The following is a 41,592-nucleotide window of genomic DNA, read 5'->3' on the forward strand; positions in this document are numbered from 1 at the left end:
GCGATGCGACCAATTGACAAAACAATACCTTTTTTTGTATATTAAAAACATGACAGTATTTTCAAAGAGAAAAACCGTTACAGAAATTATACGGGATGCCAAACTGCTTCCTGAAGATAAACTGAACAAAGCAGAAGAGGAATCCAAAAAAAGCGGAGTACCCGTACAGCAAATCCTTGTAAACCAGAAATTACTTGATAAAACTACTCTCCTGCGCACGCTCTCGCAGGAATGGGAAATAAAAGCTGTAGACCTTTCTGAAGTTGAACTGGATTCAGATGTTATAAAACTCATCCCGAAAACCGTCACAAAAAGGCACCACATAGTACCATTCGCAAAAGAAGAAAATATCCTTTTTATAGCCATGAGCGACCCCAGGAATATTTTTGCCATTGAAGATATCCAGCTGCTCACCGGCTACCAGATCGAACCCTACTTTGCAATGCCGGAAGATATAAACAAAGCCTTCGCTCAAATGTACGCGGACCAGGAAGCCGCTGCCGCGAACATTGAAGAATCCCCGGATGAAGTAGAAGCTGCCCCGTCGCCGGATACAGGCGACATGGTCACCGAATCCAAAGAAGTAATGGATGACCTGCTTTCCAGCCTGAGCGATGTTCCCGCGGAAGAGCTCAAACTTTCCAAAGGCGACGAAAAAGTCGATATTATGGAAGTTGACGCATCCGCGCCTGAAACAGAAAAACTTGTAAACGCAATCCTTCTGGAAGCACTAAGGCTGAAAGCTTCCGATATTCATATAGAACCGCTGGAAAAAAGGTTCAGCATCCGGTACAGGGTAGACGGGTTACTGCGAAAATCATCCTTCAAAGTTCCTTTAAGCTTCAAAAGTTCCGTAATAGCAAAACTAAAAATTCTTTCCGGATCCATGAACATCACCGAACGCCGCAGGCCCCAGGACGGACGTATAATGCTGATGGCCAGAGGTAAACCCATCGAGCTTCGTATAAATATTATCCCGACAGTTTTCGGAGAAAGCTCGGTTATGCGTATCCTTGACCGTTCCAGCGTCAAAGTAAGCCTGGAAAGACTGACATTTTTACCCGATACCCAGGAAAAAATCATAGAATGCCTGAATAAACCTTACGGGCTTTTGCTTGTATGCGGGCCTACCGGAAGCGGAAAATCGACAACACTTTATTCAATGCTTAATCATATAAATACCCCTGACACAAAAATCCTTACCGCTGAAAATCCGGTAGAATACAACCTTGACGGCATCATGCAGATGGGTATGAACCCCGAAATAGGCGTGACCTTTCCTGAAGCATTAAGAGCATTTTTGAGACAGGACCCGGACGTTATAATGGTCGGTGAAATTCGTGACCAGGAAACAGGCCAGATAGCCATGGAAGCCGCCATGACCGGGCATCTTGTGCTTTCAACAATACACACGAATGACGCGCCCACGGCCGTATCCCGTTTATCTGAAATGAAAATCCATTCTTATTTGATAGCCTCCACGCTTGAATGCGTGCTGGCGCAAAGGCTTGTCCGAAGAATCTGTGAAAAATGCAAAGTTCCTGATCCCAATCCTTCTGAAGATTTGCTGAAAGAATGCGAAAAATACAAAGTAGATATAAAGAAAGCAACCTTTATGAAAGGCGAAGGCTGCCAGTATTGCATGAAAACCGGTTACAAAGGCCGTGTTGGCGTTCATGAACTTCTGCTTTTGGATGACGAACTACGCGCTCTTATTTTGAAAGAAGTTGCAGCCGGCCCTATAAAAGAATTAGGAATAAAACACGGCATGAGAACGCTTATGGGCGACGGCGTTACAAAAGTTGCAATGGGTTTAACCACCTATTCAGAAGTGTTATCTGTATCAACCTAAAACTTTTCCTCGAATTATTTAATTGAAAAACATTCCGAAAGGCTTCTTATTTACCGGTATACGTTGCGGAATATCGGCCAGGAAAGACAAGAATGACCTGGCTTTATTTTATTCCGGCCAACCATGTATAACTGCCGCCGTATTTACTAAAAATTTGTTTAAAGCCGCGCCGATATTAGTCAGCCGGGAACACCTGAAATCCTCATCAAAAAATATTCACGCAATCATAGCAAATTCAGGGTGCGCAAATGCCTGCACGGGCAAGCAGGGCATGATTGACGCAAAAGAAATGTGCTCATTAACCGCACAAAACCTGAAAATAAAACCGCAGCAGGTTCTGGTTGCTTCAACTGGCGTAATTGGCAGGTTGCTTCCTATGAACACTATGAGAAACGGAATAAAAATAATTTCGAAAAAAATTTTACAGTCGTCATCCGATTCTTCCCTGGAAGCTGTCAAAGCTATAATGACAACAGACACTTTTCCGAAATTAGCATCAACAAATTTCAAATTTCAAATTTCCCAGCCCAAGGCTGGTCCGCTTCAGGCGGAAAATGCTTCTATCTGGGGCTGTGCAAAAGGCTCGGGCATGATTCACCCTGACATGGCAACCATGCTTGCTTTCATCTTCACTGATGTTAACATATCAAAAAACTTATTGGCTTTAGCGCTTAAAACAGCGGCGGATGAAACCTTCAACTGTATAAGCGTTGACGGCGATACATCGACAAATGACACTGTATTCCTGCTTTCAAACGCTCAGGCGCAAAATAAAATTATAAATTCAGAAAAAAGCCGTGAATTTGAAATATTCTCTACAGAACTTACAAAAGTTTGCAGGGAGCTGGCTAAAAAAATAGTTCGCGACGGCGAAGGCGCGACTAAATTCGTTATTATAAAAGTAAATTCAGCAAAAAACAAGAACGAAGCAAAACAAATAGCCAAAACAATTGCCACCTCGCCCCTGGTTAAAACCGCCATATTCGGCTGCGATCCAAACTGGGGCAGAATAATTGCCGCGGCAGGCAGAAGCGGTGTTGATTTTAACCCGGATAAGGTTCAAATTCATATTAACGGCCACTGCGTTACAAAAAATGGAACAATGACAGAAATATCCGAAAAAGACTTAAGCAAATCCTTTAAACAAAAAGAAGTCGAGATAAAAATAGATTTGAATTGCGGCAAGGAAAAATTTGAATACTATACCTGCGATTTAACCTATGATTACGTCAAGATAAACGCGAGTTACACCACGTAAATGAAAATACTGTTCGTCTGCGCAGGCAATACCTGCAGGAGCGTCCTTGCTGAAGGGTATCTGCGGAAATTCATTAAGAAAAATAAAATAACCTGGATGGATGTAAAGTCCTGCGGTACCGTGGCATCGCCTAACTTCAAAGTTCCAAAGATTGTTTTAAAGTTATTGTTGGATGAAGGAGTAGATTTATCAGGCCATATTTCTACATCGGTAAATAAACTGCTCGTTGACGTTTCGGAATATATTTTTGTGATGGAAACGCGCCATAAAGAAGAACTTTTAAGAAGATACCCGGAAAATAAGAAGAAAATTCACCTGCTTAAAGAATTCGCTGAAAACATGAAACTGGACGACCCGGAAGTACCCGACCCGATAGGGCAGCCGGATGAAGTTTATATAAAAGCTGCCGGAGTAATGGAAGAATTGGTAAAAAAATCTTTTGAAAGAATTATAGAAACTAAAAGAACAGGAGCGCCTCAATGAACTTTTTAAAAAAATCTGATCCGGAACTTTACAGCGCCATCGCCAATGAAATCCGCAGACAAAAAGACGGGCTCGAACTTATCGCCTCGGAAAACTATACTTCGGAAGCGGTTATGGAAGCGCAGGGCTCAGTGCTGACAAACAAATACGCGGAAGGGTATCCCCAGAAAAGATATTACGGCGGGTGCGTAAATGTTGACGTAGCAGAAAGCCTGGCCATTGAACGCGCAAAAAAGATTTTCAGCGCTGAACACGCCAATGTCCAGCCTCATTCCGGCACGCAGGCGAATATGGCGGTATATTTTTCAATATTAAACCCGGGCGATACTATTATGGGAATGCATTTATCGCACGGCGGGCATTTATCGCACGGGCATCCGACGAGTTTTTCAGGAAAATATTTTCATATTGTGCCTGTCGGAATCAGGAAAGATACCGAACAAATTGATTACAAGGAAATTTTATCCCTGGCAAGAAAACACAAACCGCATTTAATAGTTGCAGGAAGCTCGTCATATTCACGCATAATTGATTGGCAGAAATTCCGCGAGGTTGCCGATGAAGTAGGAGCGTATTTTATGGCAGATGTAGCCCATTATGCCGGTCTTATTGCGGCAGGGATTTATCCTTCGCCTGTCCCTTATGCAGACTTTGTGACCTTCACCACCCATAAAACTTTAAGAGGGCCCAGGGGCGGCATGATCCTTTGCAAACAAAAATATTCCACATTGCTTGATAAAATGATTTTCCCCGGCATCCAGGGAGGGCCGTTAATGCACGTAATAGCGGCCAAGGCAACAGTACTAAAAGAAGCAATGAGGCCGGAATTTAAACTTTATCAAATCCAAGTATTGAACAACGCGCGCAGGTTTGCGCAAAATCTTTCAAGCCGCGGATACAGAATAGTTTCCGGCGGGACTGACTGCCATATGTTCGTAGTGGATTTAAGGCCCCTACAGATTACAGGAAAGGAAGCAGAAAAAGCTTTAGACCTGATCCATATAACCGTGAATAAAAATTCCATACCGCATGACCCCCAGAAACCTTTCATTACTTCTGGTATAAGAATCGGGACGCCAGCAATAACCACGCGGGGAATGAAAGAAAAAGAGATTGACAAGATAGCCGAATTTATTGATACCGCTTTGAAAAATATGAAAAATAAGAAAAAACTTGAAAGGGTAAAACAAGGAGTTATTAACCTTACAAAACAATTCCCGCTTTATCCTCAACTTAAAATATGATTTTAGTATACATTTTTTGTTTCTTCGTCAGTATTTTTTTTGCGCTGCTTTTCACGCCGGTAGCTATTTTTTTAAGCCGTAAATTCAATGTATACGATATGCCCAACCGGCGCAAAGTTCATACCCGGCCTATTCCCCGTTGGGGGGGGCTGGGAATTTTTCTTTCCATATCTGGTTGCCTTTTACTTGTCTACTATTTGTTCCCTCAATTCAGCCAATTGCTTGCATCTGAACTTAAACAAAAAAGCAAACTAATAGGAACCCTCACACTGTTTGACCAGTTGATGGGTATTCTCACCGGAGGCGTGTTTGTTCTTATACTTGGAATGATAGACGACAAAAAAAATGTTCAGGCTCTTATAAAACTCCTTGTACAAATAATCGCGGCATTATGCGCCCTGGAATATGGAGTAAGAATTTTCGGGCTTACAATACCATTTTTCAATACATACATTGAGTTGCCTATAATACTTACTTTGTTTATAACAGTATTATGGCTTGTGAGTTTCATGAACACTATAAACCTTGCAGACGGGCTGGATGGCCTGGCAACCGGCCTGGTAACTATTGCCGCAGGAACATTTTTCATTGTGTCGATGCTTATGAAACCAACCCTTATGAACAGTCCGGACAAACTCTGGCTGGCAAACCAGCTTCAATTAAGCGCTATTCTATCAATAACACTTTGCGGGGCGGGCATAGGGTTTCTTTTTTTTAATTTTAATCCTGCAAGAATTTTTGTCGGAGACGGCGGAGCGTTGTTTATGGGGTTCATGCTGGCCAGTATCAGCATTATTGGAACACTTAAGATGCCGCTGGTTGTGGCGTTGTTCATACCTATTATTATCGTGGCGCTTCCTGTGCTGGATGTATTTTTGTCAATATTGAGGCGTTTCAGCCGCGGCGGCGATATTATGGCGCCTGATAAAGAACATATACACCATCGTCTTCTTAAATTAGGCTGGACCCATCGCGAAGTTGTTCTTATAATGTACGTTATAACTCTGATTCTCTCGATAGTCACTATTTCCCTTACCAGCTGGAAATTAACCCTGAGGTAATAAATGTCTCAACTGAAAAAAATATTTTTTGTTTTTGGGACGAGGCCGGAGGCCATTAAAATGGCGCCGGCGGTTAAAGAACTAAAAACTCATAAAAAAAATTTTATGGTAAAGGTATGCGTTTCTGCGCAGCATCGAGAAATGCTGGACCAGGTACTGGAAATATTTAATATAAAACCGGATTATGATTTGAACTTGATGAAAAAAGGCCAGTCTCTTGAGCATATCACTTCAAAATGCCTTTTGGGGTTTACGGAAATATTCAAAAAAGACAGGCCTGACCTGATATTAGTCCACGGCGACACCACAACATCCTTTGCGGCAGCGTTGTCTGCATTTTACCAAAGAATTCCCGTAGGCCACGTGGAAGCGGGCTTGCGTTCTTTCGACCTTAACAACCCATACCCGGAAGAAGCTAACAGATTACTTACTGACCGGCTTTGCGATTTGTTTTTTGCACCCACTTATCTTTCAAAACAAAACCTATTAACTGAAGGCATTCCAAAAGATAAAATTTATATTACCGGCAACACAGTAATAGACGCGCTTTTTATGGCAATAAAGAAAAAACGTTCCTTCGAAAACCCGGAATTAAAAAAGTTTTTCAATAATAAACAAAATACACACAACGCGCGACTTGTACTGGTTACTGCTCACCGCAGGGAGAACTTTGGCAAACCTCTTGAAGATATTTTTCTTGCATTAAAAGAAATCGCCGATAAATACGAAGACGTTAAAATAATTTATCCCGTACACATGAACCCAAACGTGCTGATAGCGGCAAATAGAATCCTCTCTAACCATAAAAAGATACACCTGATCCCTCCTGTAAACTACCTGGACCTCATCAACCTTATGAAAATGTCTTATTTGATTATTACGGACTCAGGCGGAATACAGGAAGAAGCTCCTGCATTAGGAAAACCAGTACTAGTTTTACGCAAAGTCACCGAGCGCCCGGAAGGCGTAAAAGCAGGAACAGTAAAAATTGTTGGAACTAACAGGCAGAAAATATTCAATTCAATCAAAGAATTACTTGAAAATAATAAAGCATACAATGCCATGGCAAAAGCCAGAAACCCTTATGGTGACGGCAAAGCAGGCGCCCGCATAGCCCAGGCAATAAAATACTATTTTTCCCTCTCCAATACCAAACCGATAGATTACCACTAAATTAACGCGGGCGACGCCAAAGTGGCGGAGTCCAATTATTTCGAAATAATTGGGAACTATTTTACCTTATCTGCGTCTATTTAGTTGCGTGTTTGATAAATATATAAGGATATGGTAAAATCATATGAAAGAGAAACCCAGAGAAAAATTGACAAGATTGGGCGCGCAAGGCCTGAAAGATAACGAACTCCTGGCTTTGCTTTTGCGCACAGGGTACAAAGGCAAAAATGTATCTGTTTTAGCCGATGAAATTCTTGCAAAATACCCGCTAACCGAGCTTTTGAAGCTTACTTATGGGGAATTGAGCGCCCTGAAAGGCGTAGGCAAATCAAAAGCAGCAGGAATAATTGCAGGGCACGAATTTTCAAAACGCACGATAAACAGGCCAGACAAGGTAATTATTTCCAAGCCGCAGGATGTTTTAGTACTGCTTCATGGCATAAGAGCAAAACAAAAAGAGCATTTCGTAGTTCTTTACCTTAACGCAAGAAATGAACTGATTCACAAGGAATATATTTCCATCGGAATTTTAAACGCAAGCATCGTGCACCCAAGGGAAGTATTCGCTCCGGCAATTGAACACCTTGCAAGCAGTATTATAGTTGCCCATAACCATCCTTCCGGGGATACTACTCCTTCGGAGGATGATAACAAACTGACAAAACGGCTTATAGAATCAGGAAAATTGCTCGGGATTGAAGTGCTTGACCATATAATAGTAAGCGAAAAGGAACATTTTAGTTTCACCTCAGGCGCTGACAATTTGTTTTGTGCATCGAATGAATAAGACGAATAAAATCCGTAAATTAATTTCACTCTGGCTCCCCGTACTTTTTTGGTGCTGGCTGATTTATTTCTTGTCCAGTATTCCAAATCTCAGGATAGAAGCTTTGGGTTTTTGGGATTTTATTTTTAGAAAATTTGCCCATATCGGCGAATATGCAATTTTAGTGCTCTTTTTATTCCGGGCTTTCAGAGGCAGGCTCTACTTTTGGCCAGGTTTTTTAAGCTTTGTTTATGCCTCAACAGACGAACTTCACCAACTATTTGTGCCCACCCGGGGGCCTAGTTTGGTTGATATGCTCATAGATACGAGCGGTGCGGCAATTATGCTTATTGTCATCAAAATTTCAGAAAAGAACTCAAAAAAGGTGGTAGAAAAAAATGAGCAGCTCAGAAAATCTTAAAATCGGCGTTTCCGGCTTAAGGGGAGTGGTAGGCGATACCCTCACTCCGGAGTTGATACTTAATTTCGCCCAGGCATTCGGAACTTATTTAAACGGCGGAACAGTTGTTGTCGGAAGAGATACCCGCCCTACCGGCATCATGATAAAGTATTCGATATTTTCCGGGTTGATTTCTTCGGGCTGTAAAATCGTTGACCTGGATATCTGCCCCACCCCGACAGTTCTTATGATGGTGAAAGAATTAAAAGCTGCCGGCGGGATTGTCATCACTGCAAGCCATAACCCCCTGCAATGGAACGGTTTAAAATTTGTAAAAAACACCGGCATGTTTTTAAACCCTGATGAAAATAATAAATTATTACAAATCTATAGCGACAAAAACAATTTTAAAAATAACGAATGGGCAAAACTCGGAAACTTAATAAAAAGCAGCAAAAACCCGGAAAAAACACATTTCGGCAAAATCTTTAAACATGTAGACAAAAAAGCAATAAGAAAAGCAAAACTAAAAGTTGCTTTTGATTGTGTTAACGGCGCAGGTTCGGTTTTTACTCCTTTGTTTTTAAAAGAACTCGGCTGCAGGCTCATTCCGATTAACACTAAGCCTGACGGAATTTTTCCACATACTCCTGAACCAGTGCCCGAAAACCTTAAAGACCTATGCAAATTGGTTAAATCGAAAAAAGCCGATATCGGCTTCGCGCAGGACCCTGACGCGGACCGGCTTGCTATAGTAGATGAAAATGGCAATCCTATTGGCGAGGAATACACCCTTGCTCTTGTTCTGGACTATATTTTGAGTAAAAAGCGGAGCAGCAAAGTAGTTTTAAATCTTTCCACAAGCAGGGCATCGGAAGATGTTGCAAAAAAACATGACTGCGAAGTAATCCGGACAAAAGTGGGCGAGGCAAATGTCGCGGAAGGAATGATTGAACACAATGCACTCATAGGTGGGGAAGGCAACGGCGGGGTAATTTACCCCGCAATAAATTTTTGCAGGGACAGTTTTGTAGGCATGGCTTTCGTGCTTTCATACTTGGCAGAAAGCAAAAAGAAGCTTTCAGAAATTATTAAAACCCTTCCGCAATATAAAATAGTCAAAGCAAAATTTGAACTCCCGAAAAGTAAAATCGAAATAGCGCTAAAAACAGTAAAAGAAAAATACAGAAATGAAAAAATAACTACAATTGACGGAATAAAAATCGACTGGAACGATTCCTGGGCGCATATCCGCGCATCCAATACCGAACCTGTTATAAGAATCGCGGCGGAAGCCAGGACGAATGAACAGGCAGAACAAATTGTAGAAAAAATCTGCAGAGAAATTATTTAACTTTAGGGCCAGTTTTTGATGCGGGTTTTTGGATCACACTTTCAAGTTTTATCAATGCTTCTTTTATTTTTTTGTTCTTTTCTCTTTTTTGCATGCTTTTAATAGCTGGGACTATTTTCTTGTTTCCTATTTTGGCTAAAGTTTCAATAGCAGAAAGTTTAACATCTATATCTTTATCATATAAATTAATCATGACTGCATTCATGGCAGTTTTTTCCTGAGCATCCGCAACAATTCTCATCAATTCTATTTTTACCGGTTTTTCACCCATTCTTATATCATAAAGAATCCTGTCCATGGTCAGTTCACACATAAGGCTATTCACCAGTTTCCTTGCTGTATCCTTTACCTCTGGCGCAGGATCTGCTAAAGCGCCTGTTACCAGGCCGATAAATTTTACTCCCCCGATTTTACATAATGAAGAGAGTGCGGCTACCCTTACTTTCGGGGATGGATCTTTCAAAGCTTCACGTAAGGGAGCAACCACGGTAGAATTATTAAATTTACGCAGAGCTTCGCATACGTTTACTCTTACGGATTCATCTTTGTCGTTAAGCATCTGGATAATATATTCCAAAGATGCCAGGTCGCTTTTCTCTCCCAATGCCAGCGCAGCACTAATTCTAATTACAGGGTCAGAATGTTTCAGCGCTTCCCTGATTTTGGGGACATTTGCGCTGTCACCCACCCGGCAGAGCGCGGTAACGATACTGGCTTTCATCTGGATATCGGTTTCTTCATCAAACATTTTTACGAAAAGCCGAGTAAGTTTTGAATCGCCTATTTCGCCTAATCTTTCAATTGCGGCTTTTTTTACAAAAATATTTTTGCTATTCAGCGCCCTTTTTAAAAGATTTATGTCATAAATTCGAAAAAATTGTTCTGTGGCGCTAGGCATGTCTTTTGATTGGGAGCTTATGCCGGAAAGTTTAAAATATGAAGAAAAATAGGTAAAACCAAAATAACCGCTGGTCGTTACAACCGCTGCAATTAACACAACAATTCCGCCTTTAAGCATGGTTTTCGTAAATACGCCAATTTCAATTTTGTTGGCGGTTTCGGCAGATTCTTCTTCTGCTGTCTTAGGAGGATTTATTTCGCATAAGTTCTGGTAAACAAGGTAATAGAATACCATTCCCAGCAACCCGACGAACATGTTTCCTGTTTGGGAAATAATAGGGCCTATAATAGGAATCAAACCTACCAGCCTTAAGACAATCATCCAAAGCCAGGCTACAAAAAAGAACCAGCAATAACGCGAATTTATCGACCAGAAAAAACCTGTCGTAAGCTTTTTAGAACGTTTAAACGCTTCAAGAAAACCGGTATCTTCTAAAACCATGCCGGAAAAGACAAACATAAACCAAACAGCAAAAATAAATGCCGGAATAATCAATAACACAAGCCCGGCAGCCACAATTAAAATGTACACAATACAGACAACGGACATCGGAAGGGTTTTTATGGCACCCTGCAGTAATATTTTTGTGAAAGGGACCTTTTTTTCTTTATCTACGCTGTCAAGTGCAAGCAAAGTGATTGCAAAGGTCCAGCAGAAACTTACAAGATATATAAAGCCGCCGGTTAAAAGGATCGAACTTGAATTTTTAAAAAATTGAATTATTTCATTGACCAACTGCTGCTGATTTGGATTATTCCCCTCTGTTATAATTTTCTGTAAAAGAGCTCCGCCCCCAGTAATAAAGAATACACCTAGGATAATTGCAACCTGCACTGCTGAACCTAGGGCGTATACCCCGAACAAAGTCCAGAAACCTTTTTCGAGCAATTTGAACATTGCGTTATAAAGGATTTTAAATTTCGGCAGGTTATTCCACTCTCTTGAATACTTTGTCCAGCCGGGATTTTTCTTATCCCTGCTGCAACCAATGCAAACCAGTTCATTTTCGAAATGAACTAGGCATTCTTTGCAGAAATCGGCCCCGCATATTGCGCAATATTTTTCTGCGGGCCTGTCAGGATGGTTTTTGCAGACTACCATCCTTGAAAACCCGGTTACAGGTAAATTTGGAGGTTGTACTGCTGGTTTTGTTTTTGGTGTTGGGGCTGGTTCTGCTGACGGCGCTATATCCGGCGGTACGACTGGGACCGGTTTTTCATTTTTAGGTTCAAATGTTTCGAAACAAATTTGGCAGAACGCCGACCCCTCAGAATTTTTAAAACCGCATTTTGGGCATTTCATATGGTTGGAATTAAATTAACTTGAGCCCGGCGCGGGTCGAACGCGCGACAACTTGATTAAAAGTCAAGTGCTCTACCAACTGAGCTACGGGCCCGTCATTTATTTTCGGCGCTCATTATTATACTATATTATTAATAAAAGTCAAACCGTTTGACTTTCCGGCCATTTTATTATATTTTACTCTATATTATGAAGATTTCGGGATTGACGACTGACGGCGCAAAAGCCTATTATTTAACAGAAAACTTCCACAGGACAGGCAAATCCTGCCTGTGCATTTTAAGCGATGACGAAGCGATAGATATTTACACTGACAACCTCTCTGCAATCGGGGCCTGGCTTGAAAAACCTCCTGGGGAAATTGCGGCCTTCCCCGAAGAAGACGCTAAAAGAATTGCCGCCATTTACTCGATACTCAATCGTCCTAAGGATAGCCCTATTTTTCTGCTCTCCAGCGCCTCATCAATTTCGAAAAACACCGCTTCAATAGAAAAATTCGAAGTGCTGCATTTAAAAACATCCACCGTTTATCCGCGCGAAAAAATAATACAGTTCTTAGGAGATACCGGCTACGCCAGGGAGGATTTTGTCAGCGACACCTGTCAATTCTCAGTGCGCGGCGAAATAATAGATGTCTGGCCTCCGCAGAGCGCAAATCCTTACCGGCTTATATTTTTAGATAATGAAATTGAGCAAATAAAGGAATTTGAAATTGAATCCCAGCGCTCAAAAAAGACGCTTATGGAATGCGCTGTTCTTCCCGCATCCGAAGGTAAAAACAATTCCGCCAGTTTGGAAGAATTCCTGCCGAAAGACATAACCATATTTATTGACGAAAATGTGGCCCAGGAAACCTTACCGGGTTGGATTGCCGGCTATAAAACAATCGAACTTCAGGCATTAACGGAAACCCCTCTCGATTTTTTTCCAAACTCAAATTATCGCGGGAATTTAAACTTATTTTTTAACCAACTGAAAACCCTGCGTGAAGAATGCTACAAAATAATAATATTCTGCGCCAATATGGGCGAACAGGAAAGGTTGCTTGAAATCTTTGACGATAAAAGCACCGCTCCTGTCCCTGTTTTCATAGCCCCGCTTACTCAGGGTTTCTATAACCCCGGGAAAAAAATTGCGCTAATTACCTACAATGAAATTTTCGGCAGATATGACCGGCCTATCCGGCTTCCAAAGTTCAAATCTGGCAAACCATTGGACGCACTTTGGGAAATTTCAGCCGGCGATTTCGTAGTCCACGAAAAACATGGGATAGGCAAATACCGCGGTTTAAAACAAATAAACACCGGAGAAAGCATTTCGGAATATCTTTTTCTTGAGTACCGCGGGGGCGACAAACTGTTTGTACCCGTAACGGATTTTCATAAAGTACAGAAATATATCGGAGTTGAAGGCAGGCGCCCAAGGCTTTATTCACTGGACAGCATCAGTTGGGAACATGCGAAAGAACGTGCAAAAAAAAGCGCAAGCGATATAGCCAAACACCTTTACGAACTTTATACGGCACGCAAAAGCTTGCCAGGTTATAAATTTCCGCAGGATAATGAATTTGAGAGAGTGCTGGCAGACTCATTTTTATATAACGAAACACCTGACCAGGTCCGCGCCATTGAGGAAGTTAAAAAGGATATGGAAAGTGCTCATCCCATGGACAGAGTTGTGCTGGGAGACGTAGGGTTCGGTAAAACCGAGGTCGCCTTGCGCGCGGCATTTAAAGCGGCGCTCGATTCCAAACAGGTTGGCTTGATTGCTCCTACAACAGTCCTCGCTGAACAACATTATAATGTATTTATTGAACGATTAAAATCTTTCCCGGTTACCCTAGGTTTGATGACCAGGTTTCAGACAAAGAAGGAACAGAGAGACACTCTTGAAGCTTTAAAAAAAGGATTGATTGATATCGTTATCGGCACACACAGGCTGATCCAAAAAGATGTTGAATTTAAAGAATTAGGCCTTTTAATAATTGACGAAGAACACCGGTTTGGGGTAAAACAGAAGGAACACATTAAAATGATGAAACAAAATGTCGATGTTCTATCCCTTACCGCCACACCCATCCCAAGAACATTATCAATGTCTCTATCAGGAATAAAAGATTTATCAGTAATTGAATCCCCTCCTGAAGGCAGGCTGCCGGTAGATACTTATATCGGCGGGTATGATGATAATTTGATCAAAAAATCAATTCTTGCCGAACTTAACCGTAGCGGCCAGGTTTTTTATGTGCATAATTACATCCATAGCATTTTCGCCAGAAAAAATTATCTTGAGAAATTATTGCCCGGCGTGCGTTTTTCTGTCCTGCACGGCAGGATGCATTCCGGTGAAATAGAAAAAACTATGTATGAATTTACGCATAAGAAAATTGACTGTCTGATTGCAACAACGATTATTGAAGCCGGAATAGATTTACCCAACGCAAATACGATGATAATTGAACAGGCAGAAGAATTCGGTTTGTCTCAGCTATATCAGCTGCGCGGAAGAATCGGCAGAAGCAGGACCAAAGCCTACTGTTACCTCTTTTTTTCACAAGGAGAGCTGACTGAAGACGCCAAAAAACGCCTTCAGGCGCTGTATGAATTCATGAATCTCGGTTCCGGATTTAAACTGGCTTTGCGTGATATGGAAATCCGCGGCGCAGGAGAAATTCTCGGTGACAAACAGCATGGTTTTGTGCAGGATGTGGGGCTGGATATGTACTGCAAATTTATTTCCGAAGAAATGCACCTCCTGAAAAACGGAGGGCTCAAGGGCAGCGCTTCTCCCAGGCAGAAAGAAGATAAAACCCCTTCAATTGACCTTAATATCGCCGCTTTTATCCCCGGCGACTATATCACGCAGGACGATATCAGAATAGCCTACTATAGAAGATTCATGGCAACGGAAAATGACGAAGAACTGCAGAAAATAATTATCGAACTTGAAGACCGGTTCGGTAAATTTCCGCACGAACTAAAACAGCTTATTCATGTTGTAGAATTGCGTACGATTTTAAGAAAACTTGAAGTCTCTCTGGTTAAAGAACAGTCAAAATTTGTCGATGTTCATTTTTTTAGTAACAATATAGCTCCAAAAATGGTAGAATACCTATACAAAAACATGGGGCAGGTCATTGAGTTCAGTTCCTTCGGCTTTAAAATCAAAAAGAAACTTATTCCGGATGAACAGCCGGTGTTGATATTCCTGAAACAATTTTTCAGAAGCCTTTTATGAAAAAAATATTTTTGTTTATAACCCTTTCAATTATATATCCAACGATCGCTTCCGGCACTGATTCTATTTTACCTTTTTTAAATCAGGCGATTTCAGCCAGAGCCCACTCCATGGGAACTATCGCCGGCGGTTTATATGACGGCGCGAATACTATCTACGCAAATCCAGCAGGTTTGTCAACCGTAACCGGCGCTGAATTTAATTACTCATTTTTTAAAACCTGTACTTCTTACACTTATGCAAAAAAGGGATTCGGTATTGGTTACTTAAAATATGACAGAAATGAAGAATCCACTGAATCAGCATCGTTAACAACAATTTCTATTTCTGCTGACGGGTATATTTCCGAACACTGGGGAATAAACTATAAATTTATTAATGACACTATTTCGAGCACGAACACAGTTGAAATGCAGGTTTATGATGTAGGAATAGCGTATAAATTTTTTGGGGATTATACGGTCGGGATATATTCTCAGAATATAGGTTCGCCGGTAAAACTAAGGAATGGGCAGGAGATTTTGCCCAAAGCTACTATTGCGGGCATCGGATACAAAACTCAAAAAATTTCTTTAGGAATTGACAATATTTTCGAACAAAGCGGCACAAACACGATTAACTACGGCATGGAATTGGCTCTTACTAATTCAATTTTGCTTAGGGTAGGGTATAAGGATGGAACTGATGCTAAAGAAAAGATCACACTTGGGGCTGGAATTATTATAAATAAGCTTCAATTTGATTACGGAATAAATATGTCTGATGATTCCAATAAATCGCAAAAAATATCGCTATCAATTAAGTTCGGATAATTTACCTACAAACTCCTGTATTTCCTGCTCGGAGAAAGGCTTGTCCACTCTTCATTTGCTTTTCTAAGAAATTCAATTCCGTACATTTTTGGCATGATTAAATCAATAATATTATTTGAAATTTGTTAAATCCGGAGAAAATGTATATAATACTTAGTCAAATAATATGATACATATAATTAATCTTACAAAATATTTTGGTAACCAGCTTCTCTACGACAATATCACCCTGGGTATCAACCCAAGGGAAAAAATAGGGCTTGTCGGTAGAAACGGCCACGGTAAAACCACCTTGTTTAACCTCATACTCGACAAAATACAACCTGATTCCGGCGAACTAGCTATTCCAAAAGGGTACAGACTAGGGCACCTGGAACAACATATGAACTTTACTCAGGATTCCGTACTAAAGGAAGCCTGCCTGGGTTTAAGAGAAGAGGACAAATATAGCACTTGGAAAGTTGAAAAAATTCTTTCCGGCCTGGGTTTTTCAAAAGAAGATATGCAAAAACCCTGTTCAGTATTTTCCGGCGGTTACCAGATAAGACTGAACCTGACAAAAGTTCTTGTTTCTGAACCCAATATGCTCCTGCTTGATGAACCAAATAATTATCTTGACATCGTGGCATCAAGATGGCTGATAAGTTTTCTGCAAGAATGGCAGGGCGAATTGATACTTATCACCCATGAGAGAGGTTTCATGGACAGCGTAACCACCCACACTGTAGCCATTCACCGCGCAAAAGTGAAAAAAGTAAAAGGCGGAACCCAAAAACTATACGACCAGATAGCCACGGAAGAAGAAGTTTATGAAAAAACTCTAGTAAACGAAGAAAATAAAAAACGCCAGCTGGAAGTTTTCATAGCCAGATTCAGGGCCAAAGCCAGTTTGGCCAGCCAAGTTCAGTCAAAAATGAAACTCCTTGAAAAAATGGGTGAAAAACAACATCTTGAAAGAATAGAATCTCTGAATTTCTCCTTTAACTCAATACCCTTCATATCAACTCATATGGTGAATGCAAACGAAATTATATTTTCCTATACAGGAAGCGAACCTTACCTGATAAAAGATTTTTCCTTAACTGTCGGAAAAAGAGAAAGAATCTGCGTTATAGGAAAAAACGGTAAAGGTAAATCCACGTTATTAAAAACATTCGCCGGCGAAATTCAGCCACTTTCAGGCACAGTTAAAATTAACCAAACCCTGCAAACCGGTTACTTCGGACAACCCAATATATTGAGATTAAACCCTAAAAATACTGTTTTAGATGAGATCATGTTATCCAACCCGGCCTGCAACCTACAGACAGCCAGAAATATAGCCGGAATGTTCATGTTTAAGAAAGATGACGCCTTTAAACCTGTTTCAGTGCTATCTGGCGGCGAAAAAAACAGGGTAATGATGGCAAAAATGGTGGTTACCCCGTGCCAACTGCTGCTTTTAGATGAACCTACAAACCATTTGGATATGGATTCCTGTGATGCACTCCTCAAAGCTATAGACGAATTTGACGGCTCAGTGGTTATGGTAACCCACGATGAAGCTTTTTTAAAGCGTATAGCTAAGCGCCTCATAATTTTTGATAAAGATAAAATAACCCTTTATGAAGGCGGTTACCAGGACTTCCTGGAAAATATAGGCTGGGATGATGAAAGAAACCTGGATCCGGAAGCCCAGCCTAAAAAAGTTTCTTTAAGCCTGAACAACACCTTCCACAACAAGAAGACTTACAGGAAACTGAGGGCCGAAATAATGAAAGAACGGGATAATATCCTGCGCCCGCTCAAAACAGAGATAAATAAACTGGAGAAGGGCATCTCTGAAATGGAACAGGAAATAAACGCTAATAATGAATTGCTTATCAAGGCTTCGTCAGAAGGTTATAGCCCCAAGATGACGGAAACATCAAAAAGAAACAGTTATCTTAATCAGGAAATAGAACAATTTTTTGAAAAGCTGTCAAAATACAGCACCGAATATGAAACCAGCCAGAAGGAATTCGAAGAAAAACTCAACAACTTCCAATCAGCATAGGGGGCGTTCGTCATTTTTTTTGCGCCTATTGACATTTAAAACATAACATGCTATATTATTAGTGCAGTGAAGTTTGAAATTACAAAATTCTTCAAGTTACAACCCCGATTGAGCTGTTTATCACATCAGAAAGCAGTATCACATCATGTTGGACCCACAGTTCTTGTACGTTTCAAAAATCATACCTTCACAAAAGTAGGTGAATTTTTTAAATGAAAGGTAAAGTTAAATGGTTCAATTCCGGCAAGGGATATGGATTCATCACACCAGAAGAAGGCGCAGACGTATTCGTACACTTTTCATCCATAAAGGGTGAAGGTTACAAAAGCCTGAATGAAGGTGACAATGTTGAATTCGAAGTTATCACCGATGAGAAGGGCGCCAAAGCCAAAGACGTTGTAAAGATATAATAATCTTTAAACTCTTAAAAAAAGATAAAAACCATCTTGGATTATATCCGGATGGTTTTTGTTTGCCCTGATGGTAGACTGCCCTGCAGTGAAACTGTCCACTTAAGGTAAAACTATACAAATAGTAAAAAAAGGATTGAAGAAGCCCTGGCTTTAAGGTATAAAAAAGTTCCTTAAAAAACAGTGAGTTCTTTTATTTCTTTATATCTTTTTTGGATATCTTTTTGGGAAATTTTGCAGAGTTTATCCAGGCTGAAACCCTGGCAGCAGAAAGAACCCATGACAGTTCCGTAAATCATTGCCTGCCTGACAGTTTTATCATCCAGCTTGCCTTTTTTTGCCAAATATCCAAAAAATCCGCCGGCAAAACTGTCTCCGGCTCCAGTAGGGTCGCAAACACTTTCCAGTAAATATGCAGGCGCGCTAAAAACCGTAGTTTTACTGAAGTAGAGAGCACCGTATTCACCTTGCTTAATAACCACTGCTTTGGGGCCGTGGGCTAAAATAATATTTGCCGCTTTAACCAGATTGTGTTCCTGGGCAAATTGCCTGGCTTCAGACTCGTTAATAAGGAGGATATCCGCTTTTTTAAGGACTTTTATAAGAGATTCCTTCTTTATATCTATCCACAAATTCATTGTATCCAAAGCTATAAGCTTTGGCCTTTTTCTGCGGCTTACTTTATCCAGCACGTCATACTGTAAGTCCGGGTCAATATTTGCTAAAAATAAATAAGGAATATCCTGGTAACTTTCAGGGATTTTCGGCGAAAATTTCTCAAACACATTCAGGCAGGTGCTTAGGGTGCGCCTGTTGTTCATATTCGTTTCGTAAACCCCAGCCCATCTGAAAGTTTTTCCTTCCATTTTTTCCAGGCCGGTGGTATCTATCTTGTGTTTTTTTAAAAGATCAACATGTTTTGCTGGGAAATCCGTTCCTACTGCAGCAACAAGTTTCACGGGCGTAAAGGAACTTGCCGAAACACCAAAATAGGTGGCTGACCCGCCTAAAGCATCTTCAACTTTACCAAAAGGTGTTTCAACACTATCAAGCGCAACAGAACCTACAACGAGAATGGCCACTTTTACCCCCCTTAATACCCCATTCTGCCTGCTAGGAAAGGCCTGGGGTATATTATCTCCAATATTTGCCAATAAGCAAATCCAATTTTTTTACTGTAGCCTTATTAGCTTTTTCTTTACTTGTGAAAATAGCATATTTCAAAGTTGAAGAGCATTTGCATATTCTTTCTTTTAAAGGAATCCTGGGAATAAGAATTTTGAGCATATTTTTTACATTATTCACATTCGCGTTCAAATTTCCAATAACCATATCACTGCTTACTTCCTCCCCTTCCTTCCAAACATCATAGTCCGTCACTGCCGCAACCGTTACGTAACACATTTCTGCTTCCCGGGCAAGTTTTGCTTCAGGCAGCGCAGTCATACCGACCACACTAAACTCAAGTTTGCGGTTTACTTCAGATTCAGCCTTTGTAGAAAATTGCGGCCCTTCAATACAAACATAAGTCCCGCCAAAGTGGACATTCGCGCCGGCTTCCTTCAAACAATCGTACGCCAATTTTCTTAAATTTTTGCAGTAGGGTTCGGCAAATTCTATATGGGCTACAAGACCGTTGCCAAAAAACGTAGGCCTTCTCAGGCGGGTCCTGTCAAATATCTGGTCCGGGATGACAAAGTCCCTGGGTTTTAGTTCTTCTTTAAGAGAACCGCAGGCAGAAATGCTTATAACATGCTCAACCCCTAAAGATTTCAGCGCATATATATTTGCCTGGGAATTAACTTCAGCGGGGAGAATTCTATGGCCTTTGCCGTGCCTGGGAAGAAATGCAACCCGGCGGCCCTGTAATGTGCCGAGAACTATTTTATCAGATGGGTTGCCGAACGGCGTCTTGATAGCTATTTCTTTAACACCTGTTAACCCATCTATGTGATAAACACCGCTCCCGCCAATAATACCAATTTTTACAATCTCTGTTTGTTTTACCACACTTCCCCCTTTTACAATACTGGTTTAATATCCAATAATTGCAACTGCACATTTTCCCTGTTTTGCCAGCGGTTTATTTCCAATTGCGCCACCGCATCAATATATTTTGAAACGCTGAATACTATCGAAGACAAATCCGCTAAATTCCATCCTATTGCATAAAGGTTGTGTCCATTTTCAGACATCTTTAATTTTAAATGGTTGTTGCCTGTGCCGACTAAAGAATGTTCGTCAACTTTTACGTTATTAATTAAAAATATCGGATACGGATTTTCTATTCCAAAAGGCTCCAGCGCGTTCAATTCATTAACGAGTTCCATATTTACTTCCGAAAGTTTTAACTGTGAATCAATTTCCAAAATAGGTTCCAGCATCTCGCTGGTAACTTCCTGGTTAGCAATTTCAATCATCCTGTTTTTAAACTCTGCTATCTTATCCACCGCTACCGTAAACCCAACCGCCTGGGAATGCCCGCCGAATTTTACGAGTAAATCCCCGCACCTTTCCAGGGCTTTGTGAATATTAAAACCGCCGATGGACCTGCCTGTTCCCACAGCTTCCTGGCCCTCAATAATAAGCAAAAGAGTCGGCCTGTTATATTGCCTGACTATCTGGGATGCTACAATTCCCGTAACACCGTGTTCTATCCCGGTACTTGAAACAAAAAAAAGTTTGTCCTTTTCTGTGTCGCACTGTTTTTTCAGCAGTTCAATAAATTTATCGATATTTTCTGACTGAAGTTCTTTGCGTTCCTGGTTTAACTTTATAATTTCATCAAGTATTTTTTCGGCTTTTGTGACATCTTCAGCAATAAGCAGTTCCACCGCTAACTCTGCGCGGCCCAGCCTGCCGCAGGCGTTGAGCAACGGAATTATATTGAACGATATGGACTTCGTGTTTAAATCTTCTTTTTTTGAAAACTGCTCTATTAAAAGCTTCAATCCTATCCGGCGTGTTTTTTTAAGCGATTCGATGCCCTGTTTTACTATAATCCTGTTTTCGCCCACAAGAGGCATCATATCGCTGATAGTTGCAATACTGGCTACATCCAGGTTGTCCTGCAGGAAAAATTTCAGCCGGTTATTTCTGATTTTCTCCAATCTTTCGAAGACCTGCAGCGTCAAAATAGCATCATCAATGGCATGCCCGGAATGGATTTGTTCAATTCCCAAAGTTCCTGTAAGCGAGCCAAGCCCATAAGATTCGAACGGGAAATATTCTCTGGAAAGAGTAAGTGTATCGATGACAGAATTATCAAACTCGCGGTTATAGAACTTTTTAGTTAACTGCCTGATGAACCCTATATTAAATTCCGCATTGTGCGTTATTACAGTATTTTCTCCGATAAATCCAAGCAATTTTTCTGACGCGGATTCAATATCGCAGCAATCCGCGCCTGTGCCGACAAATATTTGCAATTTTTCCCGGATAACAAAATCCTTTATTTTTAAAACACCGATTTCCGAAATATTATCAAAAACCGGATGAAACCCTGTAGTTTCTATGTCCAGCACAAACATTTCCTTGTCATAATATTTGTCGTAAGACATTAACAATCCTTCGGTAAACTTTAAAGCCACAGAACAGCCTGAGAGGTCATTGAAATTATATTTACTGTCTTTTCTTTTCGGGTCTATGAGCGCTACTGCTTCCAGGGGCATATTTTTAGGGGGCTCATGATGATCGGTAACTATCACTTCTGCGCCTTTGGATTTAGCATAAGCAATTTCCTCAGAGTTTGTAATGCCGCAGTCTACCGTGATAATAAGAGTCACACCCTGTTCAATATATTTATCTATAACGCTCTTATGCATGCCGTATCCTTCAGTAGAAGGAATGTACCACAACGGCGTTACCCCAAGAAGTTTTAAAGTGCTGTAAACCACCGTTACGGAAGAGACCCCATCCAGGTCCCTGTCGCCATAAACCAGTATTTTTTCTTTATTGTCGACCGCGCGGCGGGTTCTCTTAACCGCAGTCTCCATATCAGGAAGCAAATAAGGATTATTTAAATCGTAAAATGAAAGGTTCATGAACATATTCGCAGCTTTAATGCTCTTAACACCCCTGTTTACCAAAACTGTGGCTACGGTTCTCGAGATGTTAAGCCCCTGAGAAATTTCATTCACCAGATTTTCATTTTTTGTTTTAACAATCCATTTTTTTGGAATAATAGCCATACAACTATCCTGCAGTATCTTTGTGTTTTGTTAAAGTTATATCCAGGGCCAGGTTAAGATACCTGTAATCTTTATTTAATTCGTCCCAGGAAATATACTGCAAAGATATTTTTTCGCTTTCCATAAAGCTTGAAATTGAAGTCATAAATTCATCATTTGATATACAGGAATCAGGAGGCGGCCCGACTACTATAGCTATATTAGCTTTATTTGTTTTACAGAGTTCCGTGAACATATTGTAATTTATTTTTATCTGCAGATTATACATCCTGTCAAAAATACTTTCCAGCCTGAATTTAAGGTTATGTTTTTTAATGACGTCCCGGAATTTCTCTTTTGTTTTATTAAGATCCTGTTCTTTACCTTCAGGATAAAAGAAGACTACATCTACGGGCCTGAAAGTCTTATCAATTCCCTCAACTGACTGGGAACTCACAGGCTGGCTTGGAGCCTGGACAGGTACTTCAACGTGTTGTTGCACAGGCGCCTGAACAGGATGTTGAAAAACGGGCGGAGGCACAACAGGAATCACTGGAACTGCGGGTTCTGACGGGGCCGGGGAAGGCGGAAGATATTCATCCATATATTCTGCCGGCATCAAATCTTTCATTAACGATTTAACCATTTCCATATCGACGTTCTGTTTGGTTATGGACGCATAAGCATTTATTCTTTTTAAAAAACCCTCAAGTTCCCTTATATCTGATTTTAATTTCGATGCCACATATAACAACATATTATCGTCGAGCTTCACATGCTCGAACTCGCCTTTTCTTTTTAAAATAGCTACGCGAGTTTCCAGCGTGGGTGATTTAATATCCGCAATAAGGCCCCACTCAAACCTTGACCTTAAACGGTCTGCAAGTGTATTTAAAAGTTTTGGAGGGCGGTCGCTGGTAAGCACAATCTGTTTATTATGCTGGTGCAAAATATTGAACGTGTGAAAAAATTCATCCTGAGTAGATTCTGATTCTGCTAAGAATTGTACGTCATCGACAAGCAGCAAATCTACCTGCCTGTACCTGTCCCGAAACTGCTGCAAGGTCCCGCGGCCTACAGAATCTATAACTTCGCTTACAAATTTTTCTGAAGTTACATAAAATATTCTTAAATCAGGAAACTTTTTTCCCACATAATGACCGATAGCCTGCATTAGATGCGTTTTGCCCAGTCCTACACCGCCATAAATAAACAAAGGATTATAAACTTTCCCATGATTTTCTGCCACAGCCAAAGCAGCAGCGTGGGTGAACATGTTATTTGAACCTACGACAAATTCTTCAAAAGTATACCTTGGATTTAAATAAAGTTCCCAAAATTCTTCTTTTTCTGTTTTTTCTGAGTTGGACGAAGTCCCAAATCCGCTACCATTTGGATTTGGGGCAGAGTTAGACGCCGCGGGGGCTGATGGCTCTGGTTTTGGGATAGGTGCCTGCGTTGTTTTCCCTGATTTTTTAGCGAGAATATTATTTAAGCTTTCAATTTTTGTTTCATTGAGACCATATATGTATAATCCCCAACTGTACCCGTCACTGAAGGCGGCAAAAGGGCTGTCGCTGTCAACTTTTAATTCAGTCAGCAATGCCGGCAGCTCGTGCTCTTCAATTTTAAGCTTTAATCTATATCTATTCTGGTCCTTGTCACTGGGCGAATGCACCAGTTCCCATTTTTCAAGCATACATTAAATCCTTCATTATTCCTTGTGAAGTATCAATTCTATGACTAAATCTACATAGGTTAATTTGCGGTTTATATGCACCGCAGGAATGCTGTAAAAAAATATCCCTGCGCCCAATATTTTATTTTTTATTTCTGCCGGGTCATAGCCTTCGGGATGAACCATGAAAATAACTTTAACATCTTTTTCCCTGCACTTGCTTATTAAATCTTTCCATTCGGTAGAAAAAACATCTACGCCAAGTTCAAGCACACTTTCAGGAGTAATCGGTTTTTTACTGGTTTTTTTAAAGACATCAACTAGGTTACTAATAAACGCTTCTTTCAAATCTTCCTTACCTATCGGGTAGAAACATGCAAATTTAAGCATGCCTTCCTGTATTTTGGGAAGAGGGGTTTGTTTTGGCAACTCTACAACAACACCCTCAGCTTTAGATTTGATAATTTGCGGAGCCTGGGCGATAGCAACATCATCAACAGACGGCGCAGGTTCCCTGAAAATCGGTTTAAAAGAACTCCCACCAGCTGTTGGGGCTGCCGGCTTTGCAGGCGTAATTCTTTGTATGGAAATTGTTTTTTGAGTTTCTTGTTTTAGTGCAGGGTCCGGGGCGGAAACAGGAACTTTTGTATTAGGGTAAAATAAAGAACCAACCTCTCCGAGTTTTTTTTCTATTTTTTCAACTACCTGTTCCTTTTCTTCCTTGGTCAGGCCGCCTAAAACTTTTTTTAGTTCAGATAAAACATTCTGCAAATTTTCTTTGTCGTCCATAATCTATCCCCGTTTTATCCGGCAGAATCACATCATTTCCTGGAACATACCTTTCAACTTCAATTGCAGGTCTTCCGGGTTTGTGGCCTTATCAAGGGCTTCTTCAAGTTTAATTTTTTTCTCTATATACAATCTGTTTAAATCCTGGTCAAAAGTGTGCATCCCATAATATTCACCCTGTTCCATGGCTTTATAAATTTCCGGGGTTTTATTTTCCAAAATCATTTTTCTTACTAAAGATGTGCCGATAAGAATTTCAGTTGCCGGGACCCTGCCTTTGCCATCAGCTGAAACGCAAAGCCGCTGGGCGACAATACCTTTTAAGACATTTGACAATTGGATTCTGGCCTGATGCTGCTGGTGTTCCGGGTAAGTATCTATAATACGGTCTATTGTTTGAACTGCGTCGATAGTATGGATTGTTGACAAAACCAGATGGCCGGTTTCTGCGGCAGTGATGCCTGAAGTTATTGCTTCGTATTCTCTCATTTCGCCTATGACAACAATGTCCGGATCCTGCCTCAAAACATATTTCAAGGCATTCTTGAATGATTTCGTATCTAAACCTATTTCCCTCTGCGAAAGCGAGGATTTTTTGTCTTTATGGTAAAACTCAATAGGGTCCTCGACAGTAATTATATTGTAACTGAAAGTAGCGTTGATATGATCAAGAATTGAATTCATGGTAGTGGTTTTCCCGGCGCCGGTTACTCCCGTAACAAGAATAAGGCCCCGGGACTGCGCAGCAAGTTTTTTCAAGGTTTCAGGCGGAAGATTCAATTCTTCAAAGGTTTTTATTTTTACAGGAACCACCCTTAAAGTAAGGGCCACTGTATTTCTCTGGCGGTAAACATTCACCCTGAATCTTGAAACTCCTTCAACCGAATAGGACACATCCAGTTCGCTTTCAGTTTCAAATTTTTCTTTTTGTTCCTTATTCAACAATGAATACGCCAATTCTTCAATCTGCTTACCGGTAAAGACATCAAATTCCGAAGACATTAATTTACCGTAAATGCGGATAAGCGGCGGAGACTCTGATTTAAAATGGATATCGGAAATTCCCGCTTTTACCATCAGCTTCAGTAGTTCATTAATATTCATTGCCATAGCAGCCCTCCGGCTTACTTTTCTTTTTTTCTTCCTGAAAATGAATTTACCAGGTAATTCACAGTGCTTTCGATAGCTCCCTTGAGTTCAAAACTTTCATAGGAATAGGAGTTGGCCCAAACAATATCATGAGTCTTCGCGTCTACCAATCGCGCGGTAATACCGATAGAAGCATTACTGACTATTACTTCCGCTTTATCGTTCAAACCGGAAGCTTTTCCAAGGGAATAAGTATTTGTGCCGCTTATTTCAGCTATTGGCGGCGTGACAACTACAGTGTTTGCATTATTGCCGTTATTATAAAACAGATACTGCTTCTTCGGGACATACTGGTCAACATTGCCTTCAAGTATTAAATCTACGTCTCTGTCCGTTGCCGACATTTTTACATTGTATCCGCTGCGCAACAATTGCCTTACAAACTCACCGCTGACAGAAGCGCTTGAATCCCCGCTGAAATTGCCGATACCTACTGTTTGAACTTTTGAAAAATCATAACCCGGTTTTATGGCGCTGCGGTTAACAGTTGCGCAGCCGCTTAATAACATCAATAAAAACATAGAGGCTAGGGCGGACGCAAAAATATTGTTTTTCATTGTTTTTTCAGCTGGGTTATATGTTTTGTTGCCAGATTTTTCAATTCCTTTTTATGAGCCAGCAACAAAACCTTTTCCCATTGGCTTAGTGCTTCAGGGTTATTCTTTTTCTTTTCATAAAGCATTGCAAGGCTGTAGCGGGCAGGCAGAGAGTCAGGGCTTTCTTTAACCACCTGCAAAAGACAATCTTCTGCCAGGTCATATTTTTCTGTCTGCAGGTAAGCAAAAGCAAGAGATAGTTTTTTTTCATTCGAATCAGGCAGCGTCTGAAGAAACTGAATTGCTTCTTCGTATTTCCCTTGATTGATAAGATCCCGGGATTTATCAACATTCTCATCAGCAAGTATCAGTTTAGGAGAAAGCATCGCGCAATTCAAAAAAAAGAAGGCGGCTGAAAACAACAATTTATTATTTAATCTGTTCACTTGCTTCTCCTGGCGCACTTGTTGTCTATTGCTTTAATTTTGTCAATTCTCTTTGTGTGCCTATTGCCTTCAAAAGGCGTAGCTATCCATATTTTTATCCATTTGTTTATTTGCTCTGACGAGAAAAACCTGGTTCCTACGCACAAAACATTGGCGTCATTATGTTTTGACGCAAGGGAAGCAATTTCATCCGAATAACACAGCGCGGCGCGGATGCCATAAAATTTGTTCGCCGCTATGCTCATTCCCACACCCGAACCGCAGGCAAGGATTCCTTTTTCGCATTCACCCTTTTCTACGTACCTGCAGACTGTTTGCGCATAATCAGGATAATCAACGCTCTCAGCGCTGAAACAACCGCAATCGATGACCTTATGGCCTTCGGACTTTAAATAATCTATTATCTTCTCTTTTGCAGGAAAAGCCGCATGGTCACATCCGAAAGCTATAATCGTAAGCGCCTCTCAATTATCTGTTTGGTTCTATAATAACCTTTATTGATTCTTTTGCTTCGCTTACTAATTTAAATCCAAGTCCGGCTTGCGCAAGGCCAAGCCTATGTGTAATCATTTTATTTACAGGAATTCTTTTTGAGCGGATCATCTCTACGGCCAATAAAAGGTCATAAGGGGCTCCGCCGTAGGAAAATACAAATTTTATTCCGTCACGCCAGTAATCATTTATCGGCAATGAAACCGGTTCGCCTGTTGAGGTTGGCGCAAAAAATAATACCGTTCCGCCTTTATCTATGCATTGCAATGCCTGCGCAAAAGCGGCAGGGGCGCCGGTGGAAACAACTATATAATCAGCTTTTCTGTTGTCGTTAACTTTTAGTAACTGTTCAAGAACGTTTTCTTTGGAATTTATCACGAAATCCGCTCCGGCTTGTTTTGCTGCGTTCATGCGGTAATCACTGACATCCGTTGCAATAATTCTACTGAGGCCTGTTGCGCGCGCATACGCGATGTGCAGTAAACCGGCCATGCCGCTGCCTAAAACAAGCAAAGTTTTCGCGCTCTGAAAACCCGCTGTTCTTTGGCCGCGGATTATACATGCCAGGGGTTCAATGAAAGTGCCATCCTCAAAAGACATTTCTTCAGGGATAATATAAATCCCGCGGTCAACGTTTAATTGCGGCACCTGTATATATTCTGAAAAACCGCCGGGATAAAAATTTGTTTTTTGCAGGGTTTCACAGGCCGTGTGCTGCCCTTCTAAACAATAGCGGCAGGTGTTGCAGGGAACATGGTGCGATACAAAAACCCTGTCACCAATTTTATATTGCTTTACTTCGCTGCCTGTGGAAACAATTTCACCGGTTATCTCATGCCCGAGGACCAGAGGAGCTTTCTTTATACGATACCATTCAAGCACATCACTGCCGCAAATACCGCTGGCGGCAACTTTTACAAGAACCTCGCCCGGGCCAATTTCAGGCTTGGGCATTTCCTGTAAACGCACGTCCCGGTTGTTATAATACATTGCAACACGCATATTTTTATTTTTTCCTGCTTAAAGATTTAAACAGACCAAACGCTTTTTCTACGCTTGCTTTTTCATGAACAACTGCCCTTACCGCCTGAATCATTGCCACCGGATGGGCGGATTGAAATATATTCCTTCCCATATCAACACCGGAAGCTCCGCTTGAAATAGCATTGTAGGCAAGCTTTAGCGCATCCTTTTCTTCCAGTTTTTTACCGCCTGCAATAACTACCGGTACCGGGCAAGTTTTCACAACCTTTTCAAAATTATCGCAATAGTAGGTTTTGACAATGTGCGCGCCAAGCTCTGCGCATATCCTGCAGGCTAAACTTAAATACCTGGCATCACGTACCATATCTTTACCTACGGCCGTTACAGCTAAAACCGGTATGCCGTATCTTTGGCCTGCATCGACAAGTTTTCCTAAATTGATTAATGTTTCTTTTTCGTTGGGCGCTCCGACAAAAATTTGAAGAGCCGCACCGCAAACATTTAGGCGTATAGCATCTTCCATGGCTACCGTGAGGCTTTCGTTCGACAATTCGCTTAAAATACTTGTTCCACCGGAAACTCTCAAGACAATCGGAATATCATTGCCTGCATCTACGCAGGAACGCAATACTCCCCTTGTAAGCATCAAAGTATCGGCATAAGGTAAAAGAGGTTTGATAGTTTTTGAAGGAACTTCAAGGCCGCTTGTAGGCCCAAGAAAATATCCATGATCAACCGCCAGCATCACGGTTTTGTTTGTTTTTGGCTTGATTATTCTTGAAATACGATTTTTTAATCCCCAATCCATTTATTCCTCCTTAATACCCTACAAAATAATTATCTTGTCTCCATTTTTTAATCCGCATGCATTTGCTTCATCAGTATCCAGGTGGCATTCAGCTGCATAATCCTTATTTACACGACAGACTACGTCGCAAAATATTGTTTCTCTCCCAGTGCCTATGCCCGCCTTGACCTGCACTATTTCTGAATCCTTGATTCCAAGAACTTCTGCATCCACAGGCGTCATGTGAACATGTCTTTTTGCTATGACACAGCCTTCTTTTAATTCAACTTTGCCTTTAGGCCCTATTAGAGTAATCGGAGCAGAAGCTTCAAGTTTTCCTGATTCCCTTACCGGAGGATTGATTCCCAACGGAAAGCTGTCTGTTCTCGAAATTTCTACCTGGGTTTGTTTTCTTACCGGCCCGATTATTCTTACGTTATCAATTTTATTTCTTGGGGTGGCTATAGTGACTGTTTCTTTGCAGGCAAACTGGCCCGGCTGGACCAAGTCGCGGATATTTGTAAGCTTTGCGCCTGTTCCGAATAAAACCTGCAGGTCCTGTTCAGAAACATGAAGATGCCTGTTTGATATGTTTGCCATTATCGGTTTTTTTGATCTGTCCATGATATTTTTTACCCCTTTAATATTCCTTTTACCCTTGGTATTTTATAAGTTTTGTATATGAATCCACTTCCAATGCCGCTCCTCCTACAAGCCCGCCGTCAATATCAGTTTGTTTCATGAGTTCCGACACATTGTCCGGCTTTACTGAACCGCCGTAAAGAATTCTTACATTGGCTCCGGCATCTTTTCCGTACATTTCAGAAAATAATTTTCTTACGAACTGGTGTACTTCCTGCGCTTGGGCGGGTGTTGCGGTTTTTCCGGTTCCGATAGCCCAAACCGGCTCATAGGCAATGACAACTTCAGAACTTTGACTGCCTGTTAAACCTGCAAGCCCTTCTTTTATTTGTTTTCCCAGCACATCAAACGTGATATTTTTTTCCCTTTCTTCCAGAGTTTCACCGACACAAACTATCGGAATAAGCCTGAATTTGAAAGCAGAAACCATTTTTTTGTTTACTGTCTGGTTTGTTTCGCCGAAATACTGCCTTCTTTCTGAATGCCCGATGATGACATATTTGCAGCCGGCGTCAATAAGCATTTTCGGAGATATTTCTCCGGTGAATGCGCCCTTTTCTTCCCAGTGCATATTCTGGGCTCCGATAGAAATATTAGTGCCCTGTGCCGCTTCTTTTACTGAATTCAAGGCTGTGAAAACGGGGCAAATTACAATTTCACAATCTTTTACGTCAGAAATATTGCCTTTTAAATTCTTTACAAAATCAACAGATTCTCCGACTGTTTTGTGCATCTTCCAATTACCCGCCATTATTGGTTTTCTCATGGTATAAACTCCTCTCTTTATAATTAGAACTGCTTATACAACGCTGTAATTATAATATATTACAAACACAAAGACAAGATACGGTACATGTGCGTACATGTGATAGCTAACAGCAAATCCGTGATTTGTTACTTTTTCAGTTCGGTTAGGAGATCTTTTAGGTTAATAACGGCGATGGTTGTGGTATTATCCGACTTGGCATAGGGCAATATCAGGTTTTGGTTGTGAATCAGTACCCCGCAGGTATAAACAACATTGGGTACATATCCAGACATTTCAGTTTTGTCAGGCATTATTAAAGGTTCTTTCAGGCGCCCTAACACAATAGTGGGATCGTTTTTGTCTAACAAAACTGCGCTGATACAGTATCTTCTTACGGGGCCGACTCCGTGAGTAAGCACAAGCCAGCCGGCGTCGGTTTCAACCGGGGAACCGCCATTGCCGACTTGAATAAACTCCCACTCGTAGGCCGGTTTCATTACAAGCTGGGTTTCCTGCCAGAAATGAATATTATCCGAATACATTAAAAAAAGATTTTCGTTGTCCTGCCGGGAAAGCATCGCGTATTTTCCGTTAATTTTACGTGGAAATAAGGCCATTCCTTTATTTTCTACTGCCTTTCCGTTGAGTGTTATCATCTTGATATGCGAAAAGTCTCTTGTTTCCACAAGCTGGGGCAAAATGATCCTGCCGTCATAAGCTGTATAGGTCGCATAGTAGGTTTTCGTGCCGTCATCGTCTGTAAAAAGAACAAACCTCGCGTCCTCAATACCGTTTTGTTCCGCAGGGGAAGCAGGGAATATTACTAAGTCAGACAGTTTTTTGGATGCAGGAAGCTCGGTTTCATAATTGGATAAAGCAAGCAAAAGTATTTTTTCGTATGCCAGGGCGTCTGCCTGTGTTTTTTTTCTGCTGCCGTCAAACGCCACCTTTTTTAAACTGTCCGTCAGCTCTAAAAACGCAAACGTATCCTTGAGCGAATCCAATACGCACACGGAAAAATCATTTTCCAGATCCATTTCCAAAAGTTTCATATGAAAAGTTTTTTTATCATAAAACGGGTTCTGCACATGCAGAGCCGGTATGGCAAATTTTCCCGGATTATCTATAATAATGGAATTATTTCTGTCGATAGTTCCGATTCTGAAGGTTAACGATGAAATATGCCCTTCGCCCGTGGCCCTGAGGCTCATTATAAAACGTAAAGCTCCTTCGGGAAGATTGGCCTGGTCCGGATGAGGGATTATGGACGGGTTGAAAAGGGCGGCTGATTCAAAAGTATATTCGCTTGAAAAGTACGAACCAATTAACAATTTTCTTTCTTTGGATGGCTGTAAGTCGGTAAACAAATGTGACTGAATCATTTTGTAATGTTCCAGAAATATCGATTCTATGTTTTCGTGCCGTCCCGCAAAATCTTTTAAAATTTTATTGAGCTGATTTAAAACAGAATTCTCGGACAGCGACATTACACGTGAAATAATATTAACAATTTGTAATTCATTTCTTGGTACGAAAGGCCTTAGTATGGTTCTGGTTTTGTCAGGAGTGAGCGAAATATTTGAATTTTGAGCGAAAGACGCGATTGTTGTCATACTTCTCCCTGGGATATTATTTGGATGCCGGCAATTTCTGGCTTCTAAGTATGTTTTGTACTGTAGTCAACTCTGCCAAGGAGGCGTAAAAAGAAAGGCTTGATTCGGCTCCTTCGTTCTGGTTAACGCGGTCAACATGAAGCGCATCGCGGCAGCCTCCGGTTAAAGCGTCATATAAAGGAATGTCCAGGTCGTTGCGTCCCATGAACCACTGAAAAGCTTTTCGCGCTTCGGTATACCACATCAGGCCGCCGGTGGTATGAAAAGCTTCAATACAGGCTGAAATCATTGTGAAAGCTTCAACCGGCTGCTGGTCAGCTATTGAAATTTCTTCGCCCCGTTTGTAGAATCCGCTGGATCCGACCGGACGGAAACGGTTTTTTGAAGATGTCTGGATTTTAATCAGCCACGCAAGCGATTTGAGCCCCGAGTCAAGCATTTCCTGATTTTCAAGCCATCTGCCGCTTAAGATGAGCGCATGAGAAAGCCTCGCGTTGCAATAAGTAACAACGGGTTCAAACCAGGGCCAATCTTCGGAGCTATGCACTTTAAAAAGTTCAAAAAGTTTTTTGGCTAAGGACTGGCGTATCTGGTGGACGCGGCGGTCTCCGTCAAAACATCTCAGGTATTCGTGCAGGCCTATGATACAAAAGGCCCACGCCCTGGGCGAGCTAAAATCACAGACGGGCTGTAATGATTTTTCAAAAAGCATATTTGCAAAATTTCTGAAGCCCGCGTTTGTAGTCCTGCCGATACAAGTACCCAGCGCCCAAATAGCCCTGCCGTGAGAATCTTCCGAGCCGACGCCGTTTGCTTCATCTACCCAGGTACGGTTATAATTCATAAAATTTCTATAACGGTTGGTTTTTACATTAAAAGCGCTGTTGAGGAAAGCCAGGTATATGGTTGCCATGTCCGCAAGTTTTGTTTTATCGCCTTCTTTGAGTTCATCAAGAAAAATCGTAAGAATAAGGGCCCGGGCATTATCGTCGGTACAGTAACCTTCGGCCAAATTGGGTATATTGTAAGTCGCGTGCTGGATAATTCCTGTTGAATCGGTCATTCTGTATAAATGATCAAGCTTGAAAGCTGGCAATTCGGGCAATTCCTGGTCGAGTGAAGCCAGGACAAGTTTTTTGTGGATTAGCGTGGGGTGTTTTAACCTGGCTTCTTTGAAAGTCTCCATGTAGAGCTTTCCTGTATTGTTCCAGGTCATTTCTCTTCCCAAAATAAAAGCATTTTTACGCAGGGTGTTGCGTTTATTGTCATCGCGGATAAGGCCCAATACTTCCCGTGATATTGCTTCTGGGTTATTAAAAGGCACCAGTATTCCTCTTCCTTCGTCAAGCAATTCTGCGGCATGCCAGTAGGGAGTGGAAATGACGGCGTTACCCGCGCCGAAAGAGTAAGCGAGAGTTCCTGAAACGGCCTGTTTTTCGTCAAGATAAGGAGTTATATAAATATCAGCCGTTACAATGAACTCTTTCAATTCTTCCATCGTGACAAACCTGTTATAAAAAATTACGTTTTTAACAATACCCAATTCTTCCGCCAGGTTCTGAAGTTTTAGACGGTAGGCCTCGCCTTCTTCACGCAAAAGATTGGGATGAGTGGCTCCAAGGATCACATAAACTACATTTGGATATTCTTTTACGATAGAAGGCAAAGCATGAAGTACGTTTTCTATTCCTTTGTTAGGCGAAAGAAGCCCGAAAGTCAGCAGGACGAATTTTCCTGCCAGCCCGAACTGATCTTTGTAGAAATTAGAGTCAATAAAGGGGATGTCGGGAATACCGTGAGGGATTAAACGAACCTTGTTTTCTGGAACTTTATAAATATCTGTGAGAAAATCAGCTGATCTTTTTGTCATAACCACAAATATATCCGATAATTCCGTTAATCCTTCCATTACATGCATTTGTTCGGTATTCGGGTTTTTAAGGACGGTATGCAAGGTAGTGACTACGGGCATTTGCAATTTTTTAAGAAGTGAAAGGATGTAAACTCCGGAAGGGCCGCCGAAAATGCCGTACTCGTGCTGTAAGGAAACAATGTTGACGGCATTAATGTTGATAAAATCCGCAGCGCGTTTATAGGAATCAATTTCCTGTTCCCTGATTTCAAATCTTACGCAATCAGGATAGTCGTAGCCTTCTTTGGTGTCATTGACGGGAATAGCAAAACAGTTAATGTTGTGGAATTGGTTTGCAATGGATTCATAAAGGGTTTCTGTAAACGTGGCGATACCGCATTTACGGGGCAAATAGTTGCCGATAAAAACAATCTTTTTGATTTCAGGAATATTGTTCATGCAGGTTCACCGCTCAAACCTTATGGAATTCTTTTTCTATGCGATCCGCTAAATATGTTTTTATCAAAGATTGGTAAGGTATATTGTTTTTATTGGCTAACACTTTTATTCTTTCCAGCAACGGAACCGGAAATCTAATAGGTATGGATTTTGAGCTTGGTTTTAGGTTGGGAAGTATTACCTTTTTTGCTTTAGACCAATCAACATATTCTGTTGAGTCGTGTTTTGCCCAAAATTCCGTTTCTTCTGATTCATTTCTAAATTTAGGAATGTTTTTTAGTTTTTTCATCATACATTTTCCTCTCTTTTTTGCTCATATTTCTTGCAGAAATTACTCTTATTTTGTTTTTTCTTATTGTAAAAACAACGAATAAACGTCTTTCAGCTAATGTGGCGCCCAATGCGTAATATCTTTGTTCTGCTACTGAATGTGCCTCATCCGGCATGACAGTTAAAGGCTCATTGAAAAAGATTTCTTCGCACTCGAATATCTCAACGCCGTGTTTCTTGAATATTTTGTCTTTGTTCCAGGCGTCCCACTCAAATTCGTGAATGTTAAGTATAAAATCTATTTTCATGTTGTATATACCATATTATACATCAGGAGTTGCAACTAGTCAAGGCCTTTTAGGCGGATTTTGCTGATGATAACCTTCACTTCTATGTTACTGTTTTTTGAGGGGAAATTCAAGGAATTTTAAAAAGTATCAAACAATAGCTTTGCTTTTTTCCCACCATTCAATAAATGGCGGAAAATTGGCGGTTTTTTTACTTCGCAGTACTGTCCCCTGGCAACAGTATCAGTTGAAGGAGTGTTGTAACAAACATTTTTTGCAATAATCCATCTATCATGAATGCAGGCATTCAATTTATGATCGGTTATAGTCCTTAATTCAATTTTCACGCCTTCGCTTTTAAATTCTTTCCTTAAGTCACGATACAAAGAGATGAAAGTATCGTCTATTTTTTCCGAGGACATCAATATTTTTACATTTTTTACTTTTCCAGGATTAAGTGACTTCGCCAACAAGTCCAGCCCTACCTTAGAAAAATATTTATCAACCCAGTGAATATGCTCGCTGCAGGAACTAATAATATCCCTAATGACCATTTTATTTGAAAAAGGCTTTTCCGGAGATAATAATTTCGTTTCTGAAGGTCTGTGAATAATTTCAAAAATTGTTTTTATCTTATTATCGTGTGATTTAAATTTATTCTCCAATTGATTCAATTTACCGATTATTCCTCTGTTTGCTGAGATTACATTCCGTATATTAACAAACACTCGCATAATTTGAATGTTAACCTGAATAGCTCGTTCGCTATGCAGAACTCCTGACAACATTGCAACACCTTCTTGAGTGAAAGCATAAGGTCTTTTTCTTAAACCCATTTTAATAGAATTGGATGTCGCAATATGCGACTTCCAATTTTCTATTTCCTCGCTGGTTAATTGAAACATAAAGTCTTCAGGGAACCTTTTTATGTTTCGTCTTACTTGTTCATTTAATCTTTTTGTTGGAACCCCGTAAAGAAACGCTAAATCTTTATCCAAAATGACCTTGCTGCCACGAATAATCAATATTTTATGCTTAATTCTTTCTGCAAAAACAAGCGTAACTTTTTTTGGGTCCATAGGTGATATCCTTTACTTCAAATAGTTTTTTATACTCACCTAAATAGACGCAATTGTTGTCAATTAGTTCCCGGAATTAGAAAAAGCGTTAGTTTAGTCTGGTGTTTGAGAATGGGATTTTAAGGAAATTTGAGAAACGAGGGATGGAAACCTGGGGTGGAAGGGATCGAACCTTCGTATGCGGGATCCAAATTCCCGTGCCTTACCGCTTGGCTACACCCCAAAAAGTTTGTGTGTTTATTCTACAAATTTTCAAATTAAAGTGCAAATTATTAAGATTGTTTGGTATAATCAGTATAAACAAACTACGAAATATTTAATTAAAAAATGATGATTAAAAAACGTTTTTCTGATGTGGGGAATTATTACGGTTTTTTTAAAAAGGAATTAGAAAAACACGGGCAACCGCTGTCATATCTGAATAATTGTTGGGAAAACCTGGAATCCTGGCGCAAAAAAGCAAAAGGAAAAGTTTTTGAATTGCTTGCTTTTGAACCGGGAAATGCCCCCTTGAAAGCAACTGTTGATGGATTAATAAAATACGATGGACTGGTGATAGAAAAAATTTCTTATAGCCTGCCCTACGGCCCGAGAATGAAGGGTTTGTTTCTATACCCTGAAGGGAAAAATAGAAAGCTGCCCTGCATAATAGCCCTGCATGCCCATGGCGGGTTAAAATATTACGGAAAAGAAAAAATTACAGGACTGCCCGATGAACCTATAACCATAAAGGAACATAAAAAACAGTATTATGGCGGTAGAAGCTGGGCCAACGAGATAGCAAAAAGAGGTTTTGCTGTTCTCGTAATAGACGTTTTCCCGTTCGGCAGCAGAAAAGTGGCGGTTGAAGCTCTTCCAGAGAATTTCCGCAAGGATTTTGAGGGCAAAAAAAAGGATTCTAAGGAATATATAGCCGCTTATAATCATTTTGCCAATGAGCATGAACATATACTTGCAAAAACCATATTTACTTCCGGATTAACCTGGCCGGGCATATTTTCCTACGAAGACAGAAGAAGCGTTGATTATGTTCTTACAAGAAAAGAAGTTGACCCCGATAAAATCGGGTGCGCAGGTTTGTCCTGCGGGGGTTTAAGAACGATATTTTTAGGCGGGCTGGATTCAAGGATAAAATGCGCTGTATGTATAGGGTTTATGACCACATTTGAAGAGCTGTTGTTAAATAATGTAAAATTCCACACCTGGATGCTCTACCTGCCGCATTTAACCAGATTTATGGATCTGCCCGATCTGATTTCTTTAAGAGCGCCTCTTCCATTAATGGTTCAGTATGACACCGAGGATCAGCTTTATACCTTAAAGGGACAGCAAAATGCCCATAGGAAAATTCAATCCATTTATAAAAAAACCGGATACAAGAGCAATTACTCGGGAAAGTTTTTTCCTGGGCCGCACAAATTTGACATAAAGATGCAGGAAGACGCTTTTGCCTGGCTTGAAAAATGGTTAAAAACGGAAAAGAAAACAGAATTGAAGTAAATTTAATTTGAGGCATTATTACCTTAAAAAAACCACCTGTTGGTGGTTTTTGTTATTTTCTTGGATGCGGAGGTAGGATTTGAACCTACGACCTTCAGGTTATGAGCCTGACGAGCTACCGGACTGCTCCACCCCGCGGATATACAATACTATATTATATCAAGTGTGTCAATCGTTTATTGTTTTTTCGGTTACCGGATGGAACAGGTGCATTTTTCCCAGGTCAAATGCTACTTCTACAGATTGGCCTGTTTTTAGGGTTGAGGATGTTTTTGTACGGACTACAAAAGAATTTTTGCCTGTATTTAAGTGTAAGTGAGTTTCCGGGCCCATTGGATCGATAAAATCTACATTAATGGTTGCAGTGTTTCCTTCAATTTTTCCGGAATAATCGGATTTAACGTGAATATCTTCCGCTCTTATTCCAAAGGTCAGTGATTGCCCTTCAAACTGTCCGACTTTATTTTTCAAAGGCTCAGGAATCAACAGCTTAAAAGTTCCTTCGTCAATGTAAACACCGTTGTTTTCTTTTGTTACTTTAACTTTTGCCAGAGGCATGGAAGGAAACCCGAAAAATCCTGCAACAAATTTGTTTGCCGGATGGTTATATAAATCCATGGGCGCGGCAGACTGTTGGGCTGCACCGTCTTTCATTACACATATTTTATCTCCCAGGGTCATGGCTTCTATCTGGTCATGGGTAACGTAAAGCATGGTTGTTTTAAGTTTGTCGTGTATTTTTTTAAATTCAGCGCGCATCTGGGCCCTTGATTTTTCATCCAGGTTTGAAAGGGGTTCATCCAATAAAAATAATTTAGGGTCTCTTACCAGGGCTCTGCCTACGGCTACTCTTTGTCTTTCTCCGCCAGAAAGGTCCTGGGTGCGTTTTTTTAATAGATTTGTTATATTTAAAATTTCAGCGGCTTCTTTTATATGGGCGTCTATCTCAGTTGCTGATACTTTTCTCAGCATCAACCCGAAAGCCATATTTTCGTAAACATTCATATGCGGATAAAGTGCATAGTTCTGGAAAACCATGGCAATATTCCTGTCTTTTGGCTGAATCTTACTGACGTCTTTTCCCTCAAGGATTACCTGGCCTTCACTTGCGCCGGTTAACCCGGCAATTATCCGGAGAATAGTGGTTTTTCCGCAGCCGGAAGGCCCGGTAAGAACACAGAATTCATGATCATTAATTTCTAATGAAAAATCTTTAATAGCGGTTGTTTTCCCGTATTTCTTTGTTATATTTTTCAGTTCTAATTTTGCCATACAAAAATCTTATCAGATTTTTCAGGTTAAAGCAAATTTGAGTTGGACGAAATACTAAAACCGCTTCCTTGCTGGTTTTAGTACAATTTTTTGACATCGAAGCAAAAAAAACATAAAATATGGCAATGAAATTCGTAGTCAAAAAAGCTATTGCAAAAGTCTCCTTTTACGATAACACTATCATAGAATGCAACTCTCTTGAAGAATTGCTTAAAACGGTTTATGAAGAAAATGATTCAAAAACCGCCCGGGCCGTGGAAATTGAAGGAATAAGCGAAAAAGGCGATATTTGCCGGGCGTGGTTTGATTTTAATAACTTGGTTGTGCAGGAAAACAAACCGGTATTTTTATCCAATTTCAGAAAGCAGACACAGAGAAAAAATAAAGTATGACTTTTGAAGAATTTGAAAATATTATTGACCAAACGTTGGAAAAAATACCGCAGCAAGTTAAAGATATTTTAAAGGAGAAACAGGTCGCGGTAGTTGCCCGCGAAAAAGCCCCGGATGAAATGCTTCAAAGAAACCCGGGAATGGTTATTTTCGGGGCATTTATCGGAATGCACTACGGGCGATTTTTTTTGGCTAATTTGCAGTCAGAACCTACGCGTGTTGAACTTTATAAAGATAGTTTTGAAATGATGTTTAAAAAAGAGGAAGAAATAAACAGCCAGATTGAAAGAACAGTTGTACACGAAATTGCCCATTATTTAGGATTCTCAGAAAAACAAATAAGGGATTTGGGATACTAACATTAACGCACTTACATTAATTATCACTGCTTTGTTGGTTTTTGCGTTGGCTTACAGGTTTTATGCAAAATTCATTATCACAAAAATTCTTGTTATTGACGACAGCAGGCCCACACCGGCTCGGAAATGAGCTCTCCCATGGCTGTTTCCGTGGTAGGCGGGCTGACCGTATCAACTATCCTTACACTGGTATTCATACCGACGCTGTACATGATAGTAGAACAGAGGGTAAAGAAGTCGAAGGTATAAAATGACAAAAACTGTTATAGAATTAAAAAATATAACAAAAATTTATAAAACAGGCTCAGTAGATTTCAGAGCTCTCGACGATGTAGGCCTTACGGTAAATGAAGGTGATTTTCTTGCAATCATGGGCCCTTCCGGGTCGGGCAAATCAACCTGCATGAATATCATTGGCTGCCTGGACCGACCCACTACCGGGTCCTATCTGCTTGACGGCAAAGAAGTTGCAACGCTCAGCGATGATGAATTGGCCCATATTAGAAATAAAAAAATCGGGTTCGTTTTCCAGACCTTTAACCTTTTGGCCAGAACAGACGCTGTAAAAAATATAGAGCTTCCTTTAATATATAGCGGAGTAAAGAATAAAAGGGAGCGAGCTCTTGAATGTTTGAAGATGGTTGGCCTGGAAGACAAGGCAAAAAATAAGCCCAATGAACTCTCCGGTGGCCAGCAGCAGAGAGTAGCCATTGCCCGGGCCATAGTTAATGACCCGTCTATTATACTCGCTGACGAGCCTACCGGAAACCTGGATTCAAAATCGGGCGAAGAAATTATGAAAATATTTGTTGATTTAAACAAAAGGGGAAAAACAATCATTCTTATAACTCATGAACCGGATATAGCCTTATATGCACATAAAAAAGTTCATTTCAAAGACGGCAAGATTCTTCCTTAGGAGTTGCGCATGTACAAAAAAATATCAGTAACTATTTTCACAATCATTGCATCAGTTTGTTTGTTATTCTCTGAAGAAATCAAATTAAGGGAATATATTGATATTGCTCTTGCGAATAACCCTGAATTAATTGCTCTCCAAAACAATTATATTTCCGCCAAATTCAAATTCTGGGAAGCCAGGTCCATGTATTTCCCTCAGGTATCTGCCAATATGTCCGCCTCAAGACGCGTCAGCCCGCTTTCGGTAACATTTGGAGACACCGCGCTTTTTCCCGGCCTTCCGGACAAAACTGATGTTACAACTTATTCCCAGGGCTTATCGGCCCAGCAAAATATCTGGGATTTCGGCAAGACGGGCTCACTTGTTTCTAAAGCAGGTATAAGCAGAGAACTTAGCTGCATAAGTTACGAAAAGAAAAAACAGGAAGTCGTTTATAATGTTAAAAAGAGTTATTATAACCTTATGCAGGCGATAACAATTCAGAATTTGGCGTCTTTTAATTTGAAAGAAATTGAGAGTCTTTATAATTCTGTCCGGGAAAGAGAAAAAGAAGGTTTAGCTACACCAATAGACGTTCTTAATATTGAAGCACAGTATATGAATTTTAAAGCAAATGTTGAAACTGCAAAGCATAATCTTGACATTGCGATGCTTTCTTTCACAAACATTCTTGGAGAAGAGTTAGATCATCCTGTTCTAATTAGCCAGGGCAATTTTCCTCAACCGGAAGAAAATCCTCTGAATTTCAAGAATTATGAAGAATGCAAAGAAAAAGCTGTTGCTTTGCGGTTAGATTTTCAGGAATTGGTTCTGCAGGAAAAGCTTGCCCAAAAGGATGTTAAAGGAGCCTACAGCGAGTGGCTTCCTTCATTAAGTGCA

Annotated in this window: 41 protein-coding genes and 3 tRNA genes; 21 read left to right on the forward strand and 23 right to left on the reverse strand. The window is 40.7% G+C overall.

Annotated features, from left to right (window positions below; all coding sequences use genetic code 11):
* The 9 genes from tadA to glmM form a co-directional block, all read left to right on the forward strand.
* A partial coding sequence (gene tadA, locus KKH91_00005; GenBank protein ID MBU0951201.1) for a Flp pilus assembly complex ATPase component TadA occupies nucleotides 1-1,852 on the forward strand: 1,852 nt, incomplete at its 5' end.
* Between the two features lie 22 nt (nucleotides 1,853-1,874).
* Nucleotides 1,875-3,110, forward strand: coding sequence for a bifunctional glutamate N-acetyltransferase/amino-acid acetyltransferase ArgJ (gene argJ, locus KKH91_00010; GenBank protein MBU0951202.1), 1,236 nt, complete (start codon nucleotides 1,875-1,877; stop codon nucleotides 3,108-3,110).
* On the forward strand, nucleotides 3,111-3,593 hold the full coding sequence (locus tag KKH91_00015; protein MBU0951203.1) for a hypothetical protein: 483 nt from the start codon (nucleotides 3,111-3,113) through the stop codon (nucleotides 3,591-3,593). It abuts the gene before it with no gap.
* Nucleotides 3,590-4,837 carry a serine hydroxymethyltransferase gene (locus tag KKH91_00020; protein ID MBU0951204.1) on the forward strand — a complete coding sequence of 416 codons (1,248 nt, stop codon included), beginning with the start codon at nucleotides 3,590-3,592 and terminating at the stop codon, nucleotides 4,835-4,837. Before KKH91_00015 ends, KKH91_00020 begins: the two co-directional genes overlap by 4 nt.
* On the forward strand, nucleotides 4,834-5,898 hold the full coding sequence (locus tag KKH91_00025) for an undecaprenyl/decaprenyl-phosphate alpha-N-acetylglucosaminyl 1-phosphate transferase (protein MBU0951205.1): 1,065 nt from the start codon (nucleotides 4,834-4,836) through the stop codon (nucleotides 5,896-5,898). The genes KKH91_00020 and KKH91_00025 overlap by 4 nt, the downstream gene beginning before the upstream one ends.
* A gap of 12 nt (nucleotides 5,899-5,910) precedes the next feature.
* A complete protein-coding gene (gene wecB / locus KKH91_00030) occupies nucleotides 5,911-7,071 on the forward strand; it encodes a UDP-N-acetylglucosamine 2-epimerase (non-hydrolyzing) (protein MBU0951206.1) in 1,161 nt (386 codons plus the stop codon).
* Nucleotides 7,072-7,195: 124 nt separating this feature from the next.
* Nucleotides 7,196-7,858 (forward strand): DNA repair protein RadC, encoded by a 663-nt coding sequence (gene radC / locus KKH91_00035; protein MBU0951207.1) that lies wholly within the window; start codon nucleotides 7,196-7,198, stop codon nucleotides 7,856-7,858.
* A complete protein-coding gene (locus KKH91_00040; protein ID MBU0951208.1) occupies nucleotides 7,851-8,258 on the forward strand; it encodes a VanZ family protein in 408 nt (135 codons plus the stop codon). The genes radC and KKH91_00040 overlap by 8 nt, the downstream gene beginning before the upstream one ends.
* Entirely contained in the window at nucleotides 8,236-9,591 is a 1,356-nt protein-coding gene (gene glmM / locus KKH91_00045; protein MBU0951209.1) for a phosphoglucosamine mutase, read from the forward strand. Before KKH91_00040 ends, glmM begins: the two co-directional genes overlap by 23 nt.
* On the opposite strand, the gene KKH91_00050 is transcribed toward glmM, so the two are convergent.
* Entirely contained in the window at nucleotides 9,584-11,593 is a 2,010-nt protein-coding gene (locus tag KKH91_00050; GenBank protein ID MBU0951210.1) for a HEAT repeat domain-containing protein, read from the reverse strand. The genes glmM and KKH91_00050 overlap by 8 nt on opposite strands.
* On the opposite strand from KKH91_00050, the gene KKH91_00055 reads away from it, so the two are divergent.
* The gene (locus KKH91_00055; GenBank protein ID MBU0951211.1) at nucleotides 11,580-11,813 is read left to right on the forward strand and encodes a hypothetical protein; all 234 of its coding nucleotides are present in this window, start codon (nucleotides 11,580-11,582) and stop codon (nucleotides 11,811-11,813) included. The genes KKH91_00050 and KKH91_00055 overlap by 14 nt on opposite strands.
* 2 nt (nucleotides 11,814-11,815) lie before the next feature.
* Here the strand turns inward: KKH91_00055 and KKH91_00060 are convergent.
* Nucleotides 11,816-11,888, reverse strand: a tRNA-Lys gene (locus tag KKH91_00060).
* Between the two features lie 95 nt (nucleotides 11,889-11,983).
* On the opposite strand from KKH91_00060, the gene mfd reads away from it, so the two are divergent.
* The 4 genes from mfd to KKH91_00080 all read left to right on the forward strand — a co-directional run bounded on the left by mfd (nucleotide 11,984) and on the right by KKH91_00080 (nucleotide 18,288).
* A complete protein-coding gene (gene mfd, locus KKH91_00065) occupies nucleotides 11,984-15,031 on the forward strand; it encodes a transcription-repair coupling factor (GenBank protein MBU0951212.1) in 3,048 nt (1,015 codons plus the stop codon).
* Nucleotides 15,028-15,843, forward strand: a complete 816-nt coding sequence (locus tag KKH91_00070) for a hypothetical protein (GenBank protein ID MBU0951213.1) — start codon at nucleotides 15,028-15,030, stop codon at nucleotides 15,841-15,843. Before mfd ends, KKH91_00070 begins: the two co-directional genes overlap by 4 nt.
* A gap of 166 nt (nucleotides 15,844-16,009) precedes the next feature.
* On the forward strand, nucleotides 16,010-17,878 hold the full coding sequence (locus KKH91_00075) for an ATP-binding cassette domain-containing protein (protein MBU0951214.1): 1,869 nt from the start codon (nucleotides 16,010-16,012) through the stop codon (nucleotides 17,876-17,878).
* A 212-nt stretch (nucleotides 17,879-18,090) separates the two neighbouring features.
* Complete coding sequence (locus KKH91_00080) at nucleotides 18,091-18,288, forward strand: cold-shock protein (GenBank protein MBU0951215.1); 198 nt, start codon at nucleotides 18,091-18,093, stop codon at nucleotides 18,286-18,288.
* 173 nt (nucleotides 18,289-18,461) lie between these two features.
* On the opposite strand, the gene KKH91_00085 is transcribed toward KKH91_00080, so the two are convergent.
* The 19 genes from KKH91_00085 to KKH91_00175 all read right to left on the reverse strand — a co-directional run bounded on the left by KKH91_00085 (nucleotide 18,462) and on the right by KKH91_00175 (nucleotide 36,491).
* Nucleotides 18,462-19,370 (reverse strand): sugar kinase, encoded by a 909-nt coding sequence (locus KKH91_00085; protein ID MBU0951216.1) that lies wholly within the window; start codon nucleotides 19,368-19,370, stop codon nucleotides 18,462-18,464.
* 52 nt (nucleotides 19,371-19,422) lie between these two features.
* A complete protein-coding gene (gene mtnP / locus KKH91_00090) occupies nucleotides 19,423-20,280 on the reverse strand; it encodes an S-methyl-5'-thioadenosine phosphorylase (GenBank protein MBU0951217.1) in 858 nt (285 codons plus the stop codon).
* Between the two features lie 29 nt (nucleotides 20,281-20,309).
* Nucleotides 20,310-22,478, reverse strand: a complete 2,169-nt coding sequence (recJ, locus tag KKH91_00095; protein MBU0951218.1) for a single-stranded-DNA-specific exonuclease RecJ — start codon at nucleotides 22,476-22,478, stop codon at nucleotides 20,310-20,312.
* A 4-nt stretch (nucleotides 22,479-22,482) separates the two neighbouring features.
* Nucleotides 22,483-24,156, reverse strand: a complete 1,674-nt coding sequence (dnaA, locus tag KKH91_00100) for a chromosomal replication initiator protein DnaA (protein ID MBU0951219.1) — start codon at nucleotides 24,154-24,156, stop codon at nucleotides 22,483-22,485.
* Nucleotides 24,157-24,171: 15 nt separating this feature from the next.
* Nucleotides 24,172-24,924: a hypothetical protein gene (locus KKH91_00105; GenBank protein ID MBU0951220.1), complete on the reverse strand. Its 753-nt coding sequence runs from the start codon at nucleotides 24,922-24,924 to the stop codon at nucleotides 24,172-24,174.
* 27 nt (nucleotides 24,925-24,951) lie between these two features.
* Nucleotides 24,952-26,034, reverse strand: coding sequence for a type IV pilus twitching motility protein PilT (locus KKH91_00110; GenBank protein ID MBU0951221.1), 1,083 nt, complete (start codon nucleotides 26,032-26,034; stop codon nucleotides 24,952-24,954).
* Between the two features lie 14 nt (nucleotides 26,035-26,048).
* Entirely contained in the window at nucleotides 26,049-26,630 is a 582-nt protein-coding gene (locus tag KKH91_00115) for a hypothetical protein (GenBank protein ID MBU0951222.1), read from the reverse strand.
* On the reverse strand, nucleotides 26,627-27,055 hold the full coding sequence (locus KKH91_00120) for a tetratricopeptide repeat protein (protein MBU0951223.1): 429 nt from the start codon (nucleotides 27,053-27,055) through the stop codon (nucleotides 26,627-26,629). Before KKH91_00120 ends, KKH91_00115 begins: the two co-directional genes overlap by 4 nt.
* Entirely contained in the window at nucleotides 27,052-27,507 is a 456-nt protein-coding gene (gene rpiB / locus KKH91_00125; protein MBU0951224.1) for a ribose 5-phosphate isomerase B, read from the reverse strand. Before rpiB ends, KKH91_00120 begins: the two co-directional genes overlap by 4 nt.
* A 16-nt stretch (nucleotides 27,508-27,523) precedes the next feature.
* The gene (locus tag KKH91_00130) at nucleotides 27,524-28,549 is read right to left on the reverse strand and encodes a zinc-dependent dehydrogenase (protein MBU0951225.1); all 1,026 of its coding nucleotides are present in this window, start codon (nucleotides 28,547-28,549) and stop codon (nucleotides 27,524-27,526) included.
* Between the two features lie 4 nt (nucleotides 28,550-28,553).
* Nucleotides 28,554-29,339 carry a 3-hydroxy-5-phosphonooxypentane-2,4-dione thiolase gene (gene lsrF, locus KKH91_00135; protein MBU0951226.1) on the reverse strand — a complete coding sequence of 262 codons (786 nt, stop codon included), beginning with the start codon at nucleotides 29,337-29,339 and terminating at the stop codon, nucleotides 28,554-28,556.
* Between the two features lie 18 nt (nucleotides 29,340-29,357).
* Nucleotides 29,358-29,942 carry a phosphate propanoyltransferase gene (locus tag KKH91_00140; GenBank protein MBU0951227.1) on the reverse strand — a complete coding sequence of 195 codons (585 nt, stop codon included), beginning with the start codon at nucleotides 29,940-29,942 and terminating at the stop codon, nucleotides 29,358-29,360.
* A 28-nt stretch (nucleotides 29,943-29,970) separates the two neighbouring features.
* Nucleotides 29,971-30,726 (reverse strand): triose-phosphate isomerase, encoded by a 756-nt coding sequence (tpiA, locus tag KKH91_00145; protein MBU0951228.1) that lies wholly within the window; start codon nucleotides 30,724-30,726, stop codon nucleotides 29,971-29,973.
* A 128-nt stretch (nucleotides 30,727-30,854) separates the two neighbouring features.
* Nucleotides 30,855-32,321, reverse strand: a complete 1,467-nt coding sequence (locus KKH91_00150; GenBank protein MBU0951229.1) for a glycoside hydrolase family 130 protein — start codon at nucleotides 32,319-32,321, stop codon at nucleotides 30,855-30,857.
* 16 nt (nucleotides 32,322-32,337) lie between these two features.
* Nucleotides 32,338-34,632 (reverse strand): glycosyltransferase family 4 protein, encoded by a 2,295-nt coding sequence (locus tag KKH91_00155; protein MBU0951230.1) that lies wholly within the window; start codon nucleotides 34,630-34,632, stop codon nucleotides 32,338-32,340.
* A gap of 13 nt (nucleotides 34,633-34,645) precedes the next feature.
* Nucleotides 34,646-34,921 (reverse strand): BrnA antitoxin family protein, encoded by a 276-nt coding sequence (locus KKH91_00160; protein ID MBU0951231.1) that lies wholly within the window; start codon nucleotides 34,919-34,921, stop codon nucleotides 34,646-34,648.
* A complete protein-coding gene (locus KKH91_00165; protein ID MBU0951232.1) occupies nucleotides 34,896-35,210 on the reverse strand; it encodes a BrnT family toxin in 315 nt (104 codons plus the stop codon). Before KKH91_00165 ends, KKH91_00160 begins: the two co-directional genes overlap by 26 nt.
* 119 nt (nucleotides 35,211-35,329) lie before the next feature.
* Nucleotides 35,330-36,268, reverse strand: coding sequence for an ORF6N domain-containing protein (locus KKH91_00170; GenBank protein ID MBU0951233.1), 939 nt, complete (start codon nucleotides 36,266-36,268; stop codon nucleotides 35,330-35,332).
* A 151-nt stretch (nucleotides 36,269-36,419) separates the two neighbouring features.
* Nucleotides 36,420-36,491, reverse strand: a tRNA-Gln gene (locus KKH91_00175).
* 104 nt (nucleotides 36,492-36,595) lie between these two features.
* On the opposite strand from KKH91_00175, the gene KKH91_00180 reads away from it, so the two are divergent.
* Nucleotides 36,596-37,768 (forward strand): hypothetical protein, encoded by a 1,173-nt coding sequence (locus KKH91_00180; GenBank protein ID MBU0951234.1) that lies wholly within the window; start codon nucleotides 36,596-36,598, stop codon nucleotides 37,766-37,768.
* Between the two features lie 61 nt (nucleotides 37,769-37,829).
* On the opposite strand, the gene KKH91_00185 is transcribed toward KKH91_00180, so the two are convergent.
* Both KKH91_00185 and KKH91_00190 read right to left on the reverse strand, forming a co-directional pair.
* Nucleotides 37,830-37,906 (reverse strand) — tRNA-Met (locus tag KKH91_00185).
* Nucleotides 37,907-37,936: 30 nt separating this feature from the next.
* Complete coding sequence (locus tag KKH91_00190) at nucleotides 37,937-39,040, reverse strand: ABC transporter ATP-binding protein (GenBank protein ID MBU0951235.1); 1,104 nt, start codon at nucleotides 39,038-39,040, stop codon at nucleotides 37,937-37,939.
* Nucleotides 39,041-39,165: 125 nt separating this feature from the next.
* On the opposite strand from KKH91_00190, the gene KKH91_00195 reads away from it, so the two are divergent.
* From KKH91_00195 to KKH91_00220, 6 genes are all read left to right on the forward strand, one after another.
* On the forward strand, nucleotides 39,166-39,432 hold the full coding sequence (locus tag KKH91_00195) for a hypothetical protein (GenBank protein MBU0951236.1): 267 nt from the start codon (nucleotides 39,166-39,168) through the stop codon (nucleotides 39,430-39,432).
* Nucleotides 39,429-39,791, forward strand: coding sequence for a metallopeptidase family protein (locus KKH91_00200; protein MBU0951237.1), 363 nt, complete (start codon nucleotides 39,429-39,431; stop codon nucleotides 39,789-39,791). The genes KKH91_00195 and KKH91_00200 overlap by 4 nt, the downstream gene beginning before the upstream one ends.
* A gap of 1 nt (nucleotide 39,792) precedes the next feature.
* Nucleotides 39,793-39,921, forward strand: coding sequence for a hypothetical protein (locus KKH91_00205; GenBank protein ID MBU0951238.1), 129 nt, complete (start codon nucleotides 39,793-39,795; stop codon nucleotides 39,919-39,921).
* A gap of 8 nt (nucleotides 39,922-39,929) precedes the next feature.
* Nucleotides 39,930-40,040: a hypothetical protein gene (locus KKH91_00210; protein MBU0951239.1), complete on the forward strand. Its 111-nt coding sequence runs from the start codon at nucleotides 39,930-39,932 to the stop codon at nucleotides 40,038-40,040.
* Between the two features lies 1 nt (nucleotide 40,041).
* Entirely contained in the window at nucleotides 40,042-40,710 is a 669-nt protein-coding gene (locus tag KKH91_00215) for an ABC transporter ATP-binding protein (protein ID MBU0951240.1), read from the forward strand.
* Between the two features lie 9 nt (nucleotides 40,711-40,719).
* Nucleotides 40,720-41,592, forward strand: an 873-nt coding sequence (locus KKH91_00220; protein ID MBU0951241.1) for a TolC family protein, incomplete at its 3' end; no start/stop codon positions are given.

The sequence above is a fragment of the Elusimicrobiota bacterium genome (assembly GCA_018816525.1).
Classification (GTDB): domain Bacteria; phylum Elusimicrobiota; class Endomicrobiia; order CG1-02-37-114; family XYA2-FULL-39-19; genus OXYB2-FULL-48-7.

What these genes read in the sequence shown, in the direction of transcription:
- lsrF (MBU0951226.1), bottom strand. Translation starts at nt 29,339, where the DNA reads ATGGATTGGGGATTAAAAAATCGTATTTCAAGAATAATCAAGCCAAAA.
- KKH91_00155 (MBU0951230.1), bottom strand. Translation starts at nt 34,632, where the DNA reads ATGAACAATATTCCTGAAATCAAAAAGATTGTTTTTATCGGCAACTAT.
- KKH91_00050 (MBU0951210.1), bottom strand. Translation starts at nt 11,593, where the DNA reads ATGGTAGTCTGCAAAAACCATCCTGACAGGCCCGCAGAAAAATATTGC.
- radC (MBU0951207.1), top strand. Translation starts at nt 7,196, where the DNA reads ATGAAAGAGAAACCCAGAGAAAAATTGACAAGATTGGGCGCGCAAGGC.
- KKH91_00160 (MBU0951231.1), bottom strand. Translation starts at nt 34,921, where the DNA reads ATGAAAAAACTAAAAAACATTCCTAAATTTAGAAATGAATCAGAAGAA.
- KKH91_00080 (MBU0951215.1), top strand. Translation starts at nt 18,091, where the DNA reads ATGAAAGGTAAAGTTAAATGGTTCAATTCCGGCAAGGGATATGGATTC.
- KKH91_00140 (MBU0951227.1), bottom strand. Translation starts at nt 29,942, where the DNA reads ATGGACAGATCAAAAAAACCGATAATGGCAAACATATCAAACAGGCAT.
- KKH91_00190 (MBU0951235.1), bottom strand. Translation starts at nt 39,040, where the DNA reads ATGGCAAAATTAGAACTGAAAAATATAACAAAGAAATACGGGAAAACA.
- KKH91_00015 (MBU0951203.1), top strand. Translation starts at nt 3,111, where the DNA reads ATGAAAATACTGTTCGTCTGCGCAGGCAATACCTGCAGGAGCGTCCTT.
- mfd (MBU0951212.1), top strand. Translation starts at nt 11,984, where the DNA reads ATGAAGATTTCGGGATTGACGACTGACGGCGCAAAAGCCTATTATTTA.
- KKH91_00070 (MBU0951213.1), top strand. Translation starts at nt 15,028, where the DNA reads ATGAAAAAAATATTTTTGTTTATAACCCTTTCAATTATATATCCAACG.
- KKH91_00150 (MBU0951229.1), bottom strand. Translation starts at nt 32,321, where the DNA reads ATGACAACAATCGCGTCTTTCGCTCAAAATTCAAATATTTCGCTCACT.
- KKH91_00200 (MBU0951237.1), top strand. Translation starts at nt 39,429, where the DNA reads ATGACTTTTGAAGAATTTGAAAATATTATTGACCAAACGTTGGAAAAA.
- tpiA (MBU0951228.1), bottom strand. Translation starts at nt 30,726, where the DNA reads ATGAGAAAACCAATAATGGCGGGTAATTGGAAGATGCACAAAACAGTC.
- KKH91_00105 (MBU0951220.1), bottom strand. Translation starts at nt 24,924, where the DNA reads ATGGACGACAAAGAAAATTTGCAGAATGTTTTATCTGAACTAAAAAAA.
- KKH91_00075 (MBU0951214.1), top strand. Translation starts at nt 16,010, where the DNA reads ATGATACATATAATTAATCTTACAAAATATTTTGGTAACCAGCTTCTC.
- KKH91_00115 (MBU0951222.1), bottom strand. Translation starts at nt 26,630, where the DNA reads ATGAAAAACAATATTTTTGCGTCCGCCCTAGCCTCTATGTTTTTATTG.
- KKH91_00165 (MBU0951232.1), bottom strand. Translation starts at nt 35,210, where the DNA reads ATGAAAATAGATTTTATACTTAACATTCACGAATTTGAGTGGGACGCC.
- KKH91_00195 (MBU0951236.1), top strand. Translation starts at nt 39,166, where the DNA reads ATGAAATTCGTAGTCAAAAAAGCTATTGCAAAAGTCTCCTTTTACGAT.
- KKH91_00020 (MBU0951204.1), top strand. Translation starts at nt 3,590, where the DNA reads ATGAACTTTTTAAAAAAATCTGATCCGGAACTTTACAGCGCCATCGCC.
- KKH91_00130 (MBU0951225.1), bottom strand. Translation starts at nt 28,549, where the DNA reads ATGCGTGTTGCAATGTATTATAACAACCGGGACGTGCGTTTACAGGAA.
- KKH91_00170 (MBU0951233.1), bottom strand. Translation starts at nt 36,268, where the DNA reads ATGGACCCAAAAAAAGTTACGCTTGTTTTTGCAGAAAGAATTAAGCAT.
- recJ (MBU0951218.1), bottom strand. Translation starts at nt 22,478, where the DNA reads ATGGCTATTATTCCAAAAAAATGGATTGTTAAAACAAAAAATGAAAAT.
- KKH91_00025 (MBU0951205.1), top strand. Translation starts at nt 4,834, where the DNA reads ATGATTTTAGTATACATTTTTTGTTTCTTCGTCAGTATTTTTTTTGCG.
- KKH91_00210 (MBU0951239.1), top strand. Translation starts at nt 39,930, where the DNA reads ATGGCTGTTTCCGTGGTAGGCGGGCTGACCGTATCAACTATCCTTACA.
- KKH91_00180 (MBU0951234.1), top strand. Translation starts at nt 36,596, where the DNA reads ATGATGATTAAAAAACGTTTTTCTGATGTGGGGAATTATTACGGTTTT.
- glmM (MBU0951209.1), top strand. Translation starts at nt 8,236, where the DNA reads ATGAGCAGCTCAGAAAATCTTAAAATCGGCGTTTCCGGCTTAAGGGGA.
- KKH91_00110 (MBU0951221.1), bottom strand. Translation starts at nt 26,034, where the DNA reads ATGGCAATGAATATTAATGAACTACTGAAGCTGATGGTAAAAGCGGGA.
- KKH91_00215 (MBU0951240.1), top strand. Translation starts at nt 40,042, where the DNA reads ATGACAAAAACTGTTATAGAATTAAAAAATATAACAAAAATTTATAAA.
- dnaA (MBU0951219.1), bottom strand. Translation starts at nt 24,156, where the DNA reads ATGCTTGAAAAATGGGAACTGGTGCATTCGCCCAGTGACAAGGACCAG.
- KKH91_00040 (MBU0951208.1), top strand. Translation starts at nt 7,851, where the DNA reads ATGAATAAGACGAATAAAATCCGTAAATTAATTTCACTCTGGCTCCCC.